This is a genomic window from Streptomyces ficellus (genome assembly GCF_030406405.1).
In the GTDB taxonomy this organism is placed as follows: domain Bacteria; phylum Actinomycetota; class Actinomycetes; order Streptomycetales; family Streptomycetaceae; genus Streptomyces; species Streptomyces ficellus_B.
In genome coordinates, this window is the sequence record NZ_JAUEPL010000048.1 from 1 (window position 1) to 54,705 (window position 54,705).

The window sequence follows — 54,705 nt, forward strand, 5'->3', positions numbered from 1 at the left end:
GCGCTCGCCCGCCCCCGCGCCCGGCCCGCGCCCGGGCGAACTGCGCCACAGCACCGGACCGCACCACGGCGCCGGACCGCACCACGGCGCCGAACCGCGCCACGGCGCCGAACCGCCCGGCGGCACACAACCGCGCCCGCCCGCGCCCGGCCGAACCGCCCGGCGGCACCGAACCGCACCACGGCGCCGGACTCGCCACGGCGCCGGACCGCACGCGCGGCGGCGTCGTGGCGCGGCGGTAGCCTTTCCGCCCGTGATCGAAACCCTCATCTGGATCGCCGTCGTCCTGTTCGCGATCGGCCTGTACCTGAGCTGGACCGCCGGCCGGCTCGACCGGCTGCACGCCCGGATCGACGCCGCGCGCGCAGCGCTCGACGCCCAGCTCGTACGCCGAGCCTCGGTCGCCCAGGAGCTGGCCACCTCCGGCCTGCTCGATCCGGCGGCGTCGATCGTGCTGTATGAGGCCGCGCACGCCGCCCGGCAGGCCGAGGAGGAGCAGCGCGAGGTCGCCGAGAGCGAGCTCAGCCAGGCGCTGCGCGCGGTGTTCGGCGAGCCGGAGCAGGTCGAGGCGGTACGGGAGGTCCCGGGCGGCGAGCAGGCGGCCGGGGAGCTCGCGGCGGCGGTGCGCCGGGTGCCGATGGCCCGCCGGTTCCACAACGACGCGGTACGGGCGGCGAGAGCGCTGCGCAGGCACCGTACGGTGCGATGGTTCCGGCTGGCCGGGCACGCCCCGTTCCCGCTGGCCTTCGAGATGGACGACGAGCCGCCGACGGCCCTGGCGGACCGGCCGGGGAGCAGCTGACCTCGGGAAAACGAGCCACCGGGTGACTATTGGCCCTTGATGTGGACTGGGTGGCCCGGGTTTCCTCGGTGTAGTTGAAACCGCCCCGTTTCTTGAGTGAGGTCCATCCGTGTCCAGCACCACCACCCCGCAGTCCCCCGAGACCGGCACCGCCCGCGTCAAGCGCGGCATGGCCGAGCAGCTCAAGGGCGGCGTGATCATGGACGTGGTCAACGCCGAGCAGGCCAAGATCGCCGAGGACGCCGGCGCCGTCGCCGTCATGGCCCTTGAGCGGGTCCCGGCCGATATCCGCAAGGACGGCGGTGTGGCCCGGATGTCCGACCCGAACATGATCGAGGAGATCATCGACGCGGTCTCCATCCCGGTGATGGCCAAGTCCCGTATCGGTCACTTCGTCGAGGCCCAGGTCCTGCAGTCCCTCGGCGTCGACTACATCGACGAGTCCGAGGTCCTCACCCCGGCCGACGAGGTCAACCACTCCGACAAGTGGGCCTTCACCACCCCCTTCGTCTGTGGCGCCACCAACCTGGGCGAGGCCCTGCGCCGTATCGCCGAGGGCGCGGCCATGATCCGTTCCAAGGGCGAGGCCGGCACCGGCAACGTCGTCGAGGCCGTCCGCCACTTGCGCCAGATCAAGAACGAGATCGCCAAGCTGCGCGGCTTCGACAACAACGAGCTGTACGCCGCCGCCAAGGAGCTGCGTGCTCCCTACGAGCTCGTCAAGGAGGTCTCCGAGCTCGGCAAGCTGCCGGTCGTGCTCTTCTCCGCCGGTGGCGTCGCCACCCCGGCCGACGCCGCGCTGATGCGCCAGCTCGGCGCCGAGGGCGTCTTCGTCGGCTCCGGCATCTTCAAGTCCGGCGACCCGGCCAAGCGCGCCGCCGCCATCGTGAAGGCCACCACCTTCTACGACGACCCGAAGATCATCGCGGACGCGTCCCGCAACCTGGGCGAGGCCATGGTCGGCATCAACTGCGACACCCTCCCCGAGGCCGAGCGCTACGCGAACCGGGGCTGGTAATGACCACTCCGCTCATCGGTGTCCTGGCTCTCCAGGGCGATGTCCGTGAGCACCTGATCGCCCTGGCCGCGGCGGACGCCGTGGCCAGGCCGGTCCGGCGCCCCGAGGAGCTCGCCGAGGTCGACGCCCTGGTCATCCCCGGCGGCGAGTCCACCACCATCTCCAAGCTGGCCGCGCTGTTCGGCCTCATGGAACCGCTGCGGGAGCGCATCGGGGCGGGCATGCCCGTCTACGGCACCTGCGCCGGCCTGATCATGCTCGCCGACAAGATCCTCGACCCGCGCTCGGGCCAGGAGACGCTCGGCGGCATCGACATGATCGTCCGCCGTAACGCCTTCGGCCGCCAGAACGAGTCCTTCGAGGCGGCCGTGGAGGTCGCGGGCATCGAGGACGGCCCCGTGGAGGGCGTCTTCATCCGGGCGCCCTGGGTCGAGTCGGTCGGCGCGCGGGCGGAGGTCATCGCCGAGCACGACGGCCACATCGTCGGCGTACGGCAGGGCAACGCCCTGGCCACCTCGTTCCACCCCGAACTGACCGGCGACCACCGCCTGCACGCCCTGTTCGTCGACATGGTGCGCGCGGCGGGCTGAGCCGATCCCGGTAGGATCGCTGGGGTTCGTTCAGTAATTGGTTACGCGAAGGAGACAGGCAGATGTCCGGCCACTCTAAATGGGCTACGACGAAGCACAAGAAGGCCGTGATCGATGCCAAGCGCGGCAAGCTCTTCGCGAAGCTGATCAAGAACATCGAGGTCGCGGCCCGCACCGGCGGCGCCGACCCCGACGGCAACCCGACGCTGTTCGACGCCATTCAGAAGGCGAAGAAGAGCTCGGTGCCGAACAAGAACATCGACTCCGCGGTCAAGCGCGGTGCCGGCCTGGAGGCCGGTGGCGCCGACTACGAGACGATCATGTACGAGGGTTACGGCCCGAACGGTGTCGCGGTGCTCATCGAGTGCCTCACCGACAACCGCAACCGCGCCGCCTCCGACGTACGCGTCGCCATGACCCGCAACGGCGGTTCGATGGCCGACCCGGGGTCGGTCTCGTACCTGTTCAACCGCAAGGGCGTGGTGATCGTCCCCAAGGGCGAGCTGACCGAGGACGACGTGCTCGGCGCGGTGCTGGACGCCGGCGCCGAGGAGGTCAACGACCTCGGTGAGACCTTCGAGGTCATCAGCGAGGCCACCGACCTGGTCGCGGTCCGCACCGCGCTCCAGGAGGCCGGCATCGACTACGACTCGGCCGACGCCAACTTCGTCCCGACCATGCAGGTCGAGCTCGACGAGGAGGGCGCGCGCAAGATCTTCAAGCTGATCGACGCGCTGGAGGACAGCGACGACGTACAGAACGTCTTCGCCAACTTCGACGTCTCCGACGACGTCATGGAGAAGGTCGACGCCTGACCCACCCACGCGCGGCGGGCCGGCAGGGGACAACACACCCCTCGCCGGCCCGCCGCGTTGTCAGTGCCACCCGATAGCCTGCACAAACAGTTGAGCGAAGGAGGGGTGGCGGCGTGCGCGTTCTCGGGGTGGACCCAGGCCTCACGCGGTGCGGCGTCGGCGTCGTCGAAGGCGTCGCAGGCCGCCCGCTCACGATGCTCGGCGTCGGTGTCGTCCGCACACCCGCCGACGCGGAGACCGGGCAGCGCCTCGTCGCCATCGAGCGGGGCATCGAGGAATGGCTGGATCAGCACCGGCCCGAACTGGTCGCGGTGGAGCGGGTGTTCAGCCAGCACAACGTCCGTACGGTCATGGGCACCGCCCAGGCCAGCGCGGTCGCCATGCTCTGCGCCTCCCGCCGCGGCATCCCCGTCGCCCTGCACACGCCCAGCGAGGTCAAGGCCGCCGTCACCGGCAGCGGCCGCGCCGACAAGGCCCAGGTCGGCGCCATGGTCACCCGGCTGCTGCGGCTCGACGCCCCGCCCAAGCCGGCCGACGCCGCCGACGCCCTCGCCCTCGCCATCTGCCACATCTGGCGGGCCCCCGCCCAGAACCGCCTCCAGCAAGCCGTCGCCGCCCACCGAGCCCTGAAAGGCCGTACCGCATGATCGCCTTCGTGAGCGGCCCCGTCGCCGCGCTCGCCCCGACCACCGCCGTGATCGAGGTCGGCGGCATCGGCATGGCGGTCCAGTGCACGCCGAACACCCTGTCCGGGCTGAGGGTGGGTCAGGAAGCCAAGCTCGCCACGTCGTTGGTCGTACGGGAGGACTCGCTGACCCTGTACGGCTTCGCCGACGACGACGAGCGCCAGGTCTTCGAGCTGCTCCAGACCGCCAGCGGCGTCGGCCCGCGCCTCGCCCAGGCCATGCTCGCCGTACACACCCCGGACGCGCTGCGCCTCGCGGTGGCGTCCGGTGACGAGAAGGCGCTCATGGCCGTCCCAGGCATCGGCAAGAAGGGCGCCCAGAAGCTGCTGCTGGAGTTGAAGGACCGGCTCGGCGACCCCATGACCGCGGCGCCCGCCGCCCGCGCCACGGGCGCCGCCTCCTGGCGCGACCAGCTGCACGCCGCGCTGATCGGCCTGGGGTACGCCACCCGGGAGGCTGACGAGGCCGTCGCCGCGGTCGCCCCGCAGGCCGAGGCCGCGGGCGGCGAGCCGCAGATCGGGCAGCTCCTGAAGGCCGCGCTCCAGAGCCTCAACCGCACCCGCTGAACCGACCGCACCGAACCGTACGAGACCGTGCGGCACCGACACCCCGCGAGGCAGAACCCATGAGCAGCCACTGGGACGACGCAACCGACGAGACCGCGAGCGGTCCCGCCGACCGGCTCGTCGGCGCGTCCGCGGACGGCGAGGACCAGGCCGTCGAGGCGGCCCTGCGCCCCAAGTCGCTGGACGAGTTCGTCGGCCAGGAGCGGGTGCGCGAGCAGCTGGACCTGGTCCTCAAAGCAGCCCTCGCCCGCGGGGCCACCGCCGACCACGTCCTGCTCTCCGGCGCTCCCGGCCTCGGCAAGACCACCCTGTCGATGATCATCGCGGCGGAGATGGGCGCCCCGATCCGCATCACCTCCGGCCCCGCCATCCAGCACGCCGGCGACCTCGCCGCGATCCTCTCCTCCCTCCAGGAGGGCGAGGTGCTGTTCCTCGACGAGATCCACCGGATGTCCCGGCCCGCCGAGGAGATGCTCTACATGGCGATGGAGGACTTCCGCGTCGACGTCATCGTCGGCAAGGGCCCCGGCGCCACCGCCATCCCGCTGGAGCTGCCGCCCTTCACCCTGGTCGGCGCCACCACCCGGGCCGGCCTGCTGCCGCCGCCGCTGCGCGACCGCTTCGGCTTCACCGCCCACATGGAGTTCTACGCCCCGGCCGAGCTGGAGCGGGTCATCCACCGCTCCGCCCAGCTCCTGGACGTCGAGATAGAGGCGGACGGCGCCGCCGAGATCGCCGGCCGCTCCCGCGGCACGCCCCGTATCGCCAACCGCCTGCTGCGCCGGGTCCGCGACTACGCCCAGGTCAAGGCGGACGGCCTGATCACCCGCGACATCGCCGCCACCGCCCTGAAGGTGTACGAGGTGGACGAGCGGGGCCTGGACCGGCTGGACCGGGCGGTGCTGGAGGCGCTGCTGAAGCTCTTCGGCGGGGGCCCGGTCGGCCTGTCCACGCTCGCCGTGGCCGTGGGCGAGGAGCGCGAGACGGTCGAGGAGGTCGCCGAGCCGTTCCTCGTACGGGAGGGGCTGCTGGCCCGTACGCCCCGCGGGCGGGTCGCGACCCCTGCCGCATGGGCGCATCTCGGCCTCGTGCCACCGCAGGCGGGCGGCCCGGGAAGCGGACAACAGGGGCTGTTCGGGGCGTGACGGCGAGGAGACTCGCCGGGGCAGGAACCGGGGTGCGATGCTGGGCGTTGTTCCAGTGATGCGGACTCGCCTAGACTCCGCCGATGCCGACCTTTCAGGGCGGCGTACCCACCCCCGAAGATCAGGCCGCGGCTCACCGCGACCGTGCGAAGGATTTGTCGTCCCGTGAGTATCGTGACTCTCCTCCCGTTCATCGTCCTCATCGGGGCCATGTTCCTGATGACCCGCTCTGCCAAGAAGAAGCAGCAGCAGGCGGCAGAGATGCGTAACCAGATGCAGCCCGGAACCGGCGTACGGACGATCGGGGGGATGTACGCCACCGTCAAGGAGGTGGGCGACGACACCGTCCTCCTGGAGGTCGCTCCGGGCGTGCACGCCCTGTACGCGAAGAACGCCGTCGGGGCCGTCCTCGACGACGACGAGTACAACCGCATCGTCCACGGTGACGGCGACCTGAAGACCGACACCACCGTCGTGCCGGACGACGCCTCCTCGCTCACCGAGGCCGATGCCGCCGCAGCCGACGCCGACGCCGCCGCCGTCGAGGACGCGAAGATCGACCTGGGCAAGAAGGACACGGCCGACGAGGCCGGGGACGCCGCCAAGGCCGACGACAAGCGCGACGGTGACACCGACGCGAAGTAAGGCGTGCAGACGGACCGCGGCGCCGACCGGCGTGCGCGGTCCGTTCCGTGCCGACACAACGCGGGGGATTCCCCACACCACTTCGTGGCCGCCTCGACGCCCACCCGGCGTGAGGCGGTTGGACAGGGAGAAACGAGAAGGTGGCAGCACCGAAGAAGGGCAGAGGGCCGTCGGGGGGCCAGGGCAAGCCGGGGCGAACCCTGGCGCTGTTCCTGATCGCCATGATCGCGCTCACGGCCGGGATGTTCGCATCGGGTGAAGTCAAGCCGCGGCTGGGCATCGACCTCGCGGGCGGTACGACGATCACCCTCAAGGCGAAGGCCGAGCCCGGCCAGGAAAACGCCATCAACGAGACCAACATGAACACCGCGGTCGGCATCATCGACCGCCGTGTCAACGGTCTGGGTGTTTCCGAGGCAGAGGTACAGACGCAGGGCCGCGAGCACATCATCGTCAACATCCCCAAGGGGACGAACGAGAAGCAGGCCCGCGAGCAGGTCGGTACCACCGCCCAGCTGTACTTCCGGCCCGTCCTGACCGTCGCCGGCAGTGAGCCGACGCCGCCCACGCCCTCCGCCGGCTCCACGCCGTCCGCCGGCGCCTCCGCCACGCCGAGCGCCTCGGCCTCGGGCGCGGCCGCGGACAAGGGCGGGGACGACAAGGAGAAGGAGGCCTCGCCCTCGGCGAGCGCCACCACTCAGGGCCGCGCCGTCACCGACGCGCTGAAGAAGGCGCCGACCCCCAGCGCCTCCACCGCGCCGACGACGGCTCAGAGCCCCGAGGCCCCCGCGCCGCCCACGCCGGACCCGGCGACCGCCAAGCTGGAGCAGCAGTTCGCGGCACTCAACTGCGCCGACAAGACCCAGCGCTCCTCCGCCGGCAAGAACGCCAAGCCGACCGAGCCGACCGTCGCCTGTGGCGAAGGCGCTCCCGGCCAGTGGGAGAAGTACATCCTCGGCCCGGCCGAGGTGGACGGCAAGGACGTCGACGACGCCCAGGCCGCCATCGACCAGCGCACCGGCCAGTGGATCGTCCAGATGGAGTTCACCAGCGAGGGCTCCAAGAAGTTCCAGAAGATTACGGCCCGGCTGTCGCAGCAGCAGCCCCCGATGAACCAGTTCGCGATCGTCCTGGACGGTGAGGTCGTCTCCGCGCCCTCGGTCCGCACGACGCTGAGCGCCAACGCCGAGATCTCCGGCAACTTCACCCAGGAGTCCGCGCAGGACCTGGGCAACATCCTCTCCTACGGTGCGCTCCCGCTCTCCTTCCAGGAGGACAGCGTCACCACCGTCACCGCCGCGCTCGGCGACGAGCAGCTGAAGGCCGGTCTGATCGCCGGCGCCATCGGTCTCGCCCTCGTCATCATCTACCTGGTGGTGTACTACCGTGGCCTGTCGCTGATCGCCATCCTCAGCCTCATCGCCTCGGCGATCCTGACGTACACGATCATGTCGCTGCTCGGCCCGGCCATCGGGTTCGCGCTGAACCTGCCCGCCGTGTGCGGTGCCATCGTGGCCATCGGTATCACCGCCGACTCGTTCATCGTGTACTTCGAGCGCATCCGCGACGAGATCCGCGACGGACGCACCCTCCGGCCCGCCGTCGAGCGCGGCTGGCCGCGCGCCCGGCGGACCATCCTGGTGTCCGACTTCGTCTCGTTCCTCGCCGCGGCCGTGCTGTTCATCGTGACCGTCGGCAAGGTCCAGGGCTTCGCCTTCACGCTCGGCCTGACGACCCTCCTCGACGTCGTCGTGGTCTTCTTCTTCACCAAGCCGCTGATGACGCTGATGGCCCGGACGAAGTTCTTCAGCAGCGGTCACCCGTGGTCGGGCCTGGACCCCAAGAGGCTCGGAGCCAAGCCCCCGCTGCGCCGCTCGCGGCGTGTCTCCGCCACCACCGAACCGAAGGAGGCGTGAGATGTCACGACTCGGCAGCATCGGCGCCCGCCTGTACCGCGGCGAGGTCGGCTACGACTTCGTCGGCAAGCGGATGATCTGGTACGGCGTCTCCATCCTGATCACCATCACGGCCGTCGTCGGCCTGGTGGTGCAGGGCCTCAACATGGGCATCGAGTTCAAGGGCGGCGCCGTCTTCACCACCGACCGGGCGACCGTGTCGGCCTCCGAGGCGAAGGAGTACGCGGAGGAGGCGTCCGGTCATGACGCGATCGTCCAGGAGCTCGGCAACGGCGGCCTGCGCATCCAGGTCAGCAGCCTGGACACCAAGGAGGCCAACAAGGTCGAGGCACAGCTCGCCGAAGACCTGAACATCCCCCAGGAGGAGATCGCCGCCGACCTGGTCGGCCCCAGCTGGGGCGAGCAGATCGCCAACAAGGCGTGGACGGGCCTCGGGATCTTCATGATCCTCGTGGTGGTCTACCTCGCCATCGCCTTCGAGTGGCGCATGGCGCTCGCCGCGCTGATCGCCCTGGTCCACGACCTGACGATCACCGTGGGCATCTACGCCCTGGTGGGCTTCGAGGTCACGCCCGGCACCGTGATCGGTCTGCTGACGATCCTCGGTTACTCCCTCTACGACACCGTCGTCGTCTTCGACGGTCTCAAGGAGGCGTCGAAGGACATCACCAAGCAGACCCGCTGGACGTACAGCGAGATCGCCAACCGCAGCCTCAACAGCACCTTGGTCCGCTCCATCAACACCACGGTGGTGGCGCTGCTGCCGGTGGCCGGCCTGCTGTTCATCGGCGGCGGCTTCCTCGGCGCCGGCATGCTGAACGACATCTCGCTGTCGCTGTTCGTCGGCCTCGCCGCCGGTGCGTACTCGTCGATCTTCATCGCCACACCGCTCGTCGCCGACCTGAAGGAACGCGACCCGCAGATGAAGGCGCTGAAGAAGCGGGTGCTCGCCAAGCGCGCCCAGGCCGCCGCCAAGGGAGAGCCGGAGGACGGCCCCACCGAGGCGGTGGACGGGACCGAGCCGCAGGACGCCGTGCCCGCGGACGCCGCGCCGGCCGGTGCCGTCGTCGGCCAGCGCCGTCAGCCGGCCCGCGGGCGGGGCAAGCGCCGATGACCGTCAGCACCGAGGAGCTGCTGCTCAGCCGCATCCGGGACGTCGCGGACCACCCCATCCCGGGCGTGACGTTCAAGGACATCACGCCGCTGCTCGCCGACCCGGAGGCGTTCGCCGCTCTCACCGGGGCGCTCGCCGAGCTGTGCGTCCGGTACGGCGCGACGAAGATCGTCGGCCTGGAGGCACGCGGGTTCATCCTCGCCGCGCCGGTCGCCGTCACGGCGAAGCTCGGCTTCGTGCCCGTACGCAAGGCGGGCAAGCTGCCCGGCGCGACACTGTCGCAGGCGTACGAGCTGGAGTACGGCACCGCCGAGATCGAGGTGCACGCCGAGGACCTGGCAACGGGCGACCGTGTCATGGTCATTGACGACGTCCTCGCCACCGGCGGCACGGCCGAGGCCTCGCTGGAGCTGATCCGCCGGGCCGGCGCGGAGGTCGCGGGCGTCGCCGTGCTCATGGAGCTCGGCTTCCTGGGCGGCCGCGCCCGCCTGGAGCCCGCACTGCGCGGGGCGCCGCTGGATGCCCTGATCACGCTCTGAGCACCCCCACGCGGCACGAGAACGGGCACCCGGAAGACCGGGTGCCCGTTCTCGTCTCACGCCCCCGCGCGGCAAGCGGCCGGGGCGACCCTCGAAGCCGCCCGAGTGCCGGCCCGGGCCGACCCCGGTCCGTCCTGCCGCCGGGCCCGCGGGCCGTCCCGGGGCGTGTGGGGCGTCCGGGGTCAGTACCATGGGATTCCGGGCCTGACCGGGGGACCCGGACCCGCACGAGGAGCGCTCTTGCCAGACGAGGCCCAGCCACTCTCCGCCGCGAAGCCCGACCAGCAGGCCGACCAGGCCGCGGCGCCCCCAGCCACGCCCGCCGACAAGGCCGCGGCACCCCAGCGCGCCCAGGGCCCCGCCCCCGTCTCGGCTCCGAAGCCCACCCCGCCCTCCGCCGCCCGCTCCGGCGGTTCGTCCAACCGCGTGCGCGCCCGCCTCGCGCGGCTCGGGGTGCAGCGCTCGTCGCCGTACAACCCGGTCCTGGAGCCTCTGCTGCGCATAGTCCGCAGCAACGACCCGAAGATCGAGACGGCCACGCTGCGCCAGATCGAGCGCGCCTACCAGGTCGCCGAGCGCTGGCACCGCGGCCAGAAGCGCAAGAGCGGCGACCCCTACATCACGCATCCGCTCGCCGTCACCACCATCCTCGCCGAGCTCGGCATGGACCCGGCGACCCTGATGGCGGGCCTGCTCCACGACACCGTCGAGGACACCGAGTACGGCCTCGACACGCTCCGCAAGGACTTCGGCGACCAGGTCGCCCTGCTGGTCGACGGCGTCACCAAGCTGGACAAGGTCAAGTTCGGCGAGGCGGCCCAGGCCGAGACCGTACGCAAGATGGTCGTCGCCATGGCCAAGGACCCGCGCGTCCTGGTCATCAAGCTCGCCGACCGCCTGCACAACATGCGCACCATGCGCTACCTCAAGCGGGAGAAGCAGGAGAAGAAGGCCCGCGAGACCCTGGAGATCTACGCGCCGCTCGCCCACCGCCTGGGCATGAACACCATCAAGTGGGAGCTGGAGGACCTCGCCTTCGCGATCCTCTACCCCAAGATGTACGACGAGATCGTCCGCCTTGTCGCCGAGCGCGCCCCCAAGCGGGACGAGTACCTGGCCACCGTCATCGACGAGGTGCAGGCCGACCTGCGCGCCGCCCGCATCAAGGCCACCGTCACCGGCCGCCCCAAGCACTACTACAGCGTCTACCAGAAGATGATCGTCCGCGGCCGTGACTTCGCGGAAATCTACGACCTGGTGGGCATCCGGGTCCTTGTCGACACGGTCCGCGACTGCTACGCCGCCCTCGGCACCGTACACGCGCGATGGAATCCGGTCCCCGGCCGGTTCAAGGACTACATCGCGATGCCGAAGTTCAACATGTACCAGTCGTTGCACACGACGGTCATCGGCCCCAACGGCAAGCCCGTCGAGCTGCAGATCCGTACGTTCGACATGCACCGCCGCGCCGAGTACGGCATCGCCGCGCACTGGAAGTACAAGCAGGAGGCCGTCGCCGGCGCCTCCAAGGTGCGTACCGACGTACCGAAGAAAGCCGGCAAGGACGACCACATCAACGACATGGCGTGGCTGCGCCAGCTGCTGGACTGGCAGAAGGAGACCGAGGACCCCAGCGAGTTCCTGGAGTCGCTGCGCTTCGACCTCTCCCGCAACGAGGTCTTCGTCTTCACCCCCAAGGGCGATGTCATAGCGCTCCCGGCCGGAGCCACCCCGGTGGACTTCGCGTACGCCGTCCACACCGAGGTCGGCCACCGCACCATAGGGGCGCGGGTCAACGGCCGTCTCGTACCGCTCGAATCGACCCTCGACAACGGGGACCTGGTGGAGGTCTTCACCTCCAAGGCCGCGGGGGCGGGCCCGTCCCGCGACTGGCTCGGCTTCGTCAAGTCGCCGCGCGCCCGCAACAAGATCCGCGCCTGGTTCTCCAAGGAGCGCCGCGACGAGGCGATCGAACAGGGCAAGGACGCCATCGCGCGGGCCATGCGCAAGCAGAACCTGCCGATCCAGCGCATCCTCACCGGAGACTCGCTGGTCACGCTGGCGCACGAGATGCGCTACCCCGACATCTCGTCGCTGTACGCGGCGATCGGCGAGGGCCATGTCGCCGCCCAGGGCGTGGTCCAGAAGCTGGTGCAGGCCCTCGGCGGCGAGGAGGCCGCCAGCGAGGACATCGCCGAGTCCGCCCCGCCGTCACGCGGCCGCGGCAAGCGCCGCGCCAAGGCCGACCCGGGTGTCGTCGTCAAGGGCGTCGAGGACGTGTGGGTCAAGCTCGCCCGCTGCTGTACGCCCGTCCCCGGCGACCCGATCATCGGCTTCGTCACCCGCGGCAGCGGCGTATCGGTCCACCGCGCCGACTGCGTCAACGTCGACTCGCTCTCGCAACAGCCCGAGCGGATGCTCGACGTCGAATGGGCGCCGACCCAGTCCTCGGTCTTCCTGGTCGCCATCCAGGTCGAGGCCCTGGACCGCTCCCGGCTCCTGTCGGACGTCACCCGCGTCCTGTCCGACCAGCACGTCAACATCCTGTCGGCGGCCGTCCAGACCTCCCGCGACCGGGTGGCCACCTCCCGCTTCACCTTCGAGATGGGCGACCCCAAGCACCTCGGCCACGTCCTGAAGGCGGTACGCGGCGTGGAGGGCGTGTACGACGTGTACCGCGTGACCTCGGCCCGCAGGCCGTAACGGGCGCAAAGCCGCGGCCCCGGTACGGAAATTCCGTACCGGGGCCGCGGTTCACGTTCGGCACCTCAGCCAGCCGTCAATCGAGCGAGCGGCGCCGGCTCAGGCGCAAAGGGCGGTCAGCCGCCGAACTCCTGCAGGCCCTTCAGTGCCTGGTCCAGCAGCGCCTGCCGGCCCTCCAGCTCGCGCGAGAGCTTGTCCGCCTTGGCGTCATTGCCCGCCGCACGGGCCGCGTCGATCTGCTTGCGCAGCTTGTCGACCGCGTCCTGGAGCTGGCCCGTCAGACCCGCCGCACGCGCGCGTGCCTCCGGGTTCGTACGGCGCCACTCCGCCTCCTCGGCCTCCTGGATGGCCCGCTCGACCGCGTGCATCCGCCCCTCCACCTTCGGGCGGGCGTCGCGCGGTACGTGGCCGATGGCCTCCCAGCGCTCGTTGAGGGAACGGAAGGCCGCGCGGGCCGCCTTCAGGTCCTTCACCGGCACCAGCTTCTCCGCCTCGGCCGCGAGCTCCTCCTTCAGCTTGAGGTTCTCGGCCTGCTCGGCGTCCCGCTCCGCGAAGACCTCGCCGCGCGCCGCGAAGAACACGTCCTGGGCGCCGCGGAAACGGTTCCACAGGTCGTCCTCGTGCTCGCGCTGCGCGCGCCCCGCCGCCTTCCACTCCGCCATCAGCTCGCGGTACCGGGCGGCCGTCGCACCCCAGTCGGTGGAGCCGGAGAGCGCCTCCGCCTCGGCGACCAGCTTCTCCTTGGTCTTGCGGGCCTCCTCGCGCTGCGCGTCCAGCGACGCGAAGTGCGCCTTGCGCCGCTTGGAGAACGCCGACCGGGCGTGCGAGAAGCGGTGCCACAGCTCGTCGTCGGACTTCCGGTCCAGCCTCGGCAGGCCCTTCCAGATGTCCACCAGCGCCCGCAGCCGCTCACCCGCGGCCCGCCACTGCTCGCTCTGCGCCAGCTCCTCGGCCTCGGCGACCAGCGCCTCCTTGGCCTTCCGCGCCTCGTCGGTCTGCTTGGCCTTCTGCGCCTTGCGCTCCTCGCGCCGCGCCTCGACCGTCTCGACCAGCTTGTCGAGCCGCTTGCGCAGCGCGTCGAGATCACCGACCGCATGGTGCTCGTCCAGCTGATGACGGATGTGGTCGATCGCCGCCATCGCGTCCTTGGCCGACAGGTCGGTCGTCTTCACCCGCTTCTCGAGGAGGCCGATCTCGACAACCAAGCCCTCGTACTTGCGCTCGAAGTAGGCCAGTGCCTCCTCGGGAGATCCGGCCTGCCACGATCCGACGACCTTCTCGCCGTCGGCTGTACGCACGTACACGGTGCCCGTCTCGTCGACGCGGCCCCACGGGTCGCTGCTCACAGCGCCTCCTCCACATGATGCCGGCGAGGGGGGTCTGCCCCCGGGCATCGTCCACAGTTTCCTCGGGCGGGCTCTGCCCGCCCTGCACAACGCCAATCTAGGCGACCGGCCGCCCGGCTGTCCGCACTCGGCGGTACCCAATTCAGCGGCACCGGACGCGGCCGTTCACGCCTTGCCGACGGTGGCCTTCTCAATGGTGACGGGCTTCTTGGGCGCACCGTCCTGGGCGCCGCCCGCGACCCCGTCCTTGGCGATGTCCTGCACGACCTTCAGGCCGGCCGCGTCCATCGTGCCGAAGGGGGTGTACTCGGGAGGCAGCTTGGTGTCCTTGTAGACCAGGAAGAACTGGCTGCCGCCGGAGTTCGGCTCCGAGGTCTTGGCCATGGCCACCGTCCCGGCCGGATAGGTCACCGCGCCGTCCGCGCCCGCCTTGCCCAGGGCGTTCAGGTTCTCGTCCGGGATCGTGTAACCGGGACCCCCGGTGCCGTTGCCCGTGGGGTCGCCGCACTGGAGGACGAAGATCCCTCCGGTGGTGAGGCGGTGGCACTTGGTGTTGTCGAAGTACTTCTTGTCCGCCAGGTGCTTGAACGAGTTCACCGTGCGCGGTGTCTTCGCCGCGTCCATCGTGACCGTGATGTCGCCCTTGTTCGTCGTGAGCGCCATCGTGTACTTCGCCTTGGCGTCGACGGCCATCTTCGGCTCGGGCGACGAGCTCTCGCTCGGCGTCGGCGTGCCGGCCTGCGAGGGGGTTTCGGACGCGGAGTCGTTCTTGGTGTCCCCGTCGGACAGTCCCACCGAGGCGTACGCGGCGGCTCCGGCGGCCAGGACCACGGCGAGCGCGGCGGCGATGATCGCGTTACGCCGCTTGGCCTTCTTACGGGCCTCTTCGCGGCGCCTCATCTGCCGCTCGTACTTCTCCCTGGCGAGCTGCCGCCGCCGCTGATCGCTACTGACCACCGGGTCTTCTCCTTGTCGGTCTTCTGTTCCTGGCCTGGCCGAGTGTGCCCGTACCGTATACGGGTTGGCTGGGGAATGAGCAGCGCCGGTAGGCTCTGAACTGCCGCATTCTCCGCCGGACGACCTGTGCCGGACGACTCTTTAAGGACGATCGTGCTCATTGCCGGGTTCCCTGCCGGGGCCTGGGGGACCAACTGCTACCTGGTCGCCCCCGCCGCCGGCGAGGAGTGCGTGATCATCGACCCCGGGCACCAGGCCGCCCAGGGGGTCGAGGAGACGCTCAAGAAGCACCGGCTCAAGCCGGTGGCCGTCGTGCTCACCCATGGCCACCTCGACCACGTCGCCTCCGTCGTCCCGGTCTGCGGCGCCCATGACGTACCCGCGTGGATCCACCCCGCCGACCGGTACATGATGAGCGACCCGGAGAAGGCCCTCGGCCGCTCCATCGGCATGCCGCTCATGGGCGAGCTGACCGTGGGGGAGCCGGACGACGTCCACGAGCTCACCGACGGGGCCAAGCTGGCCCTGGCGGGCCTGGAGCTGACCGTGTCGCACGCGCCCGGCCATACCAAGGGGTCGGTGACCTTCGCGATGCCCGAGGCGGCGGACATCCCGCCGGTCTTCTTCTCGGGTGATCTGCTGTTCGCCGGCTCCATCGGACGCACCGACCTGCCGGGCGGTGACATGGACGAGATGCTCGAATCGCTGGCCCGCGTGTGCCTGCCGCTCGACGACTCCACCGTGGTGCTGTCCGGACACGGTCCCCAGACGACCATCGGCCGTGAGCGCGCCACCAACCCGTACCTCCGCGAGGTGGCCGCCGGCCCCGGGAGCATGAACGCTCCCCGACGAGGAATGTGACGAGAGAAATTCCGTGAGTACCTTCCAGGCCCCCAAGGGCACGTACGACCTCCTGCCGCCGGACTCCGCGACGTTCCTGGCGGTACGCGAGGCCATCGCCGCGCCGCTGAAGAACTCCGGCTACGGGTACGTCGAGACCCCCGGTTTCGAGAACGTCGAGCTGTTCGCGCGCGGTGTGGGCGAGTCCACCGACATCGTCACCAAGGAGATGTACGCCTTCGAGACCAAGGGCGGCGACAAGCTCGCCCTGCGCCCCGAGGGCACCGCCTCCGTGCTGCGCGCCGCGCTGGAGGCCAACCTCCACAAGGCGGGCAACCTCCCCGTCAAGCTCTGGTACTCGGGCTCGTACTACCGCTACGAGCGCCCGCAGAAGGGCCGCTACCGCCACTTCTCGCAGGTCGGCGCCGAGGCGATCGGCGCCGAGGACCCGGCGCTGGACGCCGAGCTGATCATCCTCGCCGACCAGGCGTACCGCTCGCTCGGTCTCAGGAACTTCCGCATCCTGCTGAACTCCCTGGGCGACAAGGAGTGCCGCCCCGTCTACCGCGAGGCACTCCAGGGCTTCCTGCGCGACCTGGACCTCGACGAGGACACCCGCCGCCGCATCGAGATCAACCCGCTGCGCGTCCTCGACGACAAGCGCTCCGAGGTCCAGAAGCAGCTGGTGGGCGCGCCGCTGCTGCGCGACTACCTGTGCGACGCGTGCAAGGCGTACCACGAGGAGGTGCGCGAGCTGCTGAAGGCGGCGGGCGTGGCCTTCGAGGACGACGAGAAGCTGGTGCGCGGCCTCGACTACTACACCCGCACGACCTTCGAGTTCGTCCACGACGGGCTGGGCTCACAGTCCGCGGTGGGCGGCGGCGGCCGCTACGACGGCCTGTCCGAGATGATCGGCGGCCCGGCCCTGCCCTCGGTGGGCTGGGCACTGGGCGTGGACCGCACGGTGCTGGCCCTGGAGGCGGAGGGCATCACGCTCGACCTGCCGGCCACCACCAGCGTGTTCGCCGTGCCGATCGGCGAGGAGGCCCGGCGCCGGCTGTTCGGCGTGGTCACCGAGCTGCGCCGGGTGGGGGTCGCCACGGACTTCGCGTACGGCGGCAAGGGCCTCAAGGCCTCGATGAAGGCCGCCAACCGCAGTGGCGCCCGCTACGCGCTCGTCCTGGGCGAGCGCGACCTCGCCGAGGGCGTGGCCCAGCTCAAGGACATGGAGTCCGGCGAGCAGGAGGCCGTCGCGCTCGACACGCTCGTCACGACCCTCCGCTCGAAGCTCGCCTGATCGGGAGGTGCGGTGGCCGGCACAGCCGGCCACCACCCCCTCTCCCCTCCTTATGTCCACCGAACGGCGGACAGGGGCGGCCGTGCGGCAAAATGACGAGTCATGACGAGTGCGACGGTTGACGAGGTGTCCACGGACCACGGCAGGACGGTCGGCAGCAGCCGGGCGTTCGCGTGGATGCTGGTGGTCACCGGCGCGGCGGGGCTGCTCGCCGCGTGGGTGATCACGCTGGACAAGTTCAAGCTGCTGGAGGACCCGAACTTCACGCCGGGCTGCAGCCTGAACCCGGTGGTGTCGTGCGGCAACATCATGAAGAGCGAGCAGGCCTCGGCCTTCGGCTTCCCCAACCCGATGCTGGGCCTGGTCACCTACGGCATGGTGATCGCCATCGGGGCGGGGCTGCTGGCCGGCGCCCGCTACCGCCGCTGGTACTGGCTCGGCCTGAACGCCGGCACGCTCTTCGGCACCGGGTTCTGCATGTGGCTGATGTATGAGTCGCTGTACGAGATCAACTCGCTGTGCCTGTGGTGCTCCCTGGCGTGGGCCGCGACGATCGTCATGTTCTGGTACGTCACCTCCCACAACGTACGCAACGGCATCCTCCCGGCCCCCCGCGCGCTGCGCGGCTTCCTCGACGAGTTCACCTGGGTGCTGCCGGTCCTGCACATCGGGATCATCGGCATGCTGATCCTCACCCGCTGGTGGGACTTCTGGACCGGCTGAGCGGCCGCGCCGGGACTGTCAGTGGGCTGACATAGGCTTCTGGATGTGGAGCCCGACCTCTTTACCGCCGCCGCCGAAGAACGCCAGGAGAAGGATCCGTCCAGCAGCCCCCTGCCCGTACGGATGCGTCCGCGCGTCCTCGACGAAGTCGTCGGCCAGCAGCACCTGCTCAAGCCGGGATCTCCGCTGCGCCGGCTGGTCGGTGAGGGCGCGGGCGGCCCGGCCGGTGCCTCGTCCGTGATCCTGTGGGGCCCACCGGGCACGGGCAAGACGACCCTCGCGTACGTCGTCTCGAAGGCGACCAACAAGCGCTTCGTGGAGCTCTCGGCGATCACCGCGGGCGTCAAGGAGGTCCGCGCGGTCATCGACGGTGCCCGCCGCGCCGCCGGCGGCTTCGGCAAGGAAACCGTCCTCTTCCTGGACGAGATCCACCGCTTCAGCAAGGCCCAGCAGGACTCGCTGCTGCCCGCCGTCGAGAACCGCTGGGTGACCCTCATCGCGGCGACCACCGAGAACCCGTACTTCTCGGTGATCTCCCCGCTGCTCTCCCGCTCCCTGCTGCTGACCCTGGAGCCGCTCACGGACGACGACATCCGCGGGCTGCTGAAGCGGGCGCTCGTCGACGAGCGCGGGCTGAACGGCGCGGTGTCGCTGCCGGACGACGCCCAGGCGCACCTGCTGCGGATCTCGGGCGGCGACGCCCGCCGGGCGCTGACCGCGCTGGAAGCGGCCGCGGGCGCGGCCATGGCGAAGAACGAGCCGGAGATCACCCTCGCCACACTGGAGGAGACGGTCGACCGGGCGGCCGTGAAGTACGACCGGGACGGGGACCAGCACTACGACGTGGCGAGCGCGTTGATCAAGTCGATCCGCGGCTCCGACGTCGACGCCGCCCTGCACTACCTGGCCCGGATGATCGAGGCCGGCGAGGACCCCCGCTTCATCGCCCGCCGCCTGATGATCTCCGCCAGCGAGGACATCGGCCTCGCGGACCCCACGGCACTGCCCACCGCGGTCGCCGCCGCCCAGGCGGTCGCCATGATCGGCTTCCCCGAGGCGGCCCTGACCCTCAGCCACGCCACCATCGCGCTGGCGCTCGCCCCCAAGTCGAACGCCGCGACCAGGGCGATAGCCGCCGCCCAGGCCGACGTACGCAACGGGCTGGCCGGACCGGTCCCGCCCCATCTGCGCGACGGGCACTACAAGGGCGCGGCCAAGCTGGGCCACGCCCAGGGGTATGTGTACCCGCACGACGTGCCGGGCGGTATCGCCGCCCAGCAGTACGCGCCGGACACCGTCCACGGCAAGCGCTATTACGAACCGACGCGGTACGGCGCCGAGGCGCGGTACGCGGACGTGGTGGAGAAGGTCCGCGAGCGGCTGCGCGGCGAGGGCCCCGCGTAGTCAGCCCTGGCCGTGGTCCGCCTGGGCCGTTTCGAAGAGCGCGTGCATGGCGCGGCGCAGCCCGTGGACGTTCCCTGCGGGCTCGGGGAAGTCGAAGCGCGCGTCGAACCAGCGGCCCGCCGCGTCCCGGCACCGCACCCGGAGCCCGAACCGGTCCAGCGCGAGCGGCACCACGCGGCGCACGGCGCAGGGCCCGTCCGAGGCCCGGTGGCCGAGCAGGGTGCTCAGGGCCTGGACGTGGTCGTCGTGCGTGGCGGCGAGGTGTTGCAGCAGCTCGGTCTCGTACGCGGTGAGGGGATCCGGCAAGGCACGGGCGAAGTCCTCCGGACCGACCGTGCCGTCGCCCCACAGGTCGTCGACGTACAGCTCGCCGACCTCCAGGCGCAGCATCATGTGGCCGGGCGCCGCGATGCCGGGGGCGCAGGTCAGCCAGCCGGACACCCAGGCGCGGCCGCGGACGCGGTTGGGGACGGCGACCGGGGCCACGTCCGTGATCTCCAGCACGGCGGCCAGTTCCCCGGCCTGCGCGTGCGTGGCGGCCCGCACGGGCGGGGAGTCGGCGGGGAACAGCAGGAACACCTCGCCGTCGGTGCCCACGGTGCGGGCGTCCGGCACCAGCTGGTCGGGCCGAGCGCCGTCCGCCCCCGGCACGATGAGCACCGCGGAGCATGTACTCTGTACGAGAGTTCGTGTGCGCTCGGCTGCTGACGGCATCCGCGCGATTTCAAGCCCGCTGGGACGCGGCTGACCATGAGCTGATCGGACCTCCGTCACATCGATGCTCTGCGAAGCAGGAGCGTCGCTCTCTGTGCTGCTGTCTGTGATGCGCGTGGTGTTCCCAGGGCTCGACATGCGATCTCCTTGATTAAGGTAAGCCTAACCTAACCTATATCGGAGGTCTGGAGAACGTGCCTAACCAGTCGCGTCCCAAGGTCAAGAAGTCCCGTGCGCTCGGTATCGCGCTGACGCCGAAGGCCGTCAAGTACTTCGAGGCTCGCCCCTACCCGCCGGGTGAGCACGGCCGTGGCCGCAAGCAGAACTCGGACTACAAGGTCCGTCTGCTCGAGAAGCAGCGTCTGCGCGCCCAGTACGACATCAGCGAGCGCCAGATGGCGCGCGCCTACGACCGCGCCAAGAAGGCCGAGGGCAAGACGGGCGAGGCGCTGGTCGTCGAGCTGGAGCGCCGTCTCGACGCCCTGGTCCTGCGTTCGGGCATCGCCCGCACCATCTACCAGGCCCGCCAGATGGTCGTCCACGGCCACATCGAGGTCAACGGCTCCAAGGTCGACAAGCCCTCGTTCCGCGTCCGCCCCGACGACGTCGTGATGGTCCGCGAGCGCAGCCGCGACAAGACCCTGTTCCAGGTCGCGCGTGAGGGTGGCTTCGCCCCCGACGGCGAGATCCCCCGCTACCTGCAGGTCAACCTGAAGGCCCTGGCCTTCCGTCTCGACCGCGAGCCGAACCGCAAGGAAATCCCGGTCATCTGCGACGAGCAGCTGGTCGTCGAGTACTACGCCCGCTGACCCTGGCGTAGCACCGCGGTCCCCAGCCCGCCGTTTCCCCGCCCTCCGGGCCGGGGGAGCCGGCGGGCTTCCGCGTTCCCGGGGCACTGCCCTTGTCGAGGCTTCGCCCCGAACCCTCTGCCCGTCTGCGGACCGCGCCCGGTTGTGCCCACCCTCGGTGAGTCGGCCCGCAAGGGGCCATAGCGGCGAGCCGAACCCCACAACCGATTAGCCGGCGAACCGGCCCGCATCCGGCCGCGGCGTGCCGAGCCCACAGCCGGTGTCGGCCTGTAGTCGGCATCAGGGCCCGGGTGGGGCCGTGCAGGGTCGTCCCCGCAGGGGCTGGCGGCGACGGAAGGGCTCCCCTTCGACGTACCCAAGGCCGCCGGCCCCGAGGAGACGAGCCCGGAGGGGCCCCGCCCCCACCCACCCGGGGTGGCCGCAATGCCCCGCCCCGGGCGGGTAGGCGCGGTCGCCGCGCGCTGCACCGCGCCGCACCGCCCCGCTCAGCGGGCCCGCCCGCCGCGGCGGGTCGACGCACGGTCGCCGCGCGGTGGCGGCACCCGGTCCAGGGGGCGGCCCGACAGCGCCCGCGCCACCGCCGCGTCCAGCGGCAACGCGCCGCCCTCCGCCACGTACGACCGGAACCGCTCGGGCCCCAGCTCCTCGCCGGCCCGCCGCTCGCACAGGGCGCGGGGTGCGCTGAAGTACGCGGAGCCGAACAGCGGCAGCCCGACCGCCTCCCATATCGGCGCGGCCGCACCCTGGAGCACCGCCGCCTCGGCCGGGTCGCCCTCGCTCGCCGTGACCAGCGCCAGCAGCTCGATGGCCAGCACCAGCCCGACCAGGTCATTGAACGTGTGGTCGATGGCGATGCACTCGGCCAGCAGCTCCCGGGCCTCCCCGTGCCGTTCCCGGGTCCAGGCCGAGTACGCCAGCACATACAGGGCGTACGCCCGCGTCCACCGCTCGCCGCGCTCCTCGCAGACCTCCCGGACCTCCTGGCACAGCGCGACGGCCGCCTCCAGGTCACCCCGGAAGGCCTTCGCCATCGCCAGCTCGACCTGCCCCATCAGCACCTGGCTGTTGAGCTCGCCCAACTCGCGGTACGCGGCCAGCGCCCGGCCGAGCAGTTTCTCGGCCCGCGGCATGTCGCCCGACAGCAGTGCGAGGCAGCCCATGCGGTGGGTCGTGTACGCGGCCGCCGTCGCGTTTCCCGTACGGGCCGCGTTCTCGCCGCACTCGTGCAGCGCCGCCACCCCCGCCGTGTTGTCGCCCTGGAGGATCGCCACGTACCCCAGCACCCACAGCGCCTTGAGCCGTGCCGTGTCGTGGTCCGACTCCAGCGCCACCGCCCGGTCCAGCCAGTGCCGCCCCTCCGCGAGCCGCCCGCACCCGACCCAGTAGAACCAGAGCGTGCCGGCCAGGTGCTGCGCCAGGTGCGCCTCCTCGGGGTGCTCCAGGCACAGTTCCATCGCGGCCCGCAGATTGGGCAGCGCGCTGTCGGCGCAGGCGGCGACCTCTGCCTGTCGCGGGCTGAACCATTCCAGCTCGCACCAGGTGGCCAGCCCCATGTACCAGTCGCGGTGGCGCCGCCTCAGCCGCTCCGCATCGCCCAGCTCGGCCAGCCACTGCGCCCCGTACGCCCGCACCGTGTCCAGCATCCGGTGCCGCACGCCCGCGGGGGTCTCCTCCCGGCCCACCACCGACTGCGCCACCAGCTCACCGAGCACGTCCAGCACCCGGTCGGGCGGCAGCTCCGGGCCGCCGCACACGTACTCGACCGCCTCCAGGTCGAAGGGGCCGGTGAAGACCGACAGCCGCGCCCACAGCAGCCGCTCCTCGGGCGTGCACAGCTCATGGCTCCAGCCGATGGCCGTCCGCAGCGTCCGGTGCCGGGGCAGCGCACCGCGCACCCCGTGCGCCAGCAGCCGGAAGCGGTCGTCGAGGCGGTGCAGCATCTGCTCCACGCTGAGCACGGGCAGCCGGCCCGCCGCCAGTTCCAGCGCCAGCGGAATCCCGTCCAGGCGCCGGCACAGCTCCCGTACGGCCGCGGATTCCTGGGCCCGGAAGCCGGGCAGGACCGCCTCCGCCCGCTCGGTGAACAGCCGCACGGCGTCCTCGTCGGACATCGGCGTGAGCGAGAGGACCGCCTCGCCGTCGAGCCGCAGCGGGCGGCGCCCGGCGGCCAGCACGGTCAGCCCCGGGGAGCGGCGCAGCAACTCCCGTACGAGCGCGGCGCACTCGTCCACGAGGTGTTCGAAGCCGTCCAGGACGAGCAGCAGCCGCCGGTCGGTGAGGTGCTCGACCAGCACCTCGCGCGGCGGTCTGCTGGTGTGGTCGGTCAGGCCCAGGGCCTCCAGCACGGCGTGCTCCAGCAGCCGGGCGTCCCGCAGCGGAGCGAGCTCGGCCAGCCGGACGCCGTCGCAGTAGCGTTTCTCCGACGCCTCCGACGCCTCCGACGCCTCCGACGCCTCCGACGCCTCCGACGCCTCCGCCATGGCCGCCGCCCGCGTCACCAGCCGGGTCTTGCCGACGCCGCCCACGCCCACCACCGTGACGAGCCGGAACTCGGCCAGCAGCCGCGTCAGATGGTCCAGTTCGCCCTCACGCCCCACGAACCGGTTCAGCTCCGCCGGGAGATTGCTCCGTCGCATGGGACACGGAGCGTACCCACACCGCAGCACTCCGTACAATCCGACCGCACAACTCCGGCTCCGGGCGCCCTTAATGCGGTACGGGGAGCGAGTGCGGGCGCGATAGGCTCGGAGGACGACTTTCTAGAGTTTTCTACGAGCCGGATCCGACGAGCAGAGAGCGGTGCGCAGTGACCGGTGGAGAGGTTGCCGGGATTCTGGTGGCCGTCTTCTGGGCGATCCTGGTCTCCTTCCTGGCCGTGGTGCTGGTGAGGCTGGCCCAGACGCTCAGGGCGACCACCCGACTCGTGGCAGAGGTGACCGAGCAGGCCGTCCCGTTGCTGGCCGACGCCTCCGCGACGGTGCGGTCGGCGCAGACTCAGCTCGACCGGGTGGACGCCATCGCGTCGGACGTCCAGGAGGTCACGTCCAACGCCTCCGCGCTCTCCACGACGGTCGCCTCCACCTTCGGGGGGCCGCTGGTCAAGGTCGCGGCGTTCGGCTACGGCGTGCGCCGGGCGATGAGCCGGAACAAGGACGACAGGCCGGCCGAGCGGACCCGGCGTACGGTGATCGTCGGCCGTACGGTGCCGAGGGCCAGGGGCTGGAAGCGGAAGGGCTGAGGCAAGGGATGTTCCGCCGTACGTTCTGGTTCACCGCGGGCGCCGCAGCCGGTGTGTGGGCCACCACCAAGGTCAATCGCAAGCTCAAGCAGCTGACCCCCGAGAGCCTCGCCGCCCAGGCCGCCGACAAGGCGATCGAGGCCGGTCACCGGCTCAAGGACTTCGCCCTGGACGTCCGGGCGGGAATGGTCCAGCGCGAAGCGGAGTTGGGTGAGGCACTGGGCCTCGGCGCCCCCGCCGATCCCGCGCTGCCGGCACCGCGCCGCGCCGCCGCGCTCGGCCGCGCCGAGGACCCGTACCCGCACCGCCCGAGCCCCGGCCGCCCGGACCCGGCGGCGCGCCCGGACCCGGCCCGTCCGGAACCCGGTCGCCCGGACCAGGACCGCCCCGACCCGGACCGTCCGAAACCCAACCACCCGTAACCAACCACTCGTACAACCGGAATGAGGACCACTGATGGAGTCGGCTGAAATCCGCCGCCGCTGGCTGAGCTTCTTCGAGGAGCGCGGGCACACCGTCGTCCCTTCGGCGTCGCTCATCGCGGACGACCCGACTCTGCTGCTGGTCAACGCGGGCATGGTGCCCTTCAAGCCGTACTTCCTCGGCGAGACCAAGCCGCCTGCCCCGCGCGCCACCAGCGTGCAGAAGTGCGTGCGTACGCCCGACATCGAAGAGGTCGGCAAGACGACCCGCCACGGCACGTTCTTCCAGATGTGCGGCAACTTCTCCTTCGGGGACTACTTCAAGGAAGGTGCCATCTCCTACGCCTGGGAGCTGCTCACCACGCCCCAGGACAAGGGTGGCTACGGCCTGGACCCCGAGCGCCTGTGGATCACGGTCTACCTCGACGACGACGAGGCCGAGCAGATCTGGCGCGACAAGATCGGCGTCCCCGCCGAGCGCATCCAGCGCCTGGGCAAGAAGGACAACTTCTGGTCCATGGGCGTCCCCGGCCCCTGCGGCCCCTGCTCGGAGATCAACTACGACCGCGGCCCGGAGTTCGGCGTCGAGGGCGGCCCGGCCGTCAACGACGAGCGGTACGTGGAGATTTGGAACCTGGTCTTCATGCAGTACGAGCGGGGCCCCGGCGACGGGAAGGAGGACTTCCCGATCCTCGGCGAACTGCCGTCGAAGAACATCGACACCGGTCTCGGCCTGGAACGACTCGCCATGATCCTTCAGGGCGTGCAGAACATGTACGAGATCGACACCTCGATGGCCGTCATCGACAAGGCCACCGAGCTCACCGGCGTGCGCTACGGCGCCGAGCACAGCTCCGACGTCGCCCTGCGGGTCGTCACCGACCACATCCGTACGTCGGTCATGCTCATCGGCGACGGCGTCACCCCCGGCAACGAGGGCCGAGGCTATGTGCTGCGCCGCATCATGCGCCGCGCCATCCGCAACATGCGCCTCCTCGGGGCCACCGGCCCGGTCGTCAAGGACCTGGTCGACGTCGTGATCAACACGATGGGCCAGCAGTACCCGGAGCTCGTCACCGACCGCAAGCGGATCGAGACCGTCGCCCTCGCCGAGGAGGCCGCCTTCCTCAAGGCCCTCAAGGGCGGCACCAACATCCTCGACACCGCCGTCAGCGAGACCAAGGCCGCCGGCTCCACCGTCCTGCCGGGCGAGAAGGCGTTCCTGCTCCACGACACCTGGGGCTTCCCGATCGACCTCACCCTGGAGATGGCCGCCGAGCAGGGCCTGACCGTGGACGAGGACGGCTTCCGCCGCCTGATGAAGGAGCAGCGGGAGCGCGCCAAGGCCGACGCCAAGGCCAAGAAGACCGGCCACGCCGACGTCTCCGCGTACCGCGAGATCGCCGACACCGCCGGTTCCACCGAGTTCACTGGATACGTCAGCACCGAGGGCGAGTCGACCGTCGTCGGCCTGCTCGTCAACGGTGTGCCCTCCCCGGCCGCCACCGAGGGCGATGAGGTCGAGGTCGTCCTCGACCGCACCCCCTTCTACGCCGAGGGCGGCGGCCAGCAGGCCGACACCGGGCGCATCAGGCTCGACTCCGGTGCCGTCATCCAGGTCCGTGACGTCCAGCAGCCGGTTCCGGGCGTCTCCGTGCACAAGGGCTCCGTGCAGGTCGGCGAGGTCACCGTGGGCGCCTCCGCCTACGCCGCCATCGACGTCAAGCGCCGCCGTGCCATCGCCCGCGCCCACAGCGCCACGCACCTCACGCACCAGGCGCTGCGCGACGCCCTCGGCCCGACGGCCGCCCAGGCCGGTTCGGAGAACGCCCCGGGCCGCTTCCGCTTCGACTTCGGCTCGCCGTCCGCCGTGCCCGGCACGGTCCTCACCGACGTCGAACAGAAGATCAACGAGGTCCTCGCCCGGGAGCTCGACGTCCAGGCCGAGATCATGAGCATTGATGAGGCCAAGAAGCAGGGCGCCATCGCCGAGTTCGGCGAGAAGTACGGCGAGCGGGTCCGCGTCGTCACCATCGGCGACTTCTCCAAGGAGCTGTGCGGCGGTACGCATGTGCACAACACCGCGCAGCTGGGTCTGGTGAAGCTGCTCGGCGAGTCGTCGATCGGCAGTGGCGTGCGCCGTATCGAGGCCCTCGTCGGCGTCGACGCCTACAACTTCCTCGCCAGGGAGCACACGGTCGTCGCCCAGCTCCAGGAGCTGGTCAAGGGCCGCCCCGAGGAGCTGCCGGAGAAGATCTCCGCCATGCTCGGCAAGCTGAAGGACGCCGAGAAGGAGATCGAGAAGTTCCGCGCCGAGAAGGTCCTCGCCGCCGCCGCCGGGCTCGCCCAGGGCGCCAAGGACGTACGCGGTGTGGCGCTGGTGACCGGCCAGGTCCCGGACGGCACCTCCGCCGACGACCTGCGCAAGCTGGTCCTCGACGTGCGCGGCCGCATCCCGGGTGACCGCCCGGCCGTCGTCGCCCTGTTCTCCACGGCGAACGGGCGTCCGCTGACGGTCATCGCCACCAACGAGGCCGCCCGCGAGCGCGGCCTCAAGGCGGGCGAGCTGGTCCGTACGGCCGCCAAGACCCTCGGCGGCGGCGGTGGCGGCAAGCCGGACGTCGCCCAGGGCGGCGGCCAGAACCCCGCCGCCATCGGCGACGCCATCGACGCCGTCGAGCGGCTCGTCGCGGACACCGCCTGATGAGACGCGGCCGCCGGCTCGCGATCGACGTCGGGGACGCCCGGATCGGGGTCGCCTCGTGCGACCCCGACGGGGTCCTCGCCACGCCGGTGGAGACCGTGCCGGGGCGTGATGTCCCGGCCGCCCACCGGCGGTTGCAGCAGATCGCGCAGGAGTACGAACCGATCGAGATCGTGGTCGGGCTGCCTCGCTCCCTCAGCGGGGGCGAGGGCCCGGCCGCGGCCAAGGTCCGCGCCTTCGTCCAGGAGCTCGCCCGTTCGGTCGCCCCCGTCCCCGTACGGCTCGTGGACGAGAGGATGACCACAGTGACGGCCACTCAGGGGCTGCGCGCCTCGGGTGTGAAGTCCAAAAAGGGCAGGTCTGTCATCGATCAGGCAGCCGCTGTGATCATCCTTCAGAACGCTCTTGAGTCCGAACGGGTATCGGGTAATCCGCCCGGAGAGAGCGTCGAAGTGGTCATCTGATCGCGATACGGTAACGTTCCGCGCGATGCGGCGGTGTTCGAACAGCCGCCGCACTACGTAGAGGCGGATCGTCCGGACGCCTCGCGGCTGTTTGGGGATCGATGACTGAGTATGGCCGGAGCCCCGGCTCCCAACCGTGGCACCCCGAGGACCCGGCATACGGGGACCAGGGGTGGGAAGGTCAGCAGGCCTACTACCAGCAGACGCAGCAGCAGCCACAGCAGTACGAGGCCCAGCAGGACCCGTACCAGCAGCAGCCGCAGCAGGGGTACGGCGACCAGCAGTACCACGCCCCGCATGATCACCAGGCCGCGCAGGAGTACCAGGCCCAGCAGGCGTACGCCCAGCACTACGCCCGGCAGCCGTACGACACCGGCGGCTGGGACACCGGCCAGCAGACGGCGATGCCCTACGGCGCGCCCGCCCCGGCCGACCCGTACGGCCCGCACGCCCCCGACCTGTACGGCACCCCCGAGGCGTACCCGCCGCCGCAGCCCCCGGGCCAGCGGCGGCCCGAGCCCGAGCCCGAGCCGGAGCCGGTGCGCCACGAACCGGAGCCGGAGCAGGAGAACCACCCGTTCTTCTCGGACGGCGCCACGGACGGGGACGGCGACGGGGACGACGGCTACGACGATGAGCCGGCCACATCGAGGCGCGGCGGCGGCCAGGGCCGCCGGGGCGGCAAGCAGCAGAAGAAGCGCAAGAGCCGCAACGGCCTCGCCTGCCTGGTCGTCGCCCTGGTCCTCGCGGGCGGCGCGGGCGGCGTCGCCTACTTCGGCTACCAGTTCTGGCAGGGCCAGTTCGGCGAGGCCCCCGACTACGAGGGCGCGGGCACCGGCGAGACGACAGAGGTACGGATCCCCAGGGGAGCCGGTGGCGGCGAGATCGGCTCCATCCTCACCCAGGCCGGTGTGGTCAAGAGCCAGGGAGCGTTCCTCTCGGCGCTCCAGGAGAACCCGAACGGCAAATCCATTCAGGACGGCGTCTACCTCCTCAGCAAGGGAATGTCGGCCGCCAATGCCGTCAAAGCCATGCTGAACCCGGCCAGCCGCAACAACCTCACCATTCCCGAGGGCAAGCGGAACGCCTACGTCTACGCGCAGATCGACAAGAAGCTGAAGCTGAAGCCCGGCGCCACCGAGGCGGTCGCCAAGGCCAACGCCAAGAATCTCGGTCTGCCGGCCTGGGCGACCGGCCACCCCGATGTCAAGGACCCGCTCGAAGGCTTCCTCTTCCCGGCCACGTATCCGCTGTCCAAGAAAGCGAAGCCGGAAGACATCCTCAAGGACATGGTCGCCCGCGCGAACACGGAGTACCGCAAGCTCGACCTGGAGGGCAAGGCCAAGTCCCTCGACCTGGAGGGGCCTTGGGAGCTCCTCACCGTGGCCAGCCTGGTGAACGCGGAAGGCAAGACCCATGACGACTTCCGCAAGATGGGCGAGGTCGTCTACAACCGCCTCAAGCCCACCAACACGGAGACGAACCAGCTGCTCCAGTTCGACTCGGCCTTCAACTACCTCATGGGCCAGAGCGAAATCGAGATCAGTGAATCCGAGATCAACAGCAACCGGGACCCGTACAACACGTACACCCGGAAGGGCCTGACCCCCGGACCCATCGGCAATCCCGGACTGGAAGCCCTGAAAGCCGCCCTGAATCCGACGACGGACGGCTGGATGTACTTCGTCGCCACGGACGGCATGGACAAGACGGAATTCGCCAAGACGCACGAGGAATTCCTGAAGCTGAAGGACAAGTTCAATGACAACCAGGGCAGCGACTGACGTCCGGAGGGCTGCCGTCCTCGGGTCGCCCATCGCCCACTCCCTCTCCCCGGTGCTGCACCGGGCCGCCTACGCGGAGCTCGGCCTCGCGCACTGGACGTACGACCGGTACGAGGTGGACGAGGCCGCGCTGCCCGGGTTCTTCAAGCGGCTGGACGAGTCGTGGGCCGGGCTGTCGCTGACCATGCCCCTCAAGCGGGCCGTCATCCCGCTGCTCGACGAGATCACCGGGACGGCCTCCTGCGTCGAGGCCGTCAACACGGTCGTCCTCACCGGCGACGGCCGCCGCGTCGGCGACAACACCGACATCCCCGGCATGATCGCGGCCCTGCGGGAGCGGGGCGTGGAGAAGGTCGAGTGCGCCGCCGTCCTCGGCGCGGGCGCCACCGCCTCCTCCGCGCTCGCCGCGCTGTCCCGGATCTGTACGGGGCCGGTGACCGCGTACGTACGCAGCGAGGCCCGCGCCGACGAGATGCGCGGCTGGGGCGAACGGCTCGGCGTGCCGGTCCGCACGGCCCCCTGGGCGGATGCGCCCGAGGCGCTGCGGGCACCCCTGGTGATCGCCACGACGCCCGCCGGCACGACCGACGCGCTCGCCGCCGCCGTCCCCGACCGGCCCGGCACCCTCTTCGACGTGCTCTACGACCCCTGGCCCACCGACCTCGCCGCCGCCTGGTCGGCGCGCGGCGGCGCCGTGGTGGGCGGCCTCGACCTGCTCGTCCACCAGGCAGTGCTCCAGGTCGAGCAGATGACCGGCCGCACTCCCGCGCCGCTGGCCGCCATGCGGGCGGCGGGGGAGAGGGCACTCGCCGGCCGCTGAGGCCCCCGCGATGCCGTCCGCGTACTGGACCGGCGCTCGGATACGGGCCCGGACGTGGGAGGATCGGTGGTGAGGCGGGCCAGGGCCGCGCACCCGGTCGCGCCGTCGCAGTCGAGGCGCGAGCATGAGGAGCACCGTTGAGCAGGTTGCGCTGGCTGACCGCGGGGGAGTCGCACGGCCCCGCACTGGTGGCGACGCTGGAGGGCCTTCCCGCCGGCGTACCGATCACCACGGAGATGGTGGCGGACCACCTCGCCCGGCGGCGCCTCGGCTATGGGCGCGGCGCGCGGATGAAGTTCGAGCGCGACGAGGTCACCTTCCTCGGCGGCGTCCGCCACGGGCTGACCATGGGCTCGCCGGTGGCCGTGATGGTCGGCAACACCGAGTGGCCCAAGTGGGAGAAGGTCATGGCGGCCGACCCGGTCGACCCGGCCGAGCTCGCCGAACTGGCCCGTAACGCCCCCCTGACCCGGCCCCGGCCCGGCCACGCGGACCTCGCGGGCATGCAGAAGTACGGGTTCGACGAGGCCCGCCCGGTCCTGGAGCGCGCCAGCGCCCGGGAGACCGCGGCCCGCGTCGCGCTGGGCGCCGTCGCCCGCTCGTACCTCAAGGAGACGGCCGGCATCGAGATCGTCAGCCACGTCGTGGAGCTGGCCGCCGCGAAGGCCCCGTACGGGGTGTACCCGACCCCGGCCGACGTCGAGAAGCTGGACGCCGACCCGGTGCGCTGCCTGGACGCGGACGCGTCGAAGGCGATGGTCGCCGAGATCGACCAGGCCCACAAGGACGGCGACACCCTCGGCGGCGTGGTCGAGGTCCTGGCGTACGGCGTGCCCGTCGGCCTCGGCTCGCACGTCCACTGGGACCGGCGCCTGGACGCCCGGCTGGCCGCCGCGCTGATGGGCATCCAGGCCATCAAGGGCGTCGAGGTCGGCGACGGCTTCGACCTGGCGCGCGTGCCCGGCTCCCAGGCGCACGACGAGATCGTCGCCACCGACGAGGGCATCAAGCGCACCTCCGGCCGCTCCGGCGGCACCGAGGGCGGTCTGACGACCGGCGAGCTGCTGCGCGTACGGGCCGCGATGAAGCCGATCGCGACCGTGCCGCGGGCACTGAAGACCGTCGACGTCGTCACCGGCGAGGCCGCCGCCGCCCACCACCAGCGCTCCGACGTGTGCGCCGTCCCGGCCGCCGGGATCGTCGCCGAGGCGATGGTGGCCCTGGTCCTCGCGGACGCGGTCGCGGAGAAGTTCGGCGGCGACAGCGTCACCGAGACCCGCCGCAACGTCCGCGCCTACCTCGACAACCTCCAGATCCGGTGAGCACCGGCCCGCTGATCGTCCTGGTCGGACCGATGGGCTCCGGCAAGTCCACCGTGGGCGCGCTGCTCGCCGAGCGGCTCGGCGTGGCCTACCGGGACACCGACGCCGACATCGTCGCCGCCGAGGGCCGCGAGATCTCCGACATCTTCATCGAAGACGGCGAAGAGCACTTCCGTGCCCTGGAGCGCGAGGCCGTCAGGGCCGCCGTCGCCGAGCACACGGGCGTCCTCGCCCTCGGCGGCGGCGCCGTCCTGGACGCCGGCACCCGCGAGCTGCTCGCCTCGCTGCCGGTCGTCTACCTGGCGATGGACGTCGAGGAAGCGGTGCGGCGCGTCGGCCTGAACACCGCCCGCCCGCTGCTCGCGGTCAACCCGCGCCGCCAGTGGCGGGAGCTGATGGACGCCCGCCGCCCCCTGTACACCCAAGTCGCCCGGGCCGTCGTCGCCACCGACGACCGGACCCCCGAAGAGGTCGCCCAGGCGGTCCTCGACGCACTGGAGCTGAAGGACGCATGACTGACCAGGCAGTGACCCGTATCCAGGTCGGCGGCACGGCCGGCACCGACCCGTACGAGGTGCTGGTCGGCCGGCAGCTGCTCGCCGAGCTGCCCGGCCTCATCGGCGACCGGGCCAAGCGTGTCGCCGTCATCCACCCCGAGGCGCTCGCCGACACCGGCGAGGCGCTGCGCGCCGACCTCGCCGAGCAGGGGTACGAGGCGGTCGCCATCCAGGTGCCGAACGCCGAGGAGGCCAAGACCGCCGAGGTCGCCGCGTACTGCTGGAAGGCGCTCGGCCAGACCGGCTTCACCCGCACCGACGTCCTCGTCGGCGTGGGCGGCGGCGCCACCACCGACCTCGCCGGGTTCGTCGCGGCGACCTGGCTGCGCGGTGTGCGCTGGATCGCGGTCCCCACCACCGTCCTGGCGATGGTCGACGCGGCCGTGGGCGGCAAGACCGGCATCAACACCGCCGAGGGCAAGAACCTCGTCGGCGCCTTCCACCCGCCCGCCGGCGTCCTGTGCGACCTCGCCGCGCTCGATTCGCTGCCGGTCAACGACTACGTCAGCGGCCTGGCCGAGATCATCAAGGCGGGCTTCATCGCCGACCCGGTGATCCTCGACCTGATCGAAGCCGACCCGGCCGCCGCACGCACCCCCACCGGCCCGCACACCGCCGAGCTGATCGAACGCTCCATCCGCGTCAAGGCCGACGTCGTCTCGTCCGACCTGAAGGAATCCGGCCTGCGCGAGATCCTCAACTACGGCCACACGCTCGCCCACGCCATCGAGAAGAACGAGCGCTACAAGTGGCGTCACGGCGCGGCCGTCTCCGTCGGCATGGTCTTCGCCGCCGAACTGGGCCGTCTGGCCGGGCGGTTGGACGACGCCACCGCCGACCGGCACCGCACCGTCCTGGAGTCCGTGGGTCTGCCGCTGACCTACCGGGGCGACCAGTGGCCCAAGCTCCTTCAGACCATGAAGGTCGACAAGAAGTCCCGCGGCGACCTGCTGCGCTTCATCGTCCTCGACGGCCTGGCCAAGCCGACCGTCCTGGAGGGCCCCGACCCGGCGGTGCTGGTCGCGGCGTACGGGGAGGTCTCGGCGTGACCCGGCGCGTGCTCGTCCTCAACGGCCCGAACCTCGGCCGGCTGGGCTCGCGCGAGCCGGACGTCTACGGGGCCACCTCCTACGCCGGACTGGTGGACGCCTGCCAGAGCCTCGGCAAGGAGCTCGGCTTCGACGTCGACGTACGCGAGACCAACGACGAGGGCGAGATGATCCGCTGGCTCCATGAAGCCGCGGACGGCTCCATCCCCGTCGTCATCAACCCCGGCGCCTTCACGCACTACTCGTACGGGATGAGGGACGCGGCCGCCCAGCGCACCGCCCCGCTCATCGAGGTGCACATCTCCAACCCGTACGCCCGCGAGGAGTTCCGCCACACCTCGGTCATCGCCGCCGTCGCCAGCGGCACCATCGCGGGGTTCGGCATCGGCTCGTACCTGCTGGCCCTGCGCGCCCTCGCCGGCGAACCGACCGGCTGACCGGACACCTCGACCCTCCCCGGCCGTTCCCCCACCGAGGGCCCGGGAGGGTACGGTTCGGTAACGGGCGGCCCGAACGGGCGCCCGGTCAGCGTCAGTCGTACGAGACGGAGTGGCACCGGATGCAGCATGCAGTGGGGGCTCCGCTGCCGCCGCCCCACCAGCCCGGGCACGCGGGCACGGGCACCGGATGGACCAACCAGGCCGCGCACCACCCCGGCCCGCCGCCGCCCCAGCCTCCCGGGTCGCGCAGCGCACAGATCGCCCCGGGCTGGACGCCTCCCCCGCCTCCCGCGCCCGCCCCGCCTCCCGCGCCCGCCCCGCCCTCGCGGGACACCACCGGCCATATCCACCTGCCCCCCGGCGCCCCGGTGGCCGCCCCCACCTCACCGCACAACGGACACGGCACCGGAAACGCCACCCTCGCCGTCCTGCTCATCGGCCCGGCGGGCGCCGGCAAGACCACGGTCGCCCGGCACTGGGCGCAAAGCCGCCGCGTCCCCACCGCCCACATCAGCCTCGACGACGTCCGCGAGTGGGTCTGCGCAGGCTTCGCCGACCCCCAGGACGGCTGGAACGACCAGTCCGAGGCCCAGTACCGCCTGGCTCGCCGCACCTGCGGCTTCGCCGCGCGGAACTTCCTCGCCAACGGCATCTCGTGCATCCTCGACGACGCGGTCTTCCCCGACCGCCCGGTCGTCGGCCTCGGCGGCTGGAAGCGCCACGTCGGGCCGGGCCTGCTGCCGGTCGTCCTCCTCCCGGGCCTCGAAGTCGTCCTGGAGCGCAACGCCGAGCGCACCGGCAACCGCCGCCTCTCCGACGAGGAGGTCGCCGGCATCCACGGCCGGATGGCCGGCTGGTACGGCTCCGGCCTGCCGATCATCGACAACTCCACGTACGACGTGGAAACCACCGCCCGCGTCCTCGACGACGTCCTGGCCCGCTCGATATCGAGCCCACCGTCCTGGTGACGGCGCACGGCCGGGCGCACCGCCTGCCCGGACTCCGTCCGGAACCCGTCCGGAGCCTGTCCGGACCCGTCCGGACCCGCCCGACCTGCCAAGGGCGCCGCTCACTCGTAGGCTCGTGGCATGTCAGAGGTGTTTGCGGACCGCCGCGGGCGGCTGCGCGACCGGTGCGCGGCGGCCGGCTCCGTGGCGGCCCTGGTCTCCCGCCCCGCCAACGTCCGCTATCTCGCGGGCGGATCGCCCGCCGGTGCCGTCCTTCTGCTCGGGGCGGGCGAGGACGTGCTGCTCTGCCCCCGAGCGCCCTCCGGCGACCTGGTGGAAGGGCGCATCGACGAGCAGCTGCGCCTCGTGGTGCTGCCCGCCGCCGGCGGCGACCCGGCCGTCGCGGCGGTCGACTTCGCCCGCAAGGCGGGGGCGGACATGCTCGCCGTCGAGGAGCACCACCTGAGCGTCGCGCGCCACCGCGCGATGGGCTCGGTCGCCCCGCAGCTGCGCCTCGCGGACCTCGGCACCGCCATCGAGCAGGAGCGGATCGTCAAGGACGAGGACGAGATCACCTGCCTCAGGATCGCGGCGGAGATCACCGACCAGGCGCTCGGCGAGCTCCTGGAATCCATCCTGGTGGGCCGTACGGAACGCCACCTCGCCCTCGAACTGGAACGCCGCCTGGTGGACCACGGCGCTGACGGTCCCGCCTTCGCCACCTCCGTCGCCACCGGCCCCCACGCGGGCAAGGCCCGCCACCGGCCCTCCGACCGGCGGGTCGAGGAGGGCGACTTCCTCTCCGTCTGCCTGGGCGCCAACTACCGCGGCTACCGCTGCGAGATCGGCCGCACCTTCGTCATCGGGACCTCGCCCGCCGACTGGCAGATCGAGCTGTACGACCTCGTCTTCGCCGCTCAGCGGGCCGCGCGGGAGACCCTCGCCCCCGGCACCGCGTACCGTGACGTGGACCGCGCGGCCCGCCAGATCCTGGAGTCGGCGGGGTACGGAGACGGCCTCGCGCCCTTCCTCGGACACGGTGTGGGCCTGGAAATCGAGGAGGACCCGCAGTTGGCACCCGGCGCCATGGGTAAACTGGACGCTTGTGTGCCGGTCACCGTCGAACCGGGGGTCCACCTCCCGGGCCGGGGCGGGGTCCGGATCGATGACACGCTCGTCGTACGCCAGGAGGCGGACGGCGGACCCGAGCTACTCACCATCACGACCAAGGAGCTGCTCGCGCTGTAGCGCGAAGGCACCACGCCTCGGTCGTCCACCAGCGTCAGTCCAGGAGATTCCGCAACCGTGGCTTCCACGAACGACCTCAAGAACGGCATGGTGCTCAAGCTCGACAACGACCAGCTCTGGTCCGTGGTCGAGTTCCAGCACGTCAAGCCCGGCAAGGGCCCGGCCTTCGTGCGCACCAAGCTCAAGAACGTGCTCTCCGGCAAGATCGTCGACAAGACGTTCAACGCCGGTGTGAAGGTCGAGACGGCCACCGTCGACCGCCGCGACATGCAGTTCTCGTACATGGACGGCGAGTACTTCGTCTTCATGGACATGCAGACCTACGACCAGCTGCACGTCTCCCGTGCCGCCGTCGGCGACGCCGCCAACTTCCTGGTCGAGGGCTTCACCGCCACCGTCGCCACGCACGAGGGCGAGGTGCTCTACGTCGAGCTGCCGGCCGCCGTCGAGCTCACCATCCAGGAGACCGAGCCGGGCGTCCAGGGCGACCGCTCCACCGGCGGCACCAAGCCGGCGATCCTGGAGACCGGCCACCAGATCCAGGTCCCGCTCTTCATCACCACCGGTGAGAAGATCAAGGTCGACACCCGCACGAGCGACTACCTCGGCCGGGTGAACAGCTAACCGTGGCTGCCCGGAACAAGGCCCGTAAGCGCGCCTTCCAGATCCTCTTCGAGGCCGACCAGCGCGGTGCGTCCGTGCAGCAGGTCCTCGCGGACTGGGTCCGGCATGCCCGTTCCGACGACCGGCAGCCGCCGGTCAGCGACTACACGATGGAACTCGTCGAGGGGTACGCCGAGTACGCCGACCGGATCGATGACCTCATCGCCACCTACGCGGTGGGCTGGTCGCTCGACCGGATGCCGGTGGTCGACCGGAACATCCTGCGCCTCGGCGCGTACGAGCTGCTGTGGGTCGACGGCACTCCGGACGCGGTGGTGATCGACGAGGCGGTGCAGCTCGCCAAGGAGTTCTCCACCGACGACTCGCCGTCGTTCGTCAACGGCCTGCTGGCCCGCTTCAAGGACCTGAAGCCGAGCCTGCGCAGGGACTGATTCCCAGCCTGTACGAAGGGCCCGCGGCGCACCTCGCGCCGCGGGCCCTTCGGCATCCGCCGGCCCGGCATCGGCCGAACCGCGTTCACCCGCCCCGCATCGGCCGAACGGGGGAGGCCGGGGAATGAAGAACCGCCGGGGCGACGGGGAACCCTTGAGGCTCCCGCCGCACCCGGCGGCAACGTTTCTGCTGGACAAAGCCTTGATCGGTCCCGATCAGGCCTCTTCGTGCGCGACGGCACGGCGCGCGTCCGCGTCCAGCACGCCCCAGCTGATCAGCTGCTCGGTCAGCACCGAGGGCGACTGGTCGTAGATGACCGCCAGCGTGCGCAGGTCGTCCTGCCGGATCGACAGCACCTTGCCGTTGTAGTCGCCGCGCTGCGACTGGATCGTCGCGGCGTAACGCTGCAGCGGTCCCGCCTTCTCCGCGGGGACGTGAGCCAGGCGCTCCAGGTCCAGGACGAGCTTCGGCGGCGGCTCCGCGGCCCCGCCCGGCGTGGTGCCCGGCAGCAGCTCCTGTACCGGGACGCCGTAGAAGTCGGCCAGCTCGGCGAGGCGCTGTACGGTCACGGCACGGTCACCGCGCTCGTACGAACCGACCACGACGGCCTTCCAGCGGCCCTGGGACTTCTCTTCCACACCGTGGAGGGAGAGGCCCTGCTGGGTCCGGATGGCACGGAGCTTGGCCCCGAGCTGTTTTGCGTATTCGCTGGACATATGGCTCCCGGGACGAAGAGGTAACTCACTGTGAGGTTACGCAGCGTTACCTGCCTGCGTCAAGCCGAATGGTCCGTACCGACCCTCTTCCCCGGGCCGGGACCGGAGCAGCCGCCCGGTCCTGGTACCGTGGGTGGCGCAATTCCGACGTCCTTTAAGGTCCGTCCCGTGAGGCGGAGAAGGAGGTCCGTTTCGTATGGACGCCATTCAGCAGTCCGATGCGGCGCGCCCGGTTCTTGAGGGCCCCGACATCGCGCGGGTTCTGACCCGTATCGCCCACGAGATCGTCGAGCGCGCCAAGGGCGCCGACGACGTCGTACTCCTCGGCATTCCCACGCGTGGCGTCTTCCTCGCCCGCCGCCTCGCCGACAAGCTCCAGCAGATCACCGGCCGCACGATTCCGGTCGGCTCGCTGGACATCACCATGTACCGCGACGATCTCCGGATGCGCCCGGCCCGGGCCCTGGCCCGTACCGAGATCCCCGGTGACGGCATCGACGGCCGCCTCGTCGTCCTCGTGGACGACGTGCTGTTCTCCGGCCGCACCATCCGCGCCGCCCTCGACGCGCTCGGCGACCTCGGCCGGCCCCGCGCCGTCCAGCTCGCCGTCCTGGTCGACCGCGGCCACCGCGAACTTCCCATCCGCGCCGACTACGTCGGCAAGAACCTCCCCACGTCGCTGCGGGAGACGGTCAAGGTCCAGCTCGCCGAGGAGGACGGCCGCGACGCCGTGCTGCTCGGTGTGCGCGCGACCGCCCCGGCCGGCGAGCAGTAGCCCTCTGTCGTACGACCCCCTCGTACGGCGTGCCGCGCTGCGCGCCCGCATGCCTGCCGGACGCGCCCCGGCAGGACGCCCACGGCCACCCAGCCTCCACAAAACCGGAGAAAACCCCCAGATGATGCGCCACCTCATCTCGGCCGCCGACCTCACCCGCGACGACGCCGTCCTCATCCTCGACACCGCCGAGGAGATGGCCCGGGTCGCCGACCGGCCGATCAAGAAACTGCCCACCCTGCGCGGCCGTACCGTCGTCAACCTCTTCTTCGAGGACTCGACCCGTACCCGCATCTCCTTCGAGGCCGCCGAGAAGCGGCTCTCCGCCGACGTCATCAACTTCAGCGCCAAGGGCTCGTCGGTCTCCAAGGGCGAGTCCCTCAAGGACACGGCGCAGACCCTGGAGGCCATGGGCGTCGACGCCGTCGTCATCCGGCACGGCGCCTCGGGGGCCCCCTACCGCCTGGCGACCTCCGGCTGGATCGACGCCGTCGTCATCAACGCCGGTGACGGCACCCACCAGCACCCCACGCAGGCGCTGCTGGACGCCTTCACCATGCGCCGCCGCCTGGTCGGCCGGGACGCGGGCCTCGGCCAGGACCTGGCCGGCAAGCGGATCACGATCGTCGGTGACGTCCTGCACAGCCGCGTCGCCCGCTCCAACGTCGACCTGCTGCACACCCTGGGCGCCGAGGTCACCCTCGTCGCGCCGCCCACCCTGGTCCCCGTCGGCGTCGGGACCTGGCCGTGCGAGGTCTCGTACGACCTCGACAGCACCCTGCCCAAGTCGGACGCCGTGATGATGCTGCGCGTCCAGCGCGAGCGCATGAACGCCGCCTTCTTCCCCACCGAGCGTGAGTATTCGCGGCGCTACGGACTGGACGGCGAGCGGATGGCGAAGATGCCGGAGCACGCCGTCGTCATGCACCCCGGGCCGATGGTCCGCGGCATGGAGATCACCGCCGAGGTCGCCGACTCCGGCCGCTGCACGGTCGTCGAGCAGGTCGCCAACGGCGTCTCCATCCGCATGGCGGTCCTCTACCTGCTTCTGGGCGGCAATGAGTCCGCCGTCAGCCAGACCCGTACCGAGGAGAGCAAGTAAGCATGACCAAGATCCTGATCCGTGGTGCGAAGGTGCTCGGCGGCGAGGTCCAGGACGTCCTGATCGACGGCGAGACCATCGAGGCCACCGCCCGCCAGGGCGAGATCGACATCAGTGGTACGGACCCGGATGCCGAAGGCATCACCGTCATCGAGGCGGCGGGGCAGATCCTGCTGCCCGGCCTGGTCGACCTCCACACCCACCTGCGCGAGCCCGGCCGCGAGGACTCCGAGACCGTCCTCACCGGCACCCGCGCCGCCGCGTCCGGCGGCTACACCTCCGTGTTCGCCATGGCCAACACCTTCCCGGTCGCCGACACCGCCGGTGTGGTCGAGCAGGTCTACCGCCTCGGCCAGGAGCACGGCTACTGCGACGTACAGCCCATCGGCGCCGTCACCGTGGGCCTGGAGGGCAAGAAGCTCGCCGAGCTGGGCGCCATGCACGAGTCCGCCGCCGGTGTCACCGTCTTCTCCGACGACGGCAAATGCGTGGACGACGCCGTGATCATGCGCCGCGCGCTGGAGTACGTGAAGGCCTTCGGCGGCGTCGTCGCCCAGCACGCCCAGGAGCCCCGCCTCACCGAGGGCGCCCAGATGAACGAGGGCGTCGTCTCCGCCGAGCTGGGCCTCGGCGGCTGGCCGGCCGTCGCCGAGGAGTCGATCATCGCCCGCGATGTGCTGCTCGCCGAGCACGTCGGCTCCCGCGTCCACATCTGCCACCTGTCGACCGCCGGGTCCGTGGAGATCGTCCGGTGGGCCAAGTCGCGCGGCATCGACGTCACCGCCGAGGTCACCCCGCACCACCTGCTCCTGACGGACGAGCTGGTCCGCTCGTACAACCCCGTCTACAAGGTCAACCCGCCGCTGCGCACCGAGCGCGACGTCATGGCGCTGCGCGAGGCGCTCGCCGACGGCACGATCGACATCGTCGCCACCGACCACGCCCCGCACCCGCACGAGGACAAGGACTGCGAGTGGGCCGCGGCCGCCATGGGCATGGTCGGCCTGGAGACCGCGCTCTCCGTCGTCCAGCACACGATGGTCGACACCGGGCTGCTGGACTGGGCCGGCGTCGCCGACCGCATGTCCTTCAAGCCCGCGAAGATCGGCCGCGCCACCGGCCACGGCCGCCCCGTCTCGGCTGGTGAGCCCGCCAACCTCACCCTCGTCGATCCGGCTTACCGTGGTCTCGTGGACCCCGCGGGCTTCGCCTCCCGCAGCCGCAACACCCCCTACGAGGGCCGTGAGCTGCCGGGGCGCGTCACCCACACCTTCCTGCGGGGCCGGGCGACGCTCATGGATGGGAAGCTGGCGTGACACTCTTCGAACTCGCTGCGGAGCAGAAATCCGCCGAGGTGACCGACTGGGCCGCCCGGCTCGGCTGGGTCGCCGGACTGCTCCTCTTCATCGCCCTCGTCTACTGGCTGATGCGCCAGGGGTGGAAGTGGCGCGGCAGCCTCCAGTCGGACCTGCCGCAGCTGCCCACCGCGCCCGAAGAGCCCGGCGAGGTCAGCCTCACCATGACCGGGCGCTACCACGGGTCCACCACCGCCGGGCAGTGGCTCGACCGGATCGTGGCCCACGGCCTCGGTACCCGCAGCCGCGCCGAGCTGACCCTCAGCGACGCGGGCCTGGACGTCGTACGCCCCGGGGCGAGCGACTTCTTCATCCCGGCCGGTCAGCTGCGCGGGGCCCGGCTCGACAAGGGCATCGCGGGCAAGGTCCTCGCCGAGGGCGGCCTGCTGATCGTCACCTGGGCGCACGGCGAGACGCTGATCGACTCCGGCTTCCGCTCCGACCGGGCGGCGGAGCACACCACCTGGGTCGACACCCTGAACACCATGATCACTACGACGGAAGGCGCCGCACGATGACGACCTCCACCCGGGGAACCAGGGTTCCCGCCGTACTCGTCCTGGAGGACGGCCGCAGCTTCCGCGGCCGCGCCTACGGGGCCGTGGGGGAAACCTTCGGCGAGGCGGTCTTCTCCACCGGCATGACCGGCTACCAGGAGACCCTGACCGACCCGTCGTACCACCGCCAGGTCGTCGTGATGACCGCGCCGCACGTCGGCAACACCGGCGTCAACGACGAGGACCCCGAGTCCAGGAAGATCTGGGTCTCCGGTTACGTGGTCCGCGACCCCGCCCGCGTCCCGTCCAACTGGCGCGCCACGCGCACGCTGGACGAGGAGCTGGCCGCCCAGGGCGTCGTCGGCATCAGCGGCATCGACACCCGCGCCCTCACCCGCCACCTGCGCGAGCGCGGCGCCATGCGCGTCGGCATCTTCTCCGGCGACGCGATCGCCGACGAAACGACCCTGCTGGCCAAGGTCAAGGCCGCCCCGCAGATGAAGGGCGCCGACCTCGCCGCCGAGGTCGCCACCACCGAGCCGTACGTCGTCCCCGCGATCGGTGAGAAGAAGTTCACCGTCGCCGCCGTCGACCTCGGCATCAAGGGCATGACCCCGCGCCGGATGGCCGAGCGCGGCATCGAGGTGCACGTCCTGCCCGCCACCGCCACCGCGGACGACGTCTTCGCCGTCAACCCGGACGGCGTGTTCTTCTCCAACGGCCCCGGCGACCCCGCCACCGCCGACGGCCCCGTCGCCGTCATGCGGGCCGTCCTGGAGCGCAGGACGCCGCTGTTCGGCATCTGCTTCGGCAACCAGATCCTCGGCCGCGCACTCGGCTTCGGCACGTACAAGCTGAAGTACGGCCACCGCGGCATCAACCAGCCCGTGCAGGACCGTACGACCGGCAAGGTCGAGGTCACCGCGCACAACCACGGCTTCGCCGTCGACGCCCCCCTCGACACGGTGTCCGACACCCCCTACGGCCGCGCCGAGGTCTCCCACGTCTGCCTCAACGACAACGTGGTGGAGGGCCTCCAGCTGCTCGACCAGCCGGCCTTCAGCGTCCAGTACCACCCCGAAGCGGCCGCCGGCCCGCACGACGCCGCGTACCTCTTCGACCGCTTCGTATCCCTGATGGAGGCCGAGCGTGCCTAAGCGCACCGATATCCAGTCCGTCCTGGTCATCGGCTCCGGCCCGATCGTCATCGGCCAGGCCGCCGAGTTCGACTACTCCGGCACCCAGGCGTGCCGCGTCCTCAAGTCCGAGGGCCTGCGCGTCATCCTGGTGAACTCCAACCCGGCGACGATCATGACCGACCCGGAGATCGCCGACGCCACGTACGTCGAGCCGATCACCCCCGAGTTCGTCGAGAAGATCATCGCCAAGGAGCGCCCCGACGCGCTCCTGCCCACCCTCGGCGGCCAGACCGCGCTCAACACCGCCATCTCCATGCACGAGCAGGGTGTGCTGGACAAGTACGGCGTGGAGCTCATCGGCGCCAACGTGGAGGCCATCCACAAGGGCGAGGACCGCGACAAGTTCAAGCTGGTCGTGGAGGAGGTCCGCAAGAAGATCGGGCACGGCGAGTCCGCCCGCTCGGTCATCTGCCACTCCATGGACGACGTCCTCAAGGGCGTCGAGACGCTCGGCGGCTACCCCGTCGTCGTCCGCCCCTCCTTCACCATGGGCGGCGCCGGCTCCGGCTTCGCGCACAACGAGGAGGAGCTGCGCCGTATCGCCGGCCAGGGCCTCACGCTCTCCCCGACCACCGAGGTGCTCCTGGAGGAGTCCATCCTCGGCTGGAAGGAGTACGAGCTGGAGCTGATGCGCGACAAGCACGACAACGTCGTGGTCGTCTGCTCCATCGAGAACTTCGACCCGATGGGCGTCCACACCGGTGACTCCATCACCGTCGCCCCGGCGATGACCCTCACCGACCGCGAGTACCAGATCCTCCGTGACGTCGGCATCGCGATCATCCGCGAGGTCGGCGTCGACACCGGCGGCTGCAACATCCAGTTCGCGGTCAACCCCGAGGACGGCCGGGTCATCGTCATCGAGATGAACCCGCGTGTCTCCCGGTCCTCCGCGCTCGCGTCGAAGGCCACCGGCTTCCCGATCGCGAAGATCGCGGCCCGGCTCGCCGTGGGCTACACGCTCGATGAGATCCCCAACGACATCACCGAGAAGACCCCGGCCTCCTTCGAGCCCACGCTCGACTACGTCGTCGTCAAGGCGCCGCGCTTCGCCTTCGAGAAGTTCCCCTCCGCCGACTCCACGCTGACCACGACCATGAAGTCGGTCGGCGAGGCCATGGCCATCGGCCGTAACTTCACCGAGGCCCTGCAGAAGGCGCTGCGCTCGCTGGAGAAGAAGGGCAGCCAGTTCACCTTCACCGGCCCCGCCGGTGACAAGGACGCGCTGCTGCGCGAGGCGGTCCGCCCGACCGACGGCCGGATCAACACCGTCATGCAGGCCATCCGCGCCGGTGCGACGCCCGAGGAGGTCTTCGACGCCACGAAGATCGACCCCTGGTTCGTCGACCAGCTCTTCCTGATCAAGGAGATCGCCGACGAGCTGGCCGCCGCCGACCGCCTCGACGTCGACCTGCTCGCCGAGGCCAAGCGGCACGGCTTCTCCGACACCCAGATCGCCGAGATCCGGGGCCTGCGCGAGGACGTCGTCCGCGAGGTCCGCCACGCCCTCGGCATCCGCCCGGTCTACAAGACCGTCGACACGTGCGCCGCCGAGTTCGCCGCGAAGACCCCGTACTTCTACTCCTCGTACGACGAGGAGAGCGAGGTCGCGCCGCGTGAGAAGCCCGCCGTGATCATCCTGGGCTCCGGCCCGAACCGCATCGGCCAGGGCATCGAGTTCGACTACTCCTGCGTCCACGCCTCCTTCGCGCTCAGCGAGGCCGGCTACGAGACCGTGATGGTCAACTGCAACCCCGAGACCGTCTCCACCGACTACGACACCTCCGACCGGCTCTACTTCGAGCCGCTGACGCTGGAGGACGTCCTGGGGATCGTCCACGCCGAGCAGCAGGCCGGACCGCTGGCGGGCGTCGTCGTCCAGCTCGGCGGCCAGACCCCGCTGGGCCTCGCCCAGGCGCTCAAGGACAACGGCGTGCCGGTCGTGGGCACCTCCCCGGAGGCCATCCACGCCGCCGAGGACCGCGGCGCCTTCGGCCAGGTCCTGGCCGAGGCCGGGCTGCCCGCCCCCAAGCACGGCACCGCCACCACCTTCGCCGGCGCCAAGGCCATCGCCGACGAGATCGGCTATCCCGTCCTCGTGCGCCCGTCGTACGTACTGGGCGGCCGCGGCATGGAGATCGTGTACGACGAGGCGCGCCTGGAGGCGTACATCGCCGAGTCCACCGAGATCTCCCCGACCCGCCCGGTCCTGGTCGACCGGTTCCTCGATGACGCCATCGAGATCGACGTCGACGCGCTTTACGACGGCCGCGAGCTGTACCTCGGCGGCGTCATGGAGCACATCGAGGAGGCCGGTATCCACTCCGGCGACTCGGCCTGTGCGCTGCCCCCGATCACCCTCGGCGGCTTCGACATCAAGCGCCTGCGCGCCTCGACCGAGGCGATCGCCCGCGGCGTGGGCGTGCGCGGCCTGATCAACATCCAGTTCGCCATGGCCGGCGACATCCTGTACGTCCTGGAGGCCAACCCGCGCGCCTCGCGGACCGTCCCCTTCACCTCGAAGGCGACCGCCGTGCCGCTGGCGAAGGCCGCCGCCCGCATCTCGCTGGGCGCCACCATCGCCGAGCTCCGCGAGGAGGGCCTGCTGCCGAGGAGCGGTGACGGCGGCACCCTGCCGCTCGACGCGCCGATCTCCGTCAAGGAGGCCGTCATGCCGTGGTCGCGCTTCCGCGACGTGCACGGCCGCGGCGTGGACACCGTCCTCGGTCCCGAGATGCGCTCCACCGGCGAGGTCATGGGCATCGACGCGGTCTTCGGCACGGCGTACGCCAAGTCGCAGGCCGGCGCCTACGGCCCGCTGCCCACCAAGGGCCGGGCGTTCATCTCGGTCGCCAACCGCGACAAGCGCTCGATGATCTTCCCGGCGCGCGAGCTGGTCGCCCACGGCTTCGAGCTGCTCGCCACCTCCGGCACGGCCGAGGTCCTCAAGCGCAACGGCATCAACGCCACCGTCGTGCGCAAGCAGTCCGAGGGCACCGGCCCGAACGGCGAGAAGACCATCGTTCAGCTCATCCACGACGGCGAGGTCGACCTCATCGTCAACACCCCGTACGGCACCGGCGGCCGCCTCGACGGCTACGAGATCCGTACGGCGGCGGTGGCGCGCAGCGTCCCGTGCCTGACGACGGTCCAGGCGCTCGCCGCCGCCGTCCAGGGCATCGACGCCCTCAACCACGGCGGCGTGGGCGTCCGTTCCCTCCAGGAACACGCGGAACACCTGATCGCGGCCCGCGAGGACTAGCAGCCAACCACGAGGGGGACACCGGAAACGGTGTCCCCCTCCTCATGAGGACACCACCACCATGTACAAGCTCTTCTTCCGGCTGTTCTTCACCCGGATGGACCCGGAGCAGGCGCACTACCTGGCCTTCCGCTGGATCCGCCTGGCCGCCCGCATCCCCGTGCTGCGCACCTTCCTCGCCGCCGCCCTGGCCCCCCGCTACAAGGAGCTGCGCACCGAGGCGCTCGGCCTGCGCATGCACGGCCCCTTCGGGCTCGCGGCCGGCTTCGACAAGAACGCCGTCGCCATCGACGGCATGGCGATGCTCGGCTTCGACCACGTCGAGATCGGTACGGTCACCGGCGAGCCGCAGCCCGGCAACCCCAAGAAGCGACTCTTCCGCCTCGTCGCGGACCGCGCCCTGATCAACCGCATGGGCTTCAACAACGACGGCTCGGCCGCCGTCGCGGAGCGCCTCCACGCGCGCGTGCCGGTCTTCACGACGGTCGTGGGCGTCAACATCGGCAAGACCAAGGTCGTCCCGGAGGCCGAGGCCGCCGCCGACTACGTGACGTCGACCGAGCGGCTCGCCCGGTACGCCGACTACCTGGTCGTCAACGTCTCCTCGCCGAACACCCCGGGCCTGCGCAACCTCCAGGCGACGGAGTCCCTGAGGCCCCTGCTCACGGCCGTCCGCGAGGCCGCCGACCGCGCGGTCACCGACCGCCGCGTCCCGCTCCTCGTCAAGATCGCGCCCGACCTGGCGGACGAGGACATCGACGCGGTCGCCGACCTCGCCGTCGAGCTCGGCCTCGACGGCATCATCGCCACCAACACCACCATCGCGCGGGCGGGTCTGAAGTCCCCGGCGTACCTGACGAGCGAGACCGGCGGCCTGTCCGGCGCGCCGCTCAAGCAGCGCTCCCTGGAGGTGCTGCGCCGCCTCTACGCGCGCGTGGGCGACCGCATCACACTCGTCGGCGTCGGCGGCATCGAGAACGCCGAGGACGCCTGGCAGCGCATCCTCGCGGGCGCCACCCTGATCCAGGGCTACAGCGCCTTCATCTACGAGGGGCCCTTCTACGCCCGCGCCATCCACAAGGGCCTGGCCGCCCGGCTGAACGCCTCTCCGTACGCCACCCTCGCCGAGGCGGTCGGCGCCGACACCCGAAAGGCCACCGTATGAGCCCGCTCGACCCCTTCGGCGCGCGTCTGCGCCGGACCATGGACGCCCGTGGCCCGCTGTGCGTCGGCATCGACCCGCACGGCTCCCTGCTGTCCGCCTGGGGGCTGAACGACGACATCCACGGCCTGGAGACCTTCACGCGCACGGTCGTCGACGCCCTCGCCGACCGGGTCGCCGTCTTCAAGCCGCAGAGCGCCTTCTTCGAGCGCTTCGGCTCGCGCGGCATCGCCGTCCTGGAGAAGGCCGTGGCCGACCTCCGCGACGCGGGTGCCCTGGTGATCATGGACGCCAAGCGCGGCGACATCGGCTCCACCATGGCCGCCTACGCCGAGACGTACCTGCGCAAGGACGCGCCCCTGTTCTCCGACGCGCTGACCGTCTCCCCGTACCTCGGGTACGGCTCGCTCAAGCCGGCCGTCGATCTGGCGCGCGAGAGCGGCGCCGGGCTGTTCGTCCTGGCCCTCACCTCCAACCCGGAGGGGGCCGAGGTCCAGCGCGCGGTGCGCTCCGAGGACCCGGCCGGGCGCACCATCGGCGCGACCATGCTCGCCCACCTCGCCGACGAGAACGCGGGGGAGACGCCCCTGGGGTCCTTCGGCGCGGTCGTCGGCGCCACGCTCGGCGACCTCTCCTCGTACGACCTGGACATCAACGGCCCGCTCCTCGCGCCGGGCATCGGCGCGCAGGGCGCGACCCCGGCCGACCTGCCGGGTGTCTTCGGCGCCGCCGTACGCAACGTGGTGCCCAGCGTCAGCAGGGGCGTGCTGCGGCACGGTCCGGACGCGGCGGGACTGCGCGAGGCGGCGCGGCGGTACGCCGAGGAGGTACGGGCGGCGATCGGCTGACCCGTCCGCCCGGGCCCGTCCTCTCGGACCCGTCATCCGGCCCTCATCCGGCCCTCATCCGGCCCTCATCCGCAGGCGAGCCCGCGGTCGTCCCGGCGACGACCGTGGGCTCAGGCGTTCCGGGTGCCGCTCCGGGCCCTTCCCGGCGTGTTTCCCGGCGTGTGATGTACCCCACTCGCGGTGCGGATCGGAGCTTCTCCAGGGCGTCGCGGGACCGGCTCGCGATCGTCCTTTCCGAAATCTGCACGCCAAACCGGGTCGTTATATCTGAAATGTCTGGGTAGGTCGATGCTGACCAGGACTTTTCGTCTGTTCTCGCTGACTCCGGCGGCCATGGCCGCTAGTCTCCGTCGCAGAGCCAACGTGCACTGCGTTGCTCGTTGCTCCCCTGGTGTGGGCCGACTAGGTTCCTCACCGGTCCGTATCCGACAGTTCGACATCCGAGGTGACGTAGGCGTGGCTCTTCCGCCCCTTACCCCTGAACAGCGCGCAGCCGCGCTCGAAAAGGCCGCCGCGGCTCGCCGGGAGCGGGCCGAGGTCAAGAATCGACTCAAGCACTCCGGCGCCTCACTCCAAGAGGTCATCAAGCAGGGCCAGGAGAACGAAGTCATCGGCAAGATGAAGGTCTCCGCCCTCCTCGAGTCCCTGCCGGGCGTGGGCAAGGTCCGCGCCAAGCAGATCATGGAGCGGCTCGGCATCTCCGAGAGTCGCCGTGTGCGGGGTCTCGGCTCCAACCAGATCGCGTCCCTGGAGCGCGAGTTCGGCAGCTCCGGAGCCTGACGTCCAGGGCACTGAGGTAAACCTGGAATAATCGCCCCATGGCTGCAACATCCCGGGGCTCCGCCCCCGAGCCCCCGGACGTACGTCCGCGGCTGACCGTGCTCTCCGGCCCCTCAGGGGTCGGCAAGAGCACGGTCGTCGCTCATCTGCGCAAGGTCCACCCCGAGGTCTGGCTGTCGGTGTCCGCCACGACCCGCAAGCCGCGACCCGGCGAGCGGGACGGCGTGCAGTACTACTTCGTCAGCGACGAGGAGTTCGACAAGCTGATCGCCAACGGCGAGCTGCTGGAGTGGGCCGAGTTCGCCGGCAACCGCTACGGCACGCCGCGCCACGCCGTGCTGGAGCGGCTCGAGGCGGGCGAGCCCGTACTGCTGGAGATCGACCTCCAGGGTGCGCGGCTGGTCCGTGAGTCGATGCCGGAGGCGCAGCTGGTGTTCCTGGCGCCGCCGAGCTGGGACGAGCTGGTCCGCCGGCTGACCGGCCGGGGTACGGAGCCGCCGGAGGTCATCGAGCGCCGTCTTGAGGCAGCCAAGATCGAACTCGCGGCCGAGGCCGAGTTCGACACCACCCTGGTCAACACCTCCGTCGAGGACGTAGCCCGTGAGCTGCTAGCCTTGATGCAAGTTGTTTGATCTTTGTCCCATTTTCCAGAAGTTTTTCGGAAGGTAGAGCGTGTCCTCTTCCATCACCGCGCCCGAGGGCATCATCAACCCGCCGATCGATGAGCTGCTCGAGGCCACTGACTCGAAGTACAGCCTCGTGATCTACGCGGCCAAGCGTGCGCGTCAGATCAACGCGTACTACTCGCAGCTCGGTGAGGGCCTGCTGGAGTACGTCGGTCCGCTGGTGGACACCCACGTCCACGAGAAGCCGCTCTCGATCGCCCTGCGTGAGATCAACGCGGGTCTGCTGACCTCCGAGGCCATCGAGGGCCCGGCCCAGTAGGCGCCCCACTGCACGTCATGACAGGCCCGGTGGACACTCCGCCGGGCCTGTGGTGTGTCATGGAGACCGTAGTAGCGAGCCGGAGCCGGGAGGCGTTGAGTGGACAAGCCGAAGGTGGTCCTCGGAGTCAGCGGCGGCATCGCCGCCTACAAGGCGTGCGAACTGCTGCGGCGGCTGACCGAGTCGGGCCATGACGTACGCGTCGTCCCGACCGCCTCCGCCCTGCACTTCGTGGGCGCGGCCACCTGGTCCGCGCTCTCCGGACACCCGGTTACGACCGAGGTCTGGTCGGACGTCCACGAGGTTCCCCACGTACGCGTCGGGCAGGCGGCCGACCTCGTGGTCGTCGCCCCCGCCACGGCCGACATGCTGGCCAAGGCCGCCCACGGCCTCGCCGACGACCTGCTCACCAACACCCTCCTCACCGCTCGATGTCCGGTGATCTTCGCACCGGCCATGCACACCGAGATGTGGGAGCACCCCGCCACCCAGGAGAACGTCGCCACGCTGCGGCGCCGGGGCGCCGTGGTCATCGAACCGGCAGTCGGCCGGCTCACCGGCGCCGACACCGGCAAGGGCCGGCTGCCCGACCCCGACGAGATCTTCGAGGTCTGCCGGCGGGTGCTCGCACGCGGCACGGCCGGGCCCGACCTCGCGGGCCGCCATGTGGTGGTGAGCGCGGGCGGTACGCGCGAGCCGCTGGACCCGGTGCGGTACCTGGGGAACCGTTCCTCCGGAAAGCAGGGGTACGCCCTCGCCAGGACCGCCGCCGCCCGGGGTGCCCGCGTCACGCTGATCGAGGCCAACACCGGCATGCCCGACCCGGCGGGCGTGGACGTGGTCCACGTGGGAACGGCCGTCCAACTGCGCGAGGCCGTACTCAAGGCGGCGGCCGACGCGGACGCCGTGGTGATGGCCGCGGCCGTGGCGGACTTCCGCCCCGCCGCGTACGCCGAAGGCAAGATCAAGAAGAAGGAGGGCCAGGAGCCCGCGCCCGTGGCGCTGGTCCGCAACCCCGACATCCTGGCCGAGATCTCCGCCGAGCGCCCCCGCCCGGACCAGGTCATCGTCGGCTTCGCCGCCGAAACGGACGACGTGCTGGCCCATGGCCGCGACAAGCTGCGCCGCAAGGGCTGCGACCTGCTCGTGGTGAACGAGGTGGGGGAGCGCAAGACGTTCGGCTCCGAGGAGAACGAAGCTGTGGTGCTGGCGGCGGACGGCGGGGAGACCCCCGTGCCGTACGGCCCCAAGGAAGCCCTGGCGGACACGGTCTGGGACCTTGTCGCCCCCCGCCTCGGGTGAGGGACTCGGGCCTGACTCCGGCCTGAGTCCGGTATGACTCGGACAGGACTCGGACAGGACTCGGATGAAGAGGGATGAATTTCTCATTTCGCCCCTTTGGGTGGATGGAGCCCCCTGAAAACCGGCGTTCCGGCCGGTGGCGAGGGTCGATCTTCCTACCGTGGAGGCGACCGGACCGGCCGATCCGGCTCCCACCGTGCGAGACACCTGGTCCAACCGCCGAGAGCGCCCGATAAACTGTCCTCGGAACGACGCGGGGCGCAGCCCCCTGCCGGTCCGCAAATGATCAGCCAGCAGCCGCTGCAACCCCAGGGAGCGTTGTGTCCCGTCGTCTGTTCACCTCGGAGTCCGTGACCGAAGGTCACCCCGACAAGATCGCTGACCAGATCAGCGACACGATTCTCGATGCGCTGCTGCGGGAGGACCCCACCTCGCGTGTCGCCGTGGAGACGTTGATCACCACCGGCTTGGTGCACGTGGCCGGCGAGGTGACGACCAAGGCGTATGCCGACATCCCCACGCTGGTGCGCAGCAAGATCCTGGAGATCGGTTACGACTCCTCGAAGAAGGGCTTCGACGGCGCGTCCTGCGGCGTGTCGGTGTCCATCGGCGCCCAGTCGCCGGACATCGCGCAGGGTGTCGACACGGCGTACGAGAAGCGTGTCGAGGGTGATGAGGACGAGCTCGACAAGCAGGGCGCGGGCGACCAGGGCCTGATGTTCGGGTACGCGTCGGACGAGACGCCCGAGTTGATGCCGCTGCCGATCCACCTCGCGCACCGGCTGTCCAAGCGCCTGACCGAGGTCCGCAAGAACGGCACCATCCCCTACCTGCGCCCCGATGGCAAGACGCAGGTCACCATCGAGTACGACGGTGACAAGGCGGTCCGCCTCGACACGGTTGTCGTCTCCTCGCAGCACGCCTCGGACATCGACCTGGAGTCGCTGCTCGCGCCCGACATCCGCGAGTTCGTCGTCGAGCACGTGCTGAAGCAGCTCCTGGACGACGGCATCAAGCTGGACACCGAGGGATACCGGCTGCTGGTGAACCCGACCGGCCGCTTCGAGATCGGCGGCCCGATGGGTGACGCGGGCCTGACCGGCCGGAAGATCATCATCGACACGTACGGCGGCATGGCCCGCCACGGCGGCGGCGCGTTCTCCGGCAAGGACCCGTCCAAGGTCGACCGCTCGGCCGCCTACGCGATGCGCTGGGTCGCCAAGAACGTGGTCGCGGCCGGGCTCGCCTCGCGGTGCGAGGTCCAGGTCGCGTACGCCATCGGCAAGGCCGAGCCGGTCGGTCTGTTCGTCGAGACCTTCGGCACCGCCAAGCTGGAGGTCGAGAAGATCGAGAACGCCATCGCCGAGGTCTTCGACCTCCGCCCGGCCGCGATCATCCGCGACCTCGACCTGCTGCGCCCGATCTACGCGCAGACCGCCGCCTACGGCCACTTCGGCCGCGAGCTCCCCGACTTCACCTGGGAGCGCACCGACCGCGTGGACGCGCTGCGCACGGCGGCGGGTCTCTAAGGCCTCATCGCGGAGTCCGGCACCCTTGGGAAGGGTGCCGGACTCCGGCGTTTTCCGGGCAGGGGGCGCTGTCAGTGGGCTCTGGTAGGAATGGGGCTGTGAGCAGCGACAACGGGAAGCGGGAGGGGGACGGCGGCCGGGCGGCCGAGCCGCCGGAGCAGCTCGCGCTCATACGGGAGACCGTGCGCAGGGCGAAGGTGCCGAGGGCCAAGCCGCGTACGTGGCGGGGGGCCGCGCTGGCGAAGGAGCTGCCCGTCGCGCGGGTGGTGGTGAACAAGGGCGTGCTGCACCTGGACCAGTTCTTCGACTACGCCGTGCCCGAGGAGCTCGACGCCGTCGCACAGCCGGGGGTGCGGGTGCGGGTGCGGTTCGGGGCAGGGGCGCATCAGGTGCGGGACGGGCGCCGCGAGGGCGGGCGGCTGATCGACGGGTTCCTCGTGGAGCGGCGCGCCGAGTCCGACTACTCCGGGCCGCTGGCCGCGCTCGCCGACGTGGTGTCGCCCGAGCCCGTGCTCAACGCCGAGCTGCTGGGCCTGGCGCGGGCCGTGGCCGACCGGTACGCCGGGAGCCTCGCCGATGTGCTCCAGCTGGCGATCCCGCCGCGCAACGCGCGCGCCGAGGCGCGGCCGTCGCCGGAGCCGCTGCCGCCGCCCGCCGCGCCCGAGGCGGGGACGTGGGAGCGGTACGGGCAGGGGGAGGCGTTCTTGCGGGCGCTGGCGCAGGGCGGGGCGCCTCGGGCGGTGTGGAACGCGCTGCCGGGGCCGTACTGGGCGGAGGAGCTGGCCCGGGCGGTGGGCGCCACGCTGGCGTCGGGGCGCGGCGCGCTCGTCGTGGTGCCGGACGGCCGCGCGGCCGGGCGTGTGGACGCGGCGCTGACCGCCGTGCTGGGGGAGGGGCGGCACGCTGTGCTGACCGCCGAGGCCGGGCCCGAGAAGCGGTACGCGCAGTGGCTCGCCGTGCGGCGCGGCGCGGTGCGGGCGGTCGTCGGGACGCGGGCGGCGATGTTCGCCCCCGTGCGGGACCTCGGGCTCGTGGCCATCTGGGACGACGGGGACTCCAGCCACAGCGAACAGCACGCGCCGCTGCCGCACGCGCGCGAGGTCCTGCTCCTGCGCGCCGCGCACGACAAGTGCGGCTTCCTGCTGGGCGGTACGAGCTGCACGGTGGAGGCCGCGCAGCTGGTGGAGACCGGCTGGGCGCGGCCGCTGGTGGCGCCGCGCGAACAGGTCAGGGCCGCCGCGCCGCTGGTACGGACCGTGGGGGACGGGGAGCTGGCGCGGGACGAGGCGGCGCGGGCCGCCCGGCTGCCGTCGCTGGCCTGGCAGGTGGCGCGGGAGGGCCTGAAGTCCGGGCCGGTGCTGGTCCAGGTGCCGAGGCGGGGATACGTTCCCCGGCTGGCCTGCGAGCGGTGCCGTACGCCCGCGCGGTGCCGGCACTGCGCGGGGCCGCTGGAGGCGCCCGAGCAGCGGGAGCTGCGGTGCGGCTGGTGCGGGCGGGGCGCCCCGGACTGGCACTGCGCGGAGTGCGGGTCCGTGCGGCTGCGGGCCCAGGTGGTGGGCGCCCGGCGCACGGCGGAGGAGCTGGGGCGGGCGTTCCCGGCCGTGCCGGTACGGACGTCGGGGCGGGACCATGTGCTGGACACCGTGCCGGGGCGCCCCGCGCTCGTGGTCAGTACCCCGGGCGCCGAGCCGGTCGCCGAGGGCGGGTACGCGGCGGCGCTGCTGCTCGACGGCTGGGCCATGCTGGGGCGGCCCGACCTGCGGGCGGGGGAGGAGGCACTGCGCCGCTGGATGGACGCGGCCTCGCTGGTGCGCGGGCAGGACGAGGGCGGCACCGTGGTGATCGTCGCCGAACCGACGCTGCGGCCGGTGCAGGCACTGGTGCGGTGGGACCCGGTGGGCCACGCACAGCGCGAGCTCGCCGAGCGGGCGGAGCTGGGGTTCCCGCCGGTCTCGCGCATGGCGTCGGTGACCGGGCGGGCGGAGGCGGTGGCCGCGCTGCTGGCGTCCGCCGAACTACCGCCGGACGCCGAGGTGCTGGGCCCCGTCCCGCTGCCGCCCCCGCCCCCGGGCGCCCCGCGCCGCCCGGGCGACCCACCCCCGGGCGAGACCTGGGAGCGTGCCCTGCTGCGGGTCCCGCCGGGCAGCGGAGCGGCGCTGGCGGCCGCGCTGAAGGCGGCCCAGGCGGCGCGGCTGGCGCGCGGCGGCACGGAACCGGTGCGTATCCGGGTGGACCCCCCGGACATCGGCTGACGGCGCGCGGGGCCGGACCCGGCAGGCGGGTGGACTCACGGGAGCCGACGCCCCGGCCCCCGCGCCCTGCGGCCGGTGTGGGGCCTTGGCCGGCGCGGGCCGGATTCCACAGGGGCGGCCGCCCGTGCCCGGTGCCCAGCAGCAGCCGTTTCTGTGCGGTGGCCGGGGGGTACGGGGCGGCTCGGGCGTGCCGCCGCCCCGCCGTGGCCGAGGAGCGGCGTCTGCCCCGCCCCGGCCAGCGCCGCGAGGCGGTGCCGGGCGCCCAGCGCCGGGCGCGGCGCGTGGCTACCCGCCCGGGCGG

50 protein-coding genes and 1 pseudogene are annotated in these 54,705 nt (G+C 71.4%); 46 read left to right on the forward strand and 5 right to left on the reverse strand.

Features of this window, described 5'->3' with window-relative positions:
• From QWM81_RS25140 to QWM81_RS25200, 13 genes and pseudogenes are all read left to right on the forward strand, one after another.
• Nucleotides 1–242 (forward strand): annotated as a pseudogene (locus QWM81_RS25140) (hypothetical protein); the annotation flags it as partial.
• An 11-nt stretch (nt 243–253) separates the two neighbouring features.
• Nucleotides 254–802 carry a LemA family protein gene (locus tag QWM81_RS25145; protein WP_290114629.1) on the forward strand — a complete coding sequence of 183 codons (549 nt, stop codon included), beginning with the start codon at nt 254–256 and terminating at the stop codon, nt 800–802.
• 109 nt (nt 803–911) lie between these two features.
• A complete protein-coding gene (pdxS, locus tag QWM81_RS25150) occupies nt 912–1,820 on the forward strand; it encodes a pyridoxal 5'-phosphate synthase lyase subunit PdxS (RefSeq protein WP_073758122.1) in 909 nt (302 codons plus the stop codon).
• Nucleotides 1,820–2,410, forward strand: coding sequence for a pyridoxal 5'-phosphate synthase glutaminase subunit PdxT (gene pdxT / locus QWM81_RS25155; RefSeq protein WP_290114630.1), 591 nt, complete (start codon nt 1,820–1,822; stop codon nt 2,408–2,410). Before pdxS ends, pdxT begins: the two co-directional genes overlap by 1 nt.
• Before the next feature lie 62 nt (nt 2,411–2,472).
• Nucleotides 2,473–3,225, forward strand: coding sequence for a YebC/PmpR family DNA-binding transcriptional regulator (locus QWM81_RS25160; protein ID WP_290114631.1), 753 nt, complete (start codon nt 2,473–2,475; stop codon nt 3,223–3,225).
• A 113-nt stretch (nt 3,226–3,338) separates the two neighbouring features.
• Entirely contained in the window at nt 3,339–3,872 is a 534-nt protein-coding gene (ruvC, locus tag QWM81_RS25165; RefSeq protein WP_290114632.1) for a crossover junction endodeoxyribonuclease RuvC, read from the forward strand.
• Nucleotides 3,869–4,477 carry a Holliday junction branch migration protein RuvA gene (gene ruvA, locus QWM81_RS25170; RefSeq protein ID WP_290114633.1) on the forward strand — a complete coding sequence of 203 codons (609 nt, stop codon included), beginning with the start codon at nt 3,869–3,871 and terminating at the stop codon, nt 4,475–4,477. Before ruvC ends, ruvA begins: the two co-directional genes overlap by 4 nt.
• Nucleotides 4,478–4,536: 59 nt before the next feature.
• Nucleotides 4,537–5,622 (forward strand): Holliday junction branch migration DNA helicase RuvB, encoded by a 1,086-nt coding sequence (gene ruvB / locus QWM81_RS25175; protein ID WP_290114634.1) that lies wholly within the window; start codon nt 4,537–4,539, stop codon nt 5,620–5,622.
• A gap of 165 nt (nt 5,623–5,787) precedes the next feature.
• Nucleotides 5,788–6,267: a preprotein translocase subunit YajC gene (gene yajC / locus QWM81_RS25180; RefSeq protein ID WP_290114635.1), complete on the forward strand. Its 480-nt coding sequence runs from the start codon at nt 5,788–5,790 to the stop codon at nt 6,265–6,267.
• A 140-nt stretch (nt 6,268–6,407) separates the two neighbouring features.
• Nucleotides 6,408–8,183, forward strand: a complete 1,776-nt coding sequence (secD, locus tag QWM81_RS25185) for a protein translocase subunit SecD (protein WP_290114636.1) — start codon at nt 6,408–6,410, stop codon at nt 8,181–8,183.
• 1 nt (nt 8,184) lies between these two features.
• The gene (gene secF, locus QWM81_RS25190) at nt 8,185–9,297 is read left to right on the forward strand and encodes a protein translocase subunit SecF (protein WP_290114637.1); all 1,113 of its coding nucleotides are present in this window, start codon (nt 8,185–8,187) and stop codon (nt 9,295–9,297) included.
• On the forward strand, nt 9,294–9,836 hold the full coding sequence (locus QWM81_RS25195) for an adenine phosphoribosyltransferase (protein ID WP_290114638.1): 543 nt from the start codon (nt 9,294–9,296) through the stop codon (nt 9,834–9,836). The genes secF and QWM81_RS25195 overlap by 4 nt, the downstream gene beginning before the upstream one ends.
• 240 nt (nt 9,837–10,076) lie before the next feature.
• On the forward strand, nt 10,077–12,539 hold the full coding sequence (locus QWM81_RS25200; protein ID WP_290114639.1) for a RelA/SpoT family protein: 2,463 nt from the start codon (nt 10,077–10,079) through the stop codon (nt 12,537–12,539).
• 116 nt (nt 12,540–12,655) lie between these two features.
• Here QWM81_RS25200 and QWM81_RS25205 read toward each other — a convergent pair whose 3' ends face one another.
• Both QWM81_RS25205 and QWM81_RS25210 read right to left on the reverse strand, forming a co-directional pair.
• Nucleotides 12,656–13,885, reverse strand: coding sequence for a DUF349 domain-containing protein (locus QWM81_RS25205; RefSeq protein ID WP_290114640.1), 1,230 nt, complete (start codon nt 13,883–13,885; stop codon nt 12,656–12,658).
• Between the two features lie 165 nt (nt 13,886–14,050).
• Nucleotides 14,051–14,842 (reverse strand): peptidylprolyl isomerase, encoded by a 792-nt coding sequence (locus QWM81_RS25210; RefSeq protein ID WP_290114641.1) that lies wholly within the window; start codon nt 14,840–14,842, stop codon nt 14,051–14,053.
• A gap of 153 nt (nt 14,843–14,995) precedes the next feature.
• Here QWM81_RS25210 and QWM81_RS25215 point away from each other — a divergent pair, with 153 nt between their 5' ends.
• The 4 genes from QWM81_RS25215 (at nt 14,996) to QWM81_RS25230 (ending at nt 19,106) form a co-directional block, all read left to right on the forward strand.
• Entirely contained in the window at nt 14,996–15,703 is a 708-nt protein-coding gene (locus tag QWM81_RS25215; protein WP_290114642.1) for an MBL fold metallo-hydrolase, read from the forward strand.
• Nucleotides 15,704–15,716: 13 nt separating this feature from the next.
• Nucleotides 15,717–16,979 carry a histidine--tRNA ligase gene (gene hisS / locus QWM81_RS25220; RefSeq protein WP_290114643.1) on the forward strand — a complete coding sequence of 421 codons (1,263 nt, stop codon included), beginning with the start codon at nt 15,717–15,719 and terminating at the stop codon, nt 16,977–16,979.
• A gap of 102 nt (nt 16,980–17,081) precedes the next feature.
• On the forward strand, nt 17,082–17,702 hold the full coding sequence (locus QWM81_RS25225; RefSeq protein WP_290114644.1) for a vitamin K epoxide reductase family protein: 621 nt from the start codon (nt 17,082–17,084) through the stop codon (nt 17,700–17,702).
• 45 nt (nt 17,703–17,747) lie between these two features.
• Nucleotides 17,748–19,106, forward strand: coding sequence for a replication-associated recombination protein A (locus QWM81_RS25230; RefSeq protein ID WP_290114645.1), 1,359 nt, complete (start codon nt 17,748–17,750; stop codon nt 19,104–19,106).
• Here the strand turns inward: QWM81_RS25230 and QWM81_RS25235 are convergent, their stop codons facing one another.
• On the reverse strand, nt 19,107–19,820 hold the full coding sequence (locus tag QWM81_RS25235; protein ID WP_290114646.1) for a DUF2470 domain-containing protein: 714 nt from the start codon (nt 19,818–19,820) through the stop codon (nt 19,107–19,109).
• Nucleotides 19,821–20,014: 194 nt separating this feature from the next.
• Between QWM81_RS25235 and rpsD the strand changes: the two genes are divergently transcribed.
• The gene (rpsD, locus tag QWM81_RS25240; RefSeq protein WP_290114647.1) at nt 20,015–20,629 is read left to right on the forward strand and encodes a 30S ribosomal protein S4; all 615 of its coding nucleotides are present in this window, start codon (nt 20,015–20,017) and stop codon (nt 20,627–20,629) included.
• 485 nt (nt 20,630–21,114) lie between these two features.
• Here the strand turns inward: rpsD and QWM81_RS25245 are convergent, their stop codons facing one another.
• Nucleotides 21,115–23,265, reverse strand: a complete 2,151-nt coding sequence (locus tag QWM81_RS25245) for an ATP-binding protein (protein ID WP_290114648.1) — start codon at nt 23,263–23,265, stop codon at nt 21,115–21,117.
• A gap of 170 nt (nt 23,266–23,435) precedes the next feature.
• Here QWM81_RS25245 and QWM81_RS25250 point away from each other — a divergent pair, with 170 nt between their 5' ends.
• From QWM81_RS25250 to nusB, 14 genes are all read left to right on the forward strand, one after another.
• A complete protein-coding gene (locus QWM81_RS25250) occupies nt 23,436–23,867 on the forward strand; it encodes a DUF948 domain-containing protein (RefSeq protein ID WP_290114649.1) in 432 nt (143 codons plus the stop codon).
• Nucleotides 23,868–23,875: 8 nt separating this feature from the next.
• Nucleotides 23,876–24,289 (forward strand): DUF6167 family protein, encoded by a 414-nt coding sequence (locus QWM81_RS25255; protein WP_290114650.1) that lies wholly within the window; start codon nt 23,876–23,878, stop codon nt 24,287–24,289.
• A gap of 34 nt (nt 24,290–24,323) precedes the next feature.
• A complete protein-coding gene (gene alaS, locus QWM81_RS25260) occupies nt 24,324–26,993 on the forward strand; it encodes an alanine--tRNA ligase (RefSeq protein WP_290114651.1) in 2,670 nt (889 codons plus the stop codon).
• The gene (ruvX, locus tag QWM81_RS25265; protein WP_290114652.1) at nt 26,993–27,457 is read left to right on the forward strand and encodes a Holliday junction resolvase RuvX; all 465 of its coding nucleotides are present in this window, start codon (nt 26,993–26,995) and stop codon (nt 27,455–27,457) included. Before alaS ends, ruvX begins: the two co-directional genes overlap by 1 nt.
• A 101-nt stretch (nt 27,458–27,558) precedes the next feature.
• Nucleotides 27,559–29,241, forward strand: a complete 1,683-nt coding sequence (mltG, locus tag QWM81_RS25270; protein ID WP_290114653.1) for an endolytic transglycosylase MltG — start codon at nt 27,559–27,561, stop codon at nt 29,239–29,241.
• The gene (locus QWM81_RS25275; protein WP_290114654.1) at nt 29,219–30,061 is read left to right on the forward strand and encodes a shikimate dehydrogenase; all 843 of its coding nucleotides are present in this window, start codon (nt 29,219–29,221) and stop codon (nt 30,059–30,061) included. The genes mltG and QWM81_RS25275 overlap by 23 nt, the downstream gene beginning before the upstream one ends.
• 137 nt (nt 30,062–30,198) lie before the next feature.
• Nucleotides 30,199–31,383, forward strand: coding sequence for a chorismate synthase (gene aroC, locus QWM81_RS25280; protein ID WP_290114655.1), 1,185 nt, complete (start codon nt 30,199–30,201; stop codon nt 31,381–31,383).
• On the forward strand, nt 31,380–31,898 hold the full coding sequence (locus QWM81_RS25285; protein WP_290114656.1) for a shikimate kinase: 519 nt from the start codon (nt 31,380–31,382) through the stop codon (nt 31,896–31,898). Before aroC ends, QWM81_RS25285 begins: the two co-directional genes overlap by 4 nt.
• On the forward strand, nt 31,895–32,989 hold the full coding sequence (gene aroB, locus QWM81_RS25290) for a 3-dehydroquinate synthase (RefSeq protein WP_290114657.1): 1,095 nt from the start codon (nt 31,895–31,897) through the stop codon (nt 32,987–32,989). The genes QWM81_RS25285 and aroB overlap by 4 nt, the downstream gene beginning before the upstream one ends.
• Nucleotides 32,986–33,426, forward strand: a complete 441-nt coding sequence (gene aroQ / locus QWM81_RS25295; RefSeq protein ID WP_290114658.1) for a type II 3-dehydroquinate dehydratase — start codon at nt 32,986–32,988, stop codon at nt 33,424–33,426. The genes aroB and aroQ overlap by 4 nt, the downstream gene beginning before the upstream one ends.
• A 122-nt stretch (nt 33,427–33,548) precedes the next feature.
• On the forward strand, nt 33,549–34,397 hold the full coding sequence (locus QWM81_RS25300) for a Pro-rich N-terminal domain-containing protein (RefSeq protein WP_290114659.1): 849 nt from the start codon (nt 33,549–33,551) through the stop codon (nt 34,395–34,397).
• A gap of 120 nt (nt 34,398–34,517) precedes the next feature.
• Complete coding sequence (locus QWM81_RS25305; protein WP_290114660.1) at nt 34,518–35,624, forward strand: aminopeptidase P family protein; 1,107 nt, start codon at nt 34,518–34,520, stop codon at nt 35,622–35,624.
• A 57-nt stretch (nt 35,625–35,681) separates the two neighbouring features.
• Nucleotides 35,682–36,248, forward strand: a complete 567-nt coding sequence (gene efp / locus QWM81_RS25310; RefSeq protein WP_290114661.1) for an elongation factor P — start codon at nt 35,682–35,684, stop codon at nt 36,246–36,248.
• Nucleotides 36,249–36,250: 2 nt separating this feature from the next.
• On the forward strand, nt 36,251–36,679 hold the full coding sequence (gene nusB / locus QWM81_RS25315; protein WP_290114662.1) for a transcription antitermination factor NusB: 429 nt from the start codon (nt 36,251–36,253) through the stop codon (nt 36,677–36,679).
• A gap of 216 nt (nt 36,680–36,895) precedes the next feature.
• Here nusB and bldD read toward each other — a convergent pair whose 3' ends face one another.
• Nucleotides 36,896–37,396 (reverse strand): transcriptional regulator BldD, encoded by a 501-nt coding sequence (bldD, locus tag QWM81_RS25320; RefSeq protein WP_064068023.1) that lies wholly within the window; start codon nt 37,394–37,396, stop codon nt 36,896–36,898.
• A 196-nt stretch (nt 37,397–37,592) separates the two neighbouring features.
• Between bldD and pyrR the strand changes: the two genes are divergently transcribed.
• From pyrR to QWM81_RS25390, 14 genes are all read left to right on the forward strand, one after another.
• Complete coding sequence (pyrR, locus tag QWM81_RS25325) at nt 37,593–38,171, forward strand: bifunctional pyr operon transcriptional regulator/uracil phosphoribosyltransferase PyrR (protein WP_290114663.1); 579 nt, start codon at nt 37,593–37,595, stop codon at nt 38,169–38,171.
• A 121-nt stretch (nt 38,172–38,292) separates the two neighbouring features.
• Nucleotides 38,293–39,273 carry an aspartate carbamoyltransferase catalytic subunit gene (locus tag QWM81_RS25330; protein WP_290114664.1) on the forward strand — a complete coding sequence of 327 codons (981 nt, stop codon included), beginning with the start codon at nt 38,293–38,295 and terminating at the stop codon, nt 39,271–39,273.
• A 2-nt stretch (nt 39,274–39,275) separates the two neighbouring features.
• The gene (locus tag QWM81_RS25335; protein ID WP_290114665.1) at nt 39,276–40,589 is read left to right on the forward strand and encodes a dihydroorotase; all 1,314 of its coding nucleotides are present in this window, start codon (nt 39,276–39,278) and stop codon (nt 40,587–40,589) included.
• Nucleotides 40,586–41,146: a PH-like domain-containing protein gene (locus QWM81_RS25340; RefSeq protein WP_290114666.1), complete on the forward strand. Its 561-nt coding sequence runs from the start codon at nt 40,586–40,588 to the stop codon at nt 41,144–41,146. Before QWM81_RS25335 ends, QWM81_RS25340 begins: the two co-directional genes overlap by 4 nt.
• Nucleotides 41,143–42,282 (forward strand): glutamine-hydrolyzing carbamoyl-phosphate synthase small subunit, encoded by a 1,140-nt coding sequence (carA, locus tag QWM81_RS25345; protein ID WP_290114667.1) that lies wholly within the window; start codon nt 41,143–41,145, stop codon nt 42,280–42,282. The genes QWM81_RS25340 and carA overlap by 4 nt, the downstream gene beginning before the upstream one ends.
• Nucleotides 42,275–45,586: a carbamoyl-phosphate synthase large subunit gene (gene carB, locus QWM81_RS25350; protein WP_290114668.1), complete on the forward strand. Its 3,312-nt coding sequence runs from the start codon at nt 42,275–42,277 to the stop codon at nt 45,584–45,586. The genes carA and carB overlap by 8 nt, the downstream gene beginning before the upstream one ends.
• A gap of 61 nt (nt 45,587–45,647) precedes the next feature.
• Entirely contained in the window at nt 45,648–46,751 is a 1,104-nt protein-coding gene (locus tag QWM81_RS25355; RefSeq protein WP_290114669.1) for a quinone-dependent dihydroorotate dehydrogenase, read from the forward strand.
• Entirely contained in the window at nt 46,748–47,596 is an 849-nt protein-coding gene (gene pyrF / locus QWM81_RS25360) for an orotidine-5'-phosphate decarboxylase (RefSeq protein ID WP_290114670.1), read from the forward strand. Before QWM81_RS25355 ends, pyrF begins: the two co-directional genes overlap by 4 nt.
• A gap of 456 nt (nt 47,597–48,052) precedes the next feature.
• Complete coding sequence (locus QWM81_RS25365) at nt 48,053–48,376, forward strand: integration host factor (RefSeq protein ID WP_290114671.1); 324 nt, start codon at nt 48,053–48,055, stop codon at nt 48,374–48,376.
• A gap of 38 nt (nt 48,377–48,414) precedes the next feature.
• The gene (gene gmk, locus QWM81_RS25370) at nt 48,415–49,008 is read left to right on the forward strand and encodes a guanylate kinase (RefSeq protein ID WP_290114672.1); all 594 of its coding nucleotides are present in this window, start codon (nt 48,415–48,417) and stop codon (nt 49,006–49,008) included.
• 40 nt (nt 49,009–49,048) lie between these two features.
• A complete protein-coding gene (gene rpoZ / locus QWM81_RS25375) occupies nt 49,049–49,321 on the forward strand; it encodes a DNA-directed RNA polymerase subunit omega (protein ID WP_005319902.1) in 273 nt (90 codons plus the stop codon).
• Between the two features lie 99 nt (nt 49,322–49,420).
• Nucleotides 49,421–50,623: a bifunctional phosphopantothenoylcysteine decarboxylase/phosphopantothenate--cysteine ligase CoaBC gene (gene coaBC / locus QWM81_RS25380; protein WP_290114673.1), complete on the forward strand. Its 1,203-nt coding sequence runs from the start codon at nt 49,421–49,423 to the stop codon at nt 50,621–50,623.
• 320 nt (nt 50,624–50,943) lie between these two features.
• Complete coding sequence (gene metK / locus QWM81_RS25385) at nt 50,944–52,152, forward strand: methionine adenosyltransferase (RefSeq protein WP_290114674.1); 1,209 nt, start codon at nt 50,944–50,946, stop codon at nt 52,150–52,152.
• Between the two features lie 98 nt (nt 52,153–52,250).
• Nucleotides 52,251–54,404 (forward strand): primosomal protein N', encoded by a 2,154-nt coding sequence (locus QWM81_RS25390; protein ID WP_290114675.1) that lies wholly within the window; start codon nt 52,251–52,253, stop codon nt 54,402–54,404.
• The last annotated feature ends 301 nt before the right edge of the window (nt 54,405–54,705 follow it).

Bases quoted from the DNA above. Each gene is read 5' to 3' on its own strand.
- pdxT (WP_290114630.1), top strand. From the start codon at position 1,820: ATGACCACTCCGCTCATCGGTGTCCTGGCTCTCCAGGGCGATGTCCGT.
- QWM81_RS25160 (WP_290114631.1), top strand. From the start codon at position 2,473: ATGTCCGGCCACTCTAAATGGGCTACGACGAAGCACAAGAAGGCCGTG.
- ruvA (WP_290114633.1), top strand. From the start codon at position 3,869: ATGATCGCCTTCGTGAGCGGCCCCGTCGCCGCGCTCGCCCCGACCACC.
- ruvB (WP_290114634.1), top strand. From the start codon at position 4,537: ATGAGCAGCCACTGGGACGACGCAACCGACGAGACCGCGAGCGGTCCC.
- secF (WP_290114637.1), top strand. From the start codon at position 8,185: ATGTCACGACTCGGCAGCATCGGCGCCCGCCTGTACCGCGGCGAGGTC.
- QWM81_RS25195 (WP_290114638.1), top strand. From the start codon at position 9,294: ATGACCGTCAGCACCGAGGAGCTGCTGCTCAGCCGCATCCGGGACGTC.
- QWM81_RS25225 (WP_290114644.1), top strand. From the start codon at position 17,082: ATGACGAGTGCGACGGTTGACGAGGTGTCCACGGACCACGGCAGGACG.
- QWM81_RS25235 (WP_290114646.1), bottom strand. From the start codon at position 19,820: ATGCCGTCAGCAGCCGAGCGCACACGAACTCTCGTACAGAGTACATGC.
- QWM81_RS25245 (WP_290114648.1), bottom strand. From the start codon at position 23,265: ATGCGACGGAGCAATCTCCCGGCGGAGCTGAACCGGTTCGTGGGGCGT.
- QWM81_RS25255 (WP_290114650.1), top strand. From the start codon at position 23,876: ATGTTCCGCCGTACGTTCTGGTTCACCGCGGGCGCCGCAGCCGGTGTG.
- alaS (WP_290114651.1), top strand. From the start codon at position 24,324: ATGGAGTCGGCTGAAATCCGCCGCCGCTGGCTGAGCTTCTTCGAGGAG.
- ruvX (WP_290114652.1), top strand. From the start codon at position 26,993: ATGAGACGCGGCCGCCGGCTCGCGATCGACGTCGGGGACGCCCGGATC.
- mltG (WP_290114653.1), top strand. From the start codon at position 27,559: ATGACTGAGTATGGCCGGAGCCCCGGCTCCCAACCGTGGCACCCCGAG.
- QWM81_RS25275 (WP_290114654.1), top strand. From the start codon at position 29,219: ATGACAACCAGGGCAGCGACTGACGTCCGGAGGGCTGCCGTCCTCGGG.
- aroB (WP_290114657.1), top strand. From the start codon at position 31,895: ATGACTGACCAGGCAGTGACCCGTATCCAGGTCGGCGGCACGGCCGGC.
- QWM81_RS25300 (WP_290114659.1), top strand. From the start codon at position 33,549: ATGCAGCATGCAGTGGGGGCTCCGCTGCCGCCGCCCCACCAGCCCGGG.
- QWM81_RS25305 (WP_290114660.1), top strand. From the start codon at position 34,518: ATGTCAGAGGTGTTTGCGGACCGCCGCGGGCGGCTGCGCGACCGGTGC.
- bldD (WP_064068023.1), bottom strand. From the start codon at position 37,396: ATGTCCAGCGAATACGCAAAACAGCTCGGGGCCAAGCTCCGTGCCATC.
- pyrR (WP_290114663.1), top strand. From the start codon at position 37,593: ATGGACGCCATTCAGCAGTCCGATGCGGCGCGCCCGGTTCTTGAGGGC.
- QWM81_RS25330 (WP_290114664.1), top strand. From the start codon at position 38,293: ATGATGCGCCACCTCATCTCGGCCGCCGACCTCACCCGCGACGACGCC.
- QWM81_RS25335 (WP_290114665.1), top strand. From the start codon at position 39,276: ATGACCAAGATCCTGATCCGTGGTGCGAAGGTGCTCGGCGGCGAGGTC.
- carA (WP_290114667.1), top strand. From the start codon at position 41,143: ATGACGACCTCCACCCGGGGAACCAGGGTTCCCGCCGTACTCGTCCTG.
- QWM81_RS25355 (WP_290114669.1), top strand. From the start codon at position 45,648: ATGTACAAGCTCTTCTTCCGGCTGTTCTTCACCCGGATGGACCCGGAG.
- pyrF (WP_290114670.1), top strand. From the start codon at position 46,748: ATGAGCCCGCTCGACCCCTTCGGCGCGCGTCTGCGCCGGACCATGGAC.
- gmk (WP_290114672.1), top strand. From the start codon at position 48,415: ATGGCTGCAACATCCCGGGGCTCCGCCCCCGAGCCCCCGGACGTACGT.